This is a genomic window from Pseudoroseomonas cervicalis (assembly GCF_030818485.1).
GTDB classification, from domain to species: Bacteria; Pseudomonadota; Alphaproteobacteria; order Acetobacterales; family Acetobacteraceae; genus Pseudoroseomonas; species Pseudoroseomonas cervicalis_A.
Window position 1 is genome coordinate 2,405,081 of record NZ_JAUTAJ010000004.1, and the last position, 56,725, is coordinate 2,461,805.

Annotated in this window: 45 protein-coding genes (1 of these 45 only partly in view); 26 read left to right on the forward strand and 19 right to left on the reverse strand. The window is 72.7% G+C overall.

Annotated elements, in window-relative coordinates; genetic code table 11:
* Window positions 1-149: 149 nt before the first annotated feature.
* The 3 genes from ppdK to QE401_RS15205 all read right to left on the reverse strand — a co-directional run bounded on the left by ppdK (window position 150) and on the right by QE401_RS15205 (window position 6,057).
* Complete coding sequence (gene ppdK, locus QE401_RS15195; RefSeq protein ID WP_307139007.1) at window positions 150-2,819, reverse strand: pyruvate, phosphate dikinase; 2,670 nt, start codon at window positions 2,817-2,819, stop codon at window positions 150-152.
* A 12-nt stretch (window positions 2,820-2,831) separates the two neighbouring features.
* Entirely contained in the window at window positions 2,832-5,075 is a 2,244-nt protein-coding gene (glyS, locus tag QE401_RS15200) for a glycine--tRNA ligase subunit beta (RefSeq protein ID WP_307139008.1), read from the reverse strand.
* Window positions 5,076-5,160: 85 nt separating this feature from the next.
* Complete coding sequence (locus QE401_RS15205) at window positions 5,161-6,057, reverse strand: glycine--tRNA ligase subunit alpha (protein WP_307139009.1); 897 nt, start codon at window positions 6,055-6,057, stop codon at window positions 5,161-5,163.
* An 80-nt stretch (window positions 6,058-6,137) separates the two neighbouring features.
* Between QE401_RS15205 and QE401_RS15210 the strand changes: the two genes are divergently transcribed.
* Complete coding sequence (locus QE401_RS15210; protein WP_307139010.1) at window positions 6,138-6,542, forward strand: ketosteroid isomerase-related protein; 405 nt, start codon at window positions 6,138-6,140, stop codon at window positions 6,540-6,542.
* Between the two features lie 128 nt (window positions 6,543-6,670).
* Here the strand turns inward: QE401_RS15210 and QE401_RS15215 are convergent, their stop codons facing one another.
* Window positions 6,671-7,048, reverse strand: a complete 378-nt coding sequence (locus QE401_RS15215) for a winged helix-turn-helix transcriptional regulator (RefSeq protein ID WP_307139011.1) — start codon at window positions 7,046-7,048, stop codon at window positions 6,671-6,673.
* 121 nt (window positions 7,049-7,169) lie between these two features.
* Between QE401_RS15215 and QE401_RS15220 the strand changes: the two genes are divergently transcribed.
* A complete protein-coding gene (locus tag QE401_RS15220) occupies window positions 7,170-7,781 on the forward strand; it encodes an NAD(P)-dependent oxidoreductase (RefSeq protein WP_307139012.1) in 612 nt (203 codons plus the stop codon).
* A complete protein-coding gene (locus QE401_RS15225; RefSeq protein WP_307139013.1) occupies window positions 7,781-8,383 on the forward strand; it encodes a DsbA family protein in 603 nt (200 codons plus the stop codon). Before QE401_RS15220 ends, QE401_RS15225 begins: the two co-directional genes overlap by 1 nt.
* Before the next feature lie 68 nt (window positions 8,384-8,451).
* Here the strand turns inward: QE401_RS15225 and QE401_RS15230 are convergent, their stop codons facing one another.
* On the reverse strand, window positions 8,452-9,681 hold the full coding sequence (locus tag QE401_RS15230) for an aminopeptidase (RefSeq protein WP_307139014.1): 1,230 nt from the start codon (window positions 9,679-9,681) through the stop codon (window positions 8,452-8,454).
* 152 nt (window positions 9,682-9,833) lie between these two features.
* Window positions 9,834-10,631 carry a S49 family peptidase gene (locus tag QE401_RS15235; RefSeq protein WP_307139015.1) on the reverse strand — a complete coding sequence of 266 codons (798 nt, stop codon included), beginning with the start codon at window positions 10,629-10,631 and terminating at the stop codon, window positions 9,834-9,836.
* A gap of 98 nt (window positions 10,632-10,729) precedes the next feature.
* Between QE401_RS15235 and QE401_RS15240 the strand changes: the two genes are divergently transcribed.
* The 4 genes from QE401_RS15240 (at window position 10,730) to QE401_RS15255 (ending at window position 13,702) form a co-directional block, all read left to right on the forward strand.
* A complete protein-coding gene (locus QE401_RS15240; protein ID WP_307139016.1) occupies window positions 10,730-11,839 on the forward strand; it encodes an S-(hydroxymethyl)glutathione dehydrogenase/class III alcohol dehydrogenase in 1,110 nt (369 codons plus the stop codon).
* Window positions 11,840-11,966: 127 nt separating this feature from the next.
* Complete coding sequence (locus tag QE401_RS15245) at window positions 11,967-12,362, forward strand: hypothetical protein (RefSeq protein ID WP_307139017.1); 396 nt, start codon at window positions 11,967-11,969, stop codon at window positions 12,360-12,362.
* A 5-nt stretch (window positions 12,363-12,367) separates the two neighbouring features.
* Window positions 12,368-12,799, forward strand: a complete 432-nt coding sequence (locus QE401_RS15250) for a CoA-binding protein (RefSeq protein ID WP_307139018.1) — start codon at window positions 12,368-12,370, stop codon at window positions 12,797-12,799.
* A gap of 174 nt (window positions 12,800-12,973) precedes the next feature.
* On the forward strand, window positions 12,974-13,702 hold the full coding sequence (locus QE401_RS15255) for a DUF2076 domain-containing protein (protein WP_307139019.1): 729 nt from the start codon (window positions 12,974-12,976) through the stop codon (window positions 13,700-13,702).
* Between the two features lie 184 nt (window positions 13,703-13,886).
* On the opposite strand, the gene QE401_RS15260 is transcribed toward QE401_RS15255, so the two are convergent.
* From QE401_RS15260 to QE401_RS15275, 4 genes are all read right to left on the reverse strand, one after another.
* The gene (locus QE401_RS15260) at window positions 13,887-14,525 is read right to left on the reverse strand and encodes a trimeric intracellular cation channel family protein (RefSeq protein ID WP_307139020.1); all 639 of its coding nucleotides are present in this window, start codon (window positions 14,523-14,525) and stop codon (window positions 13,887-13,889) included.
* Between the two features lie 12 nt (window positions 14,526-14,537).
* Window positions 14,538-15,761, reverse strand: a complete 1,224-nt coding sequence (locus QE401_RS15265; RefSeq protein WP_307139021.1) for an MFS transporter — start codon at window positions 15,759-15,761, stop codon at window positions 14,538-14,540.
* Between the two features lie 208 nt (window positions 15,762-15,969).
* Window positions 15,970-16,821, reverse strand: coding sequence for a LysR family transcriptional regulator (locus QE401_RS15270; protein ID WP_307139022.1), 852 nt, complete (start codon window positions 16,819-16,821; stop codon window positions 15,970-15,972).
* A 125-nt stretch (window positions 16,822-16,946) separates the two neighbouring features.
* Window positions 16,947-18,074: a threonine synthase gene (locus tag QE401_RS15275; protein WP_307139023.1), complete on the reverse strand. Its 1,128-nt coding sequence runs from the start codon at window positions 18,072-18,074 to the stop codon at window positions 16,947-16,949.
* A 51-nt stretch (window positions 18,075-18,125) separates the two neighbouring features.
* Here QE401_RS15275 and QE401_RS15280 point away from each other — a divergent pair, with 51 nt between their 5' ends.
* Window positions 18,126-19,238, forward strand: coding sequence for a M20 family metallopeptidase (locus tag QE401_RS15280; RefSeq protein WP_307139024.1), 1,113 nt, complete (start codon window positions 18,126-18,128; stop codon window positions 19,236-19,238).
* Between the two features lie 75 nt (window positions 19,239-19,313).
* Entirely contained in the window at window positions 19,314-20,297 is a 984-nt protein-coding gene (locus tag QE401_RS15285) for an endonuclease/exonuclease/phosphatase family protein (protein WP_307139025.1), read from the forward strand.
* Window positions 20,298-20,327: 30 nt separating this feature from the next.
* Here QE401_RS15285 and QE401_RS15290 read toward each other — a convergent pair whose 3' ends face one another.
* Both QE401_RS15290 and QE401_RS15295 read right to left on the reverse strand, forming a co-directional pair.
* Window positions 20,328-22,118 (reverse strand): monovalent cation:proton antiporter-2 (CPA2) family protein, encoded by a 1,791-nt coding sequence (locus QE401_RS15290; RefSeq protein WP_307139026.1) that lies wholly within the window; start codon window positions 22,116-22,118, stop codon window positions 20,328-20,330.
* 181 nt (window positions 22,119-22,299) lie between these two features.
* A complete protein-coding gene (locus tag QE401_RS15295; RefSeq protein ID WP_307139027.1) occupies window positions 22,300-23,436 on the reverse strand; it encodes a M20 family metallopeptidase in 1,137 nt (378 codons plus the stop codon).
* Between the two features lie 226 nt (window positions 23,437-23,662).
* Between QE401_RS15295 and QE401_RS15300 the strand changes: the two genes are divergently transcribed.
* The 10 genes from QE401_RS15300 to mutL all read left to right on the forward strand — a co-directional run bounded on the left by QE401_RS15300 (window position 23,663) and on the right by mutL (window position 37,416).
* Window positions 23,663-24,244 carry an LOG family protein gene (locus tag QE401_RS15300; protein WP_307139028.1) on the forward strand — a complete coding sequence of 194 codons (582 nt, stop codon included), beginning with the start codon at window positions 23,663-23,665 and terminating at the stop codon, window positions 24,242-24,244.
* Window positions 24,241-25,173, forward strand: a complete 933-nt coding sequence (locus QE401_RS15305) for a bifunctional riboflavin kinase/FAD synthetase (protein WP_307139029.1) — start codon at window positions 24,241-24,243, stop codon at window positions 25,171-25,173. The genes QE401_RS15300 and QE401_RS15305 overlap by 4 nt, the downstream gene beginning before the upstream one ends.
* 202 nt (window positions 25,174-25,375) lie before the next feature.
* Window positions 25,376-26,395 (forward strand): alpha/beta hydrolase, encoded by a 1,020-nt coding sequence (locus tag QE401_RS15310; RefSeq protein WP_307139030.1) that lies wholly within the window; start codon window positions 25,376-25,378, stop codon window positions 26,393-26,395.
* Window positions 26,396-26,796: 401 nt separating this feature from the next.
* Window positions 26,797-29,625 carry an isoleucine--tRNA ligase gene (gene ileS / locus QE401_RS15315; protein WP_307139031.1) on the forward strand — a complete coding sequence of 943 codons (2,829 nt, stop codon included), beginning with the start codon at window positions 26,797-26,799 and terminating at the stop codon, window positions 29,623-29,625.
* Complete coding sequence (gene lspA / locus QE401_RS15320; protein WP_307139032.1) at window positions 29,622-30,125, forward strand: signal peptidase II; 504 nt, start codon at window positions 29,622-29,624, stop codon at window positions 30,123-30,125. Before ileS ends, lspA begins: the two co-directional genes overlap by 4 nt.
* Entirely contained in the window at window positions 30,122-30,697 is a 576-nt protein-coding gene (locus QE401_RS15325; RefSeq protein ID WP_307139033.1) for a DUF3035 domain-containing protein, read from the forward strand. Before lspA ends, QE401_RS15325 begins: the two co-directional genes overlap by 4 nt.
* 260 nt (window positions 30,698-30,957) lie before the next feature.
* On the forward strand, window positions 30,958-32,382 hold the full coding sequence (locus QE401_RS15330) for a M16 family metallopeptidase (protein WP_307139034.1): 1,425 nt from the start codon (window positions 30,958-30,960) through the stop codon (window positions 32,380-32,382).
* Complete coding sequence (locus QE401_RS15335; RefSeq protein ID WP_307139035.1) at window positions 32,379-33,668, forward strand: M16 family metallopeptidase; 1,290 nt, start codon at window positions 32,379-32,381, stop codon at window positions 33,666-33,668. The genes QE401_RS15330 and QE401_RS15335 overlap by 4 nt, the downstream gene beginning before the upstream one ends.
* Before the next feature lie 165 nt (window positions 33,669-33,833).
* Window positions 33,834-35,495 carry a glucose-6-phosphate isomerase gene (gene pgi / locus QE401_RS15340; protein ID WP_307139036.1) on the forward strand — a complete coding sequence of 554 codons (1,662 nt, stop codon included), beginning with the start codon at window positions 33,834-33,836 and terminating at the stop codon, window positions 35,493-35,495.
* Window positions 35,496-35,553: 58 nt separating this feature from the next.
* Complete coding sequence (gene mutL, locus QE401_RS15345; RefSeq protein ID WP_307139037.1) at window positions 35,554-37,416, forward strand: DNA mismatch repair endonuclease MutL; 1,863 nt, start codon at window positions 35,554-35,556, stop codon at window positions 37,414-37,416.
* Between the two features lie 160 nt (window positions 37,417-37,576).
* Here mutL and pheT read toward each other — a convergent pair whose 3' ends face one another.
* The 4 genes from pheT to rpmI form a co-directional block, all read right to left on the reverse strand.
* Window positions 37,577-40,045, reverse strand: coding sequence for a phenylalanine--tRNA ligase subunit beta (gene pheT / locus QE401_RS15350; RefSeq protein WP_307139038.1), 2,469 nt, complete (start codon window positions 40,043-40,045; stop codon window positions 37,577-37,579).
* A gap of 3 nt (window positions 40,046-40,048) precedes the next feature.
* Window positions 40,049-41,137 carry a phenylalanine--tRNA ligase subunit alpha gene (gene pheS, locus QE401_RS15355; protein ID WP_307139039.1) on the reverse strand — a complete coding sequence of 363 codons (1,089 nt, stop codon included), beginning with the start codon at window positions 41,135-41,137 and terminating at the stop codon, window positions 40,049-40,051.
* Between the two features lie 132 nt (window positions 41,138-41,269).
* On the reverse strand, window positions 41,270-41,641 hold the full coding sequence (rplT, locus tag QE401_RS15360) for a 50S ribosomal protein L20 (RefSeq protein ID WP_307139040.1): 372 nt from the start codon (window positions 41,639-41,641) through the stop codon (window positions 41,270-41,272).
* Window positions 41,642-41,659: 18 nt separating this feature from the next.
* On the reverse strand, window positions 41,660-41,866 hold the full coding sequence (rpmI, locus tag QE401_RS15365; protein ID WP_307139041.1) for a 50S ribosomal protein L35: 207 nt from the start codon (window positions 41,864-41,866) through the stop codon (window positions 41,660-41,662).
* Between the two features lie 276 nt (window positions 41,867-42,142).
* Here rpmI and dapF point away from each other — a divergent pair, with 276 nt between their 5' ends.
* The 5 genes from dapF to QE401_RS15390 all read left to right on the forward strand — a co-directional run bounded on the left by dapF (window position 42,143) and on the right by QE401_RS15390 (window position 48,763).
* A complete protein-coding gene (gene dapF, locus QE401_RS15370; RefSeq protein ID WP_307139042.1) occupies window positions 42,143-42,973 on the forward strand; it encodes a diaminopimelate epimerase in 831 nt (276 codons plus the stop codon).
* On the forward strand, window positions 42,970-44,340 hold the full coding sequence (mtaB, locus tag QE401_RS15375) for a tRNA (N(6)-L-threonylcarbamoyladenosine(37)-C(2))-methylthiotransferase MtaB (RefSeq protein WP_307139043.1): 1,371 nt from the start codon (window positions 42,970-42,972) through the stop codon (window positions 44,338-44,340). Before dapF ends, mtaB begins: the two co-directional genes overlap by 4 nt.
* 854 nt (window positions 44,341-45,194) lie before the next feature.
* Entirely contained in the window at window positions 45,195-46,166 is a 972-nt protein-coding gene (gene ftsY, locus QE401_RS15380) for a signal recognition particle-docking protein FtsY (RefSeq protein ID WP_475638104.1), read from the forward strand.
* 249 nt (window positions 46,167-46,415) lie between these two features.
* Window positions 46,416-47,252, forward strand: coding sequence for an endonuclease/exonuclease/phosphatase family protein (locus QE401_RS15385; RefSeq protein WP_307139044.1), 837 nt, complete (start codon window positions 46,416-46,418; stop codon window positions 47,250-47,252).
* A 68-nt stretch (window positions 47,253-47,320) separates the two neighbouring features.
* The gene (locus tag QE401_RS15390) at window positions 47,321-48,763 is read left to right on the forward strand and encodes a phospholipase D family protein (protein ID WP_307139045.1); all 1,443 of its coding nucleotides are present in this window, start codon (window positions 47,321-47,323) and stop codon (window positions 48,761-48,763) included.
* A gap of 135 nt (window positions 48,764-48,898) precedes the next feature.
* Here QE401_RS15390 and QE401_RS15395 read toward each other — a convergent pair whose 3' ends face one another.
* From QE401_RS15395 to QE401_RS15405, 3 genes are read right to left on the reverse strand one after another with little or no spacing between them, the layout of a single operon-like run.
* A complete protein-coding gene (locus QE401_RS15395; protein WP_307139046.1) occupies window positions 48,899-49,741 on the reverse strand; it encodes a hypothetical protein in 843 nt (280 codons plus the stop codon).
* Window positions 49,742-49,752: 11 nt separating this feature from the next.
* Complete coding sequence (locus tag QE401_RS15400) at window positions 49,753-51,621, reverse strand: glycosyltransferase (RefSeq protein ID WP_307139047.1); 1,869 nt, start codon at window positions 51,619-51,621, stop codon at window positions 49,753-49,755.
* Window positions 51,622-51,631: 10 nt separating this feature from the next.
* Window positions 51,632-54,292 (reverse strand): class I SAM-dependent methyltransferase, encoded by a 2,661-nt coding sequence (locus tag QE401_RS15405; protein WP_307139048.1) that lies wholly within the window; start codon window positions 54,290-54,292, stop codon window positions 51,632-51,634.
* Window positions 54,293-54,718: 426 nt separating this feature from the next.
* On the opposite strand from QE401_RS15405, the gene QE401_RS15410 reads away from it, so the two are divergent.
* Entirely contained in the window at window positions 54,719-55,549 is an 831-nt protein-coding gene (locus QE401_RS15410; protein ID WP_307139049.1) for a creatininase family protein, read from the forward strand.
* Between the two features lie 100 nt (window positions 55,550-55,649).
* A protein-coding gene (locus tag QE401_RS15415) for a sensor histidine kinase (RefSeq protein WP_307139050.1) crosses the window boundary here: on the forward strand, window positions 55,650-56,725 show its 5' portion. The gene runs 562 nt beyond the window's last position; only the first 1,076 of its 1,638 coding nucleotides appear in the window; it begins with the start codon at window positions 55,650-55,652; the stop codon falls past the right edge of the window.

Genomic DNA, 56,725 nt, shown 5'->3' on the forward strand with positions numbered 1-56,725 from the left:
CCCGAAAAAAAGCCCGGGGGAATGAATTCCCCCGGACCTTTTTTGTCGGCTGCCGGTCAGGGCCGCGACGGGATCGCTCCACTCACAACAGCCGCTCCGGCCCAGTGTCGCGACCCGCCTCCAAACCGGACGGCGGCAGCCCGAAAGAACTAAGCGGTGCGGTCGGAGGCGCCGGAGAGGGCGGCCTGCGCCGCCGCCAGCCGCGCCACCGGCACGCGGTAGGGCGAGCAGGAGACGTAGTCGAGGCCAACGCTCTCGCAGAACTGGATCGAGGACGGGTCGCCGCCATGCTCGCCGCAGATGCCGAGCTTGATGGCCGGCTTCACCGAACGGCCCTTCTCGGTGGCGATCTGCACCAGCGCGCCGACGCCCTCCGGGTCGATCGAGACGAACGGGTCCTTCGGCAGGATGCCCTTCTCGACATAATAGGGCAGGAACTTGCCGGCATCGTCGCGCGACAGGCCGAAGGTCGTCTGCGTCAGATCGTTGGTGCCGAAGGAGAAGAAGTCGGCGGTGCCGGCGATGGCGTCCGCCGTCAGCGCCGCGCGCGGCAGCTCGATCATGGTGCCGACCAGGTACTCGATCTCCTGGCCCGCCTCGGCGAAGACCTCCTTCGCCACCTTGTCGACCTGGGCGCGGGTGATCTCCAGCTCCTTCTTGGTGGCGACCAGCGGGATCATGATCTCGGGCACCGGCGCCTTGCCCGTTTCCTTGGCGATGGCGACGGCGGCCTCGAAGATGGCGCGCGCCTGCATCTCGTAGATCTCGGGGAAGGTCACGCCGAGCCGGCAGCCGCGATGGCCGAGCATCGGATTGGCTTCCGACAGATCGGCGGCGCGGCGCTGCATGGTGGCGAGGTCGGCGCCCAGGCTCTCGGCGACCTCGGCCAGTTCCTCCTCCTTGTGGGGGAGGAATTCGTGCAGCGGCGGGTCCAGCAGGCGGATGGTCACCGGGAAGCCCGCCATGATGCGGAACAGCTCGGAGAAATCATCGCGCTGGAAGGGCAGCAGCTTGGCCAGCGCGTCGCGGCGGCCGCCTTCCGATTCGGACATGATCATCTGGCGCACGGCGCCGATGCGCGCCGGGTCGAAGAACATGTGCTCGGTGCGGCAGAGGCCGATGCCCTCGGCGCCGAATTTCTTGGCGGTGTCGGCATCCAGCGGCGTCTCGGCATTCGCCCGCACCTTCAGGCGGCGCACCTTGTCGGCCCAGCCCATCAGCGTCGCGAAATCGCCGGAGAGCTGCGGCTCCACCATGGCGACGGAGCCCAGGAAGATCTCGCCCGTGGCGCCATCGAGGGTGATGGTCTCGCCCGCCTGCACGGTCTGGCCGCCGGCGCGCAGCTGCTGGCTGTTGTAGTCGACGACGACACCACCGGCGCCCGCCACGCAGGGCCGGCCCATGCCGCGGGCCACCACCGCCGCGTGGCTGGTCATGCCGCCGCGCGTGGTCAGGATGCCCTTGGCGGCATGCATGCCGTGGATGTCCTCGGGCGAGGTCTCGATGCGCACCAGGATGACGCTCTCGCCCTTGGCGGCGCGCGCCTCGGCCTCATCGGCGGAGAAGACGACGGTGCCGCAGGCGGCACCCGGCGAGGCCGGCAGGCCCTTGGAGAGCAGGCTGCGCGGCGCCTTCGGGTCCAGCGTCGGGTGCAGCAGCTGGTCGAGCGAGCCGGGCGAGACGCGCTTGACCGCCTCGCGCTCATCGATCAGCCCCTCGCGCGCCATGTCGACGGCGATCTTCAGGCTGGCCGCGGCGGTGCGCTTCCCGTTGCGGGTCTGCAGCATGTACAGCTTGTTCTGCTGCACGGTGAACTCGATGTCCTGCATGTCCGTGTAGTGCTTCTCGAGCGTCTCACGGACTTTGACGAGTTCGGCATAGGCGGCCGGCATGGCCACTTCCATGCTGCGCTCGCCGGGCTTGGCGCGGGCTTCCGACATCGGCTGCGGCGTGCGGATGCCCGCCACCACATCCTCGCCCTGCGCGTTGATCAGATACTCACCGTAGAAGATGTTCTCGCCGGTCGAGGGGTCGCGGGTGAAGCAGACGCCGGTGGCGCAATCCTCACCCATATTGCCGAACACCATGGCCTGGACGTTCACCGCCGTGCCCCATTCGGCCGGGATGTCGTGCAGGCGGCGATAGGTGATGGCGCGCTGGTTCATCCAGCTGCCGAACACCGCGCCGATGGCGCCCCAGAGCTGCGCCTCGGGGTCCTGCGGGAAGGGGCTGCCCAGCACCTCCTCCACCATCGCCTTGTACTGGCTGACGACCTGCTTCCAGTCCTCGGCGGTCAGCTGCGTGTCCTCGGTGACGCCGCGGTCCAGCTTGGCGTCCTCGATGATCTCCTCGAAGCGGTGATGGTCGACGTCGAGCACCACCGAGCCATACATCTGGATGAAGCGGCGATAGCTGTCCCAGGCGAAGCGCGAATCGCCCGAGGCGGTGGCGAGCCCCTCCACCGTGCGGTCGTTCAGGCCGAGATTGAGCACGGTGTCCATCATGCCCGGCATGGAGACGCGCGCGCCGGACCGGACCGAGACCAGCAGCGGCTTCGCCTCGTCGCCGAACTTCAGGCCGACCGCCTGCTCGATGCGGGCGAGGTTCTCGGCGACCTGCGCCGTCAGCTCCGCCGGATACTGCTTCCCGTGCTGGTAGTAGTAGGTGCAGACCTCCGTGGTGATGGTGAAGCCCGGCGGCACCGGCAGGCCGATGGATGCCATCTCCGCCAGGTTGGCGCCCTTGCCACCCAGCAGGTTGCGCATCTCGGCCTTGCCGTCATTGCGGCCGGCGCCGAAGCCATACACCCACTTCTGCATCTCGGGTTTCCTTCAGCCTTCGATCTTGGAGAAGTCCGCAACCTGGTCGATCGCCGACCGCAGCCGGGCCAGCAGGCCCAGACGGTTGCGCCGGAGTTTCGCCTCCGGATCGTTTACCACCACCTTGTCGAAGAAGGCATCCACCGGCGCCCGCAGCGTGGCGAGCGCGGCCATGGCCGCGGTGTCGTCCTCAGCCGCCAGCGCCGCGCGGGCGCGCGGCAGCGCCTCGTCCAGCGCGGCGGAGAGCGCCTTCTCCTCCTCGGCCACCAGCAGCGCGGCATCGGTCTCGGGGCGGTGCGGACCGTCCTTCTTGTCCTCGATGCGCAGGATGTTGGCGGCGCGGCGAGAGGCGGCCAGCAGATTGGCGCCGTCCTCGCCCTCCAGGAAGCCGCGCAGCGCGCTGGCGCGGGCCAGCAGGCGCACCAGATCGGCGCCACCGGCCGGCAGGACGGCAGCCAGCACGTCATGCCGCTCGCCCTCGGCGCGCAGCTGCACGCGCAGCCGCTCGGCCAGGAAGTCGAGCAGCCCGGCGGCGAAGGCCGCGACCATCGGCGGGTGGGCCGATTTCGGGTCGGGCTGGAAGCCGGCCTTCATCGCCTCCTGCGCCACCGCCATGCCGAATTCCGGCTCGGCGGTGCTGCCGACCGCCTGCGGGAAGCCGAAGAAGGCCTCGGCCAGCGCGTCGGCCAGGTCGAGTCGCAGCCCGTTCTCGCGCAGGATGCGGATGATGCCGAGCGCCGCGCGGCGCAGCGCGAAGGGATCGCCCGAGCCGGTCGGCTTCTCGCCCACCGCGAAGAAGCCGGCCAGCTGGTCCAGCTTGTCGGCCAACGCGACGGCGATCGCGACGGGCTCGGCCGGCACGGCGTCACCGGGGCCGGCCGGGCGGTAATGCGCCGCGATCGCCTCGGCAACTCGGGAGTCCTCGCCATCCTTCACCGCGTAGTAGCGGCCGATGATGCCCTGGAGTTCCGGGAATTCGCCCACCAGCCCGGTGGCGAGGTCGGCCTTGGCCAGTTTCGCCGCGCGGGCGGCGAGCGCCGCATCGGCGCCGAGCTTCGGCGCCAGCCAGGCGGCCAGGCGCTCCAGCCGCGCCACGCGCTGCCCCTGGGTGCCGAGCTTGGCGTGGAACACCACGCTGTCCAGCTTCGGCAGGAAGCTCTCCAGCGCCTGCTTGCGGTCGAGGTCCCAGAAGAAACGGGCATCGGAGAGGCGGGCGCGCAGCACCCGCTCATTGCCGCCGGCGACCGCGCGGCCGCCATCGGTGGCGGCGATGTTGGAGACCAGGGCGAAGCAGGGCGCGGCCGTGCCATCGGGCCGGCGCAGGGCGAAATAGCGCTGGTTGACGCGCATGGTGGTGCGCATCAGCTCCGGCGGCAGATCCATGAAGGCGTCGTCGATGCGGCCGAGCAGCGGCACGGGCCACTCCACCAGACCAGCCACCTCCGCCACCAGCCCCTCGTCAGGCACCACCTCGACCCCCTCCGCGGCGGCCAGCGCCGCCACGCCGTCACGCACCAGCTTGGCGCGCTCGACGGGGTCCAGAACGACATGGCGCGCCGCGAGTTGCGCCGCGTAATCGGCGAAATTGTGCACCGCGAAATCCCCGGAGGAGAGGATACGGTGCCCCTCGGTGCGGTCGGCGCTGGAAAGGCCATGCCCGTCATCCTCGCCCTGCACCAGGGTGAAGGGGACGACGGCGCCATCGAACAGGCAGAGGATGCGCTTCAGCGGCCGCACCCAGACGAAGTTGCTGGTGCCGCCCCAGCGCATCGATTTCGGCCAGGGGAAGCGGCGCAGGATGCCGGGGATGATCTCGGCCAGCAGCGCGCCGGTCGGCACCGCCGGGCGGGCGCTGCGGCCGAGCAGCTTGCCCCCCTTCTTCTCCCGCCGCAGCACCAGGGTCACGGCGCCCTCGGCATGCAGCAGCGTCTCGCCCTCGCCGGCCGTGGCGGCGGCCTCGCGCAGCTTCGGCACCAGCGCCTCGCCCAGGCCGAGCTTGCCCAGGAAACCGGCCAGCGCCCGGTCCGGCGCCTCCGGCGCGGGGCCGGCCAGCTCCTCCTGCACCGCCTCGGTGGCGGCGGGCAGCTCGGCCAGCAGGGTCAGCCGGCGGGGGCCGTGGAACACCCGCACGCCCTGCGGCGCCAGGCCCGCGCCCTTCAGCGCCTCGCCCATCAGGCGCGACAGATCCTCGGCCGCGCGCGCCTGCATGCGGGCGGGGATTTCCTCGGAGAAGAGTTCGAGCAGGAGTTCGGGCATTAGGGGCCTTGCGGGGATGGGGCCGGATGGAAGACTGGCGCGGGATTCGGGCGCCAGCATGGCAGTTTTTCTGGGCTGCGCCGGCTCAGCCGCCGGCCAGCCAGGTCTCGCAGCAGCGCTTCGCCAGGGCGCGGACGCGGCCGATATAGGCGGCGCGCTCGGTCACGCTGATGGCGCCGCGGGCGTCCAGCAGGTTGAAGGCGTGGCTGGCCTTGATGCACTGGTCATAGGCCGGCAGGGCCAAATTCTTCTCGACCAGCGCGGCGCATTCGCCTTCCGCGTCCTTGAAGTGCTGGAACAGCAGGGCGGTGTCGGCGTGCTCGAAATTGAACGCCGAGAATTCCTTCTCCGCGCGCAGGAAGACCTCGCCATAGGTCACGCCCTGGCCGTTGAAATCCAGGTCGTAGACGTTCTCGACGCCCTGGATGTACATGGCCAGGCGCTCCAGCCCATAGGTCAGCTCGGCGCAGGGCTTCTCCACCGGGATGCCGCCGACCTGCTGGAAATAGGTGAACTGCGTCACCTCCATGCCGTCGCACCAGACCTCCCAGCCCAGGCCCCAGGCGCCCAGCGTCGGGCTCTCCCAGTCATCCTCGACGAAGCGGATGTCATGCAGGGCCGGGTCGATGCCGAGCGCCTTGTAGCTCTCGATCAGCAGCGCCTGCGGGTCGGCCGGGCTCGGCTTCAGGATCACCTGGTACTGGTAGTAGTGCTGCAGCCGGTTCGGGTTCTCGCCATAGCGGCCATCGGCCGGGCGGCGGGAGGGCTGCACATAGGCCGCCTTCCAGTCCTTCGGCCCCAGCGCGCGCAGCGTCGTCGCCGGGTGGAAGGTGCCGGCGCCCATTTCCATGTCGTAGGGCTGCAAAATCACGCAGCCCTGCGCGCTCCAGAAGCGGTGCAGGGTCAGGATGATGTCCTGGAAGCTGAGGGGCTTCCCGGGCTTCTGGGTGGGGAGTCCGGAGGTCTGCAGCGTCTCGGTCATGATGTCTTGGGCTTGCGGCCGTGTTATGCGCCGCACCATAAGACCCGCCCCACCCCCCGGCAAGGAAGGGCCCCGAGCACATGGCTGCCACCGAGACGCTGATCCGCTCCTACTACGCCGCGTTCAACGCCGGCGATGTCGAGGCGATGCTGGCCCTGCTGACCGAGGATGTGGCCCATGACATCAACCAGGGCTCGCGCGAGACCGGCATCGCGGCCTTCCGCGCCTTCATGCTGCGGATGAATGCGCATTACCGTGAGCAGCTGCGCGACATGGTGGTGATGGTGGGCGAGAATGGCCGCCGCGCCGCCGCCGAGTTCACCGTGCATGGCGCCTACCTGGCCACCGATGCCGGCCTGCCCGAGGCCAAGGGCCAGGAATACATCCTGCCCGCCGGCGCCTTCTTCGAGGTGCGGGACGGCAAGATCGCGCGGGTGTCCAACTACTACAACCTGCAGGACTGGATTGCGCAGGTTGGGGGTTAAGTTCTTCTTTTTCTGAAGAAAAAGAAGCAAAAAGACTTCTTTCAGTTTGGTGTCCCGCATCAGGCCATCAGCGGGACGCCCACTGACAGAAGTTTTTTGGTTCTTTTTTTCAAAAAAGAACCCTTCTCCTACTCTGCTGCCAGCTCCGGCACCGCCGCGTCATAGCGCCGCTGCGCCGCCAGCACGGCGCCGATCCGCGCCTCCGCCCAGTCGCGCAGCGTGTCCAGCGCCCGCGCCAGATCGGCACCCAGCGGGGTGATGGCGTATTCCACCGTCACCGGCACGGTCGGGAAGACCTGGCGGCTGACGAAGCCATCCCGCTCCAGCCGGCGCAGCGCCTGGGACAGCACCTTCTGGGTGATGCCCGTGGCCCGCCGCAGCGCGCTGAAACGCTGCGGCCCGCCGCGCACCAGCAACAGCAGCAGCATCACCGTCCATTTGTCGGCGATGCGGTCCAGCACCAAGCGCGTCGGGCAGTTGGGGTCGAACAGATCGCCATTCTGCATGGCGCGCCTCCGGGTCGGTTACCTTGGCCCTACCAGATAGGCCGAAAGTGCCTTCTTCCACATCCGGGCGGATGTCGCATATCTGGTTTCCATCAGATACCACCCTTCAGGACACCACGCCATGCGCATCGCTCTCATCGGCGCCTCCGGCCAGGCCGGCAGCCGCATCCTGGCCGAGCTCTCCGCCCGCGGCCATCAGGTCACCGCCATCGCCCGCGACCCGGGCAAGATCGCCTCGCTGCCTGGCGTCACCGCCCAGGCGGGCGACGCCGCGGACCCGGCCGCGCTGGCGCCACTGCTGGCGGGGCATGACGCGGTGGTCAGCAGCATCCATTTCTCGGTGAGCGACCCGGAGAAGCTGATCGCCGCGGTGAAGCAGGCGGGGGTCGCGCGCTACCTGGTGGTGGGCGGCGCCGGCAGCCTGGAGGTGGCGCCGGGCGTGAAGCTGTTCGACACCCCCGATTTCCCCACCGCCTATCTGCAGGAGGCCCGCGCCGGCGGCGCCTTCCTCGACCGGCTGAAGCGGGAGGAGGCGCTGGACTGGACCTTCCTCTCCCCCTCCGCCTGGTTCGTGCCGGGCGAGCGCACCGGGCAGTTCCGCCTCGGCACCGACCAGCTGCTGGTGGATGCGAAGGGCGACAGCCGGATCTCCTTCGAGGATTACGCCATCGCGCTGGCCGACGAGATCGAGCAGCCGAAGCACATCCGGCGCCGCTTCACCGTGGGCTATTGATGCCCGTTCTGCACTACATCCACGACCCGCTCTGCGGCTGGTGCTACGCGGCCTCCCCCCTGGTGGAGGCCGCGGCGGCGGCGGGCATCCCGGTGCGGCTGCATGGCGGCGGGCTGTGGCACAGCCCGACCGCCTTGCCGCCGGCCAAGCGCGCGATGATCGCGCAGGCGGATGCGCGCATCGCGGCGATGACCGGCCAGCCCTTCGGCGAGGCCTATCTCCAGGGGCTGCTGCAGGACCCGGCGACGCGCTTCCACTCCCGCCCCATCATCGCCGCCCTGCTGGCGGTGCCGGAGGCGCAGGCCCTGCCGATGCTGCGCGCCATCCAGCGCGCGCATTATGTCGAGGGGCAGGCTGTGATCGAGACGCCGGTGCTGGCGCGGCTGGCCGAGGGCCTGGGCGTGGCGCCGGCGGAATTCCTGCCGGCGCTGGAAGCCGCGCCGGTGGACCGTCACATCGAGACGACGCGCGGGCTGATGCAGCGCATCGGCGCCGGCGGCTTCCCGAGCTTCCTGGTGGAGCGCGACGGCGTGGCCCGCCCGCTGAACCACCAGGATTGCTATGGCCAGCCCGCGCTGTTCGTGCAGCGCATCCTGAACTGAAGGCGGGGTCCGGGGTGGCCCTGCCACCCCGGCGGGGTCAGGGGCAGAGCCCCTGACTTTTTCCTGGCTTAAACCCACTCCCCCCTGCGCATCACCGGCTCCCGCCCGCCATCGAAGCGGATGCCGTCCACATCCACTTCGGCCGAGCCGATCATCCAGTCCACATGGATCAGGCTGGAATTGCCGCCGCGCGCGGCGAAGTCGGCGTCGCTCATGCTCTCGGAATCGGTGAAGCACTTCTTGTAGGCCTGGCCGAGGGCGATGTGGCTGGCCGCGTTCTCGTCGAACAGCGTGTTGAAGAAGAGCAGCCCACTCTGCGAGATCGGCGAGGAATGCGGCACCAGCGCGACCTCGCCCAGGCGGCGGGCGCCCTCATCGGTCGAGATCATCTTCTGCAGCACCGCGTCACCGGCGCTGGCCTGCGCCTCGACGATCTTGCCCTCCGCAAAGCGCACGCGGATGTCGCGGATCAGCGTGCCCTGATGCGCCAGCGGCTTGGTGGCGGAGACGGTGCCCTCCGTCATGCCGGCATGCGGGGTGGTGAACACCTCCTCGGTCGGGATGTTCGGGTTGCCGGTGATGCCGTTCGCCGCCTTGGAGGAGCCGCCCATCCAGGCGTGGTTGTCGGCCAGCCCCACCGTCAGATCGGTGCCGGGGCCGGAGAAATGCAGGGCGCGGAAGCGCTTCTCGTTCAGCATGCGGCGGCGGGTCATCAGCGCCGCGTTGTGCGCCGCCCAGGCGGCCTTCGGGTCGGGCTGGTCGACGCGCGTGCTGGCGTAGAGCGCGTTCCACAGCTTCTCGACCGCCTGGTCCGGTGTGGCGTCGGGGAAGACGGCGCGGGCCCAGGCGGCGGAGGCGAAGGGCACCAGCGTCCAGTTGATGGCCGAGGCGGTGATCAGCTCCAGCGCCGGGCGATAGGCCTGGGAGCGGGCGCGGTTGGCGCGCGCCACCTTCTCGGCATCCTGGCCGGCCAGCAGGTTCGGGTCCTCCCCCACCACGGCCAGCCGCGCGGCGCCGCCGCGGAAGGCGGCCGCCATGCCCTCGAACATCCAGCCCGGGGCAACGTCGAAGCTGCCATCGGCGGCGAAGCGGTAGCGCGCCAGGCTGCATTCATCGTCGGAGAACAGCGTCGTCACCAGCGAGGCACCGGCCTTGTAGGCATGCTCGGTGATGCGCCGCACCAGCGGCAGCGCCTCCACCGAGGCGGTCATCACCAGCTCCTGCCCGGGCTTCAGCCCGCCGAGACCGACATGGACAGCAATCTCGGCCAAGCGGTCGAGGCGGGGATCAAGCGGCATGGGTTTTTCCTGTGTCATTCAAGAATCTTCTTTTTCTGAAGAAAAAGAAGCAAAAAGACTTTTTCAGTTTGGCGTCCCGCTTCAGGCCATAAGCGGGACGCCAATGAACAAAAGTTTTTTGGTTCTTTTTTTCAAAAAAGAACCCTTAATTTTTACAATCCTATACTCCCCCAGGCCATCCGCTCCTCCACCACCGCCATCGCCCCGCGCAGCAGGCGCATGGGCAAGGGCGGGCGTTTCGGGCCGAAGGGGATGACCGGGGTCTTCTCACCGAAGCGGCGACGGATCTCGGATTGCGCATCGCCCAGCCGGTCAATCAGGCCGAGCGGCAGCGCCTCCCGCCCCGTCCAGAAGCGGCCATTGAACAGTGCCTCCTCCGGCGCCGCCAGATGGGCGGCGCGGCGGCCGCGCACCCAGGCCTTGAACTCCTCGTGCAGCGCGGCGAGCAGCTCCTCCAGCCGCGCCTGCTGCCAGGGCTCCACCGGGCGGAACGGGTCGAGGAAGGATTTCTGCCCGCCCGCCGTGGTCAGCCGCCGCTCGACGCCGAGCTTGGCCGCCAGCTCCTCCAGCCCGAAGCTCGCCGAGATGACGCCGATCGAGCCCACGATGCTGGAGGGGTCGGCGACGATCTCATCCGCCGCGCAGGCCAGCCAGTAGCCGCCCGAGGCCGCCGCATCCTCGACGCAGGCGATGACCGGGACCTTCTTCTCCTCGGCCAAAGCGCGGATGCGGGCGGCGATCAGGCTGGACTGCACCGGCGAGCCGCCGGGCGAGTTGATGACCAGCACCACGCCGGCCAGCCGCTTCAGGGCGAAGGCGCGCTCCAGCACGGGGGCCACGCCCTCCAGGCTGAGCCCGGCGGGGCCGATTCCGCCGCCGCGCGCCGCGATCAGCCCGGAAAGCCGCACCAGCGCCACGCGCGGGCGGCGGTCGAGAAAGGGGATTCGCATACCGGAAAAGATGACCACCTTCCTCGCCGGAACAAGACGTGCGAGGACACGCGCGATACCCGTACCCTGATCTTTCCCCTGGCCGAGGAGAACACCCCATGAAGACCCGCGCCGCCGTCGCCTGGGAAGCCGGCAAGCCGCTGTCGATCGAGGAGGTCGATCTGGAAGGCCCGCGCGAGGGCGAGGTGCTGGTGGAGATCAAGGCCACCGGCCTGTGCCACACCGACAAATACACCCTCTCCGGCGCCGATCCGGAGGGCATCTTTCCGAGCATCCTGGGCCATGAGGGCGCCGGCATCGTCGTCGATGTCGGCCCGGGGGTGAAGTCGCTGCGCAAGGGCGACCATGTCATTCCGCTCTACACGCCGGAATGCCGCGAATGCGACTACTGCCTCAGCCAGAAGACCAATCTGTGCCAGAAGATCCGCGTGACGCAGGGCCGCGGCCAGATGCCGGACGGCACCAGCCGCTTCTCCTGCAACGGCAAGCCCATCCACCACTACATGGGCACCAGCACCTTCGCGAACCACACGGTGGTGCCTGAGATCGCTCTCGCAAAAATCCGGGAAGACGCGCCCTTCGACAAGGTCTGCTACATCGGCTGCGGCGTGACCACCGGCCTCGGCGCCGTGCTGTTCACCGCCAAGGTGGAGGCGGGCGCCAATGTCGTGGTGTTCGGGCTCGGCGGCATCGGGCTGAACGTCATCCAGGGCGCCAAGATGGTCGGCGCCAACATGATCGTCGGCGTCGACATCAACCCCGAGCGCGAGGCGATGGCCCGCCGCTTCGGCATGACGCATTTCGTCAACCCGAAGGAGGTGCAGGGCGACCTGGTCGGCCACCTGGTCGAGCTGACCAAGGGCGGCGCCGACTATTCCTTCGAATGCGTCGGCAACACCACGCTGATGCGCCAGGCGCTGGAATGCTGCCACAAGGGCTGGGGCGTCTCGACCATCATCGGCGTCGCGGCGGCGGGGCAGGAGATCTCGACCCGGCCCTTCCAGCTGGTCACCGGCCGGCGCTGGATCGGCTCGGCCTTCGGCGGCGCGCGCGGCCGCACCGACGTGCCGAAGATCGTCGACTGGTACATGGACGGGAAGATCAACATCGACGAGCTGATCACCCACACCATGCCGCTCGAGAAGATCAATGAGGGCTTCGACCTGATGACGCGGGGCGAGAGCATCCGCGGCGTCGTCCTCTACTGATGGCAGGCGGGCGCGGGATGGCCAGCCGGCCGGCCCCGCGCCCCCTGCCGCCGGCATGGCGGGTGGCCCGGCGCCCTTCGCCACGCCCGCGCTCAACCCGCGGCGGCGCCGCGCGTTGGGCTCGGCGATGATCACCCGTATCGCCCTCGCCCTGCTGCTGCTGGGCACCCCCGCCGCGGCCCTGGACGCCCCGGAGCCGGAGGCGCGCAACCGCCTCGGCGCCGCCTTGCGCAATCTCGGCTATACCGAGTTCGGCGCCATCAGCGGCGAGGAGGGGTTCTGGAAGGTCCAGCGCGCCCGCGCCGGCGATGGCCGCCACTACACGCTGACGGTGGAGCCCGACACGCTGCGCATCCTCTATCGCGAGCCCGCGGCCGAGGGCGAAACCCCGGCCCTGCCCGGCCCGGACCAGGCCCCGGCCCGGCCGGCCACGCCCCGGCCCGCGCCGGACGCCGCCCCGGCGGCGCCCGCCCCTTCTCCCTCCACGCCCCCGGCCGCGCCGGGCGCGCCCCGCCAGGAATGACCGCCATGCCGATCGACGGCCTCAGCGACGACCAGATCCGCAAGCTGCTGCTGGACACGCGCCGCATCGCCGTGGTCGGCGCCTCGGCCAATCCGGCGCGGCCATCCAATGGTGTCACCGGCTTCCTGGTCGGGCGCGGCTTCGATGTCACGCCGGTCAATCCGGGCCTGGCCGGGCAGCGGCTGCATGGCAGCCCGGTCGCCGCCAGCCTGGAGGCCGCGGCGCCGCTCGACCTGGTCGACATCTTCCGCCGCAGCGAGGAGGCCGGCGCGGTGGTGGACGAGGCCATCCGCCTCGGCGCCCGCGCCGTGTGGATGCAGCTCGGCGTCATCGACACCGCGGCGGCGGAGCGCGCCCGCGAAGCCGGGCTGGTCGCGGTGATGGATCGCTGCCCGGTGATCGAATGGGGGCGGCTCGGCCTGTCCCAGGGGGCCTGAACCCTATCGTGACCGATCCTGGCGGCGGGATCCGTGACAAAACATGTCCGGATTTTCATCTCCGCTTGAAAGCGGGCCAGGGCTGAGCCAGATGCGATGCTCGCGCCCGGTCGCAGCGAATCGGCGGGGTGCGGGACGCAACCGTTCTGGGAAAGGCCCCATCGGGGATCCGACATGACCGAAGAAGAACGCCGCATCATTACCGCCTTCGTGGAGCGCATGGCCGGGGTCAGCGCCCCGCAGCCGGCGGCTTCGCCCTGGGGTGGCAGCAGCGTGCCGGCCACCCAGTCCCGCCCGCCGCTGCCGCCGGTCGATCCTGAGGCGGACCGGCTGATCTCCGAGCTGTTCACCCGCTATCCCGAGGCGCGCTACCGCCTGACCCAGACCGCCTTCGTGCAGGAGCACGCGCTGGTCCAGGCGCAGAACCGTATCCAGGAGCTGGAGTGGCAGCTGGAGAACACCCAGCGCCAGGCCGAGGCCGCGCAGCAGAGCCGTGGCGGCCTGTTCGGCGGCATGTTCGGTGGCGGCGCGCAGCGCCCGGTGCCGATGTCGCCGCGGCCGCAGCCGATGCAGCCGCCGCAGCAGGTGCCGCCCGGCATGATGCAGCAGCGCAGCGGCCCGGGCTTCCTCGGCACCGCGCTGACCACCGCGGCCGGCGTCGCCGGTGGCATGGTGCTCGGCAACATGCTGATGAGCGCCTTCTCGGGCGGCGGCGCCGCCATGGCGAGCGAGGCGGCCAATGCCGCCGGCGCGGTCGGCGATTTCGCCCAGGAAGCGGTGCCCGCCAGCAGCCCCTGGACCGATCCGGGCGCCGCGCCGCAGGACGCCTTCCCGGCCGATGACCAGTCCGGCTTCGCCGACGACGCCTTCGCCGACGACACCGGCTTCGACGACGAGATTTAACTTTTGTCAGGCTGCCGCTGTCCTGTTCAGAAGCGGGACACGGCGCTGGGCCGGAGTGGCTGCTTTGAGGGTAGCGATCCCGTCCCGGCCCTGACCGGCAGCTGACAGAAACAAGATGGGGGTCCGGGGGAATTCATTCCCCCGGCCTTTTTTCATTCAGGCGTCTTTCTTCAAACCCTGCGCCTCAATCCGGATAATCCCGCCCCGGCCGCGGCTTGTAGGCCGGCAGCGACCAGCCGCGTTGCAGCGCCGCGGCGCGGATGGCGAAGCCCAGCGCCATGCCGGCCAGCACGGCGGGGCCGCGCTCCATGCCCAGCAGCGTCAGCGCCACGAACAGGGCGGCGCCGGCGGCGGCGGCGGTGGCATAGATCTCCTTGCGCAGGATCAGCGGCAGCTCGCCGCAGATGACGTCGCGCAGCGCGCCGCCGAAGGTGGCCGTCATCATGCCGAACAGGATCGCCGCCCAGGGGCTGGCGCCGGCGGAGAGCGCGGCTTCCGCGCCGCTGACGGCGAAGACGGCCATGCCCACCGCATCCGCCCAGAGCAGCGCGGTGAAGCGGCGTTCCAGCCGGTGCGCGGTGAAGAACAGCACCAGGGCGACGAGGGCCGCCATCAGCACCAGGCCCGGCGTGTTCAGCCAGGCGACGGGGCGGCCCAGCAGCAGGTCGCGCACCGTGCCGCCGCCAAAGGCGGTGGTGGCGGCGATCAGCACGAAGCCCACCGGGTCCATCTGCTTGCGGGAGGCCACCAGCGCGCCCGAGGCGGCGAAGGTGGCCGATCCGGTCCAGTTCAGCGCTTCCAGCAGGAAGCCGAGGCTCGGCATGGCGGGGCCAGGCTATTCCGCCGGCTGCGGCTGCGGCCCGCCGGCGCGGGCGCTGCCGCGCGCGCTGCCCATGCAGAGCAGCGACAGCGCCAGCACGCCGGCCACCAGCGGCAGCACCCAATGGGCGAGCCCGGCATCCAGCAGCAGGCCGAAGACCGGCGTCAGCGTGCCGCCCAGCGGCAGGCCGGAGGAGATGAAGCCGAACACCTTGCCGATCTGCCCCGGCGGCGCCGCGTCCTTCACCATGACGTCGCGCGGGGTGCGGCTGGCACCCAGCGCCAGGCCCGCGCCGAGGGCCAGCAGCGCCATGGCGAACCAGGGCAGCGGCAGCAGGCCGAGCAGCAGGATCAGCGCCACCGCGACCAGGGTGAGGCCAACGACGAAGGTGCCGTGGCGGCGCGAGCGGTCGGCGAACCAGCCGCCCACCAGCACGCCCGCGGTGGCGCCGGCCATGTAGCCGGTGAGCGACCAGGCGCCCTGGGCGGGCGGGATGGCCCAGAGCTGGTCGAGCACGGCGATGACGTAGCTCTGCATGCCGGAGCCCGCCATGGCGGAAAGCAGGAAGAAGGCGAAGAACAGCAGCATCGGCCGGGTCATCAGGGCGCGCACGCCATCCTCGGCCGTCTTGCCGCGGGGCTTCGGCTGGTCGGAGAGCACGCGGCTCTGCAGCAGGATGGCGCCCACCACCGGAACGCCGATCAGCCCCACCATCAGCAGGGCGGAGCGCCAGCCGAGCAGCGCGGTCAGCGCCAGGATCACCGGCGGGGCCAGCGCGAAGCCCAGATTGCCGGTGAAGGTGTGCATGGCGAAGGCGCGGCCCATGCGCGCCTTGTTGATGCTGCCCGCAAGGATGGCGTAGTCGGCCGGGTGGATGACGGAATTGCCGAGGCCTGACAGCACGGCCAGGCCCAGGATGACCCAGTAATTGGGCGCGAACGCCATGGCGGAGATCGACAGCGCCATCAGCAGCGTGCCGCCCACCAGGTAGCGCCGCGCCCCCTGGCGGTCGACCAGAAAGCCCACGGGCGTCTGCAGCACCGCGGTCACCGCGCCCATCAGCGCCACCGACAGGCCGAGCTCGAAATAGGAGACGCCGAACTCCTCCTTCCAGAGCGGGAAGAGCGGCGCCAGGCAGAGCATGTAGAAATGCGACAGGAAATGCCCGGTGCCGATCAGGCCGATGATGCGCCAATCCTTGCTGGGCGGCGGGGCGGCTTCGGTGCCGACGGGAAGCATGGGCAGGGGTCCTCTCGCAGAGGCGAAAAGCTGCGCCCGGCCTGGCGGCCTGTCAAACACCGGCGGGGGCGCTCTTGAGAGGGGCTTTGCCCCTCTCACTCCCCACCAAAGGCCTGAGGCCTTTGGAAACCCATCAGTTGGGACCCCACTGATGGCGGGTGCAGGGGACCCTGTCCCCTGCTGGGGTGCTTGAGGGGGCAAAGCCCCCTCAACCACCGGCGATGCTGTCGCGGATCAGCTCGATCAGCGGCTCGACCAGCTGGGTCTGGCCGGTGGCGTCGCCGAACACCGCCATCTCGGCCACCCCCAGCGGCGGCAGGCCGGGATGCTCGACCAGCCCGGCCGGCAGGCCGGAGCGGCCGAGCACGGTGGCCGCCAGCCCCGCCTGGGCGGCGGCGGCGACGCCCAGCAGGCTGGCCGAGGTATAGACCACCTCGAACCCCATCCCGGCGCGGGCCAGCGCGGCGAGCGCGCGGTCGCGGAACATGCAGCCCTGCGGCAGCATGGCCACCGGCAGCGGCCGGCCGGTCGGCGCCTCCCAGCCCGGCGGCGCCACCCAGACGATGGTCTCGGTCCAGATCGGGTGGCCCTCGGTCTCGCCATCGCGGCGCTTGCCCAGCACCAGGTCGAGCGCGCCGCGCTCCTGCGCCGCGCGCAGCTCGTGGCTGCGGCCGACCTCGATCTCCAGCCGCAGCTCGGGGAAGGAACGGGCGAAGCGGGCCAGGATCGGCGCCAGGTTGCGCGGCACGAAATGGTCGGCGACGCCAAGCCGCAGCCGCCCGCGCACCGGCGGCGCCACCAGCCGGCGCACCGCCTCATCATTCAGCGCCAGCATGCGGCGGGCATAGGCGAGCAGCGTCTCGCCCTCCCGCGTCAGCGCCACGCTGCGGCTGGTGCGCTCGAAGACGCGCTTCTGCAGCAGCTCCTCCAGCCGCTTCACCTTCAGGCTGACGGCGGATTGCGTCAGGCCGAGTGCTGCGGCGCCGGCGGTGAAGCCGCCACGCTCGGCCACCTGCACGAAGCAGCGCAGCAGATCGAGGTCGAGATCGGGGATACGCATGGGGCGGGGCGGCCTTCGGGCGAGGAAGTCGCCCATGGGTCGCGGATATTCCAGGCGCGGGCAGGGAAAAGCAAATCCGCCCGCGCCGCGGGCGCAGCCGGGCGGGGCGAGGCCCCGCCCCGCCCTCAGCCCAGCGTCAGCCCGGCCAGCTCGGCATGGCGCTGCGTCGCCTTCAGGCCGGAGCCGGTCAGCACCACCACGCTGGTCTCGCCCTCGCGGATCTCGCCGCTTTCCAGCAGCCGGGCGAAGGCGGCCGCCGCCTGGGCGCAGGTCGGCTCGACATAGAGGCCGCGCTCGGCCAGCCCCCGCGTGGCGCGGGCGATCTCGCTCTCGCTCAGCAGCACGGCGCCACCCTGGCTGTCGCGCAGGGCGCGCAGCACCTCGGCCCGGCGGATCGGGCGGGCGATCGCGGTGCCCTCGGCGATGGTGGGCATCGGCTCGGCCGCATCCTCGCCCAGCCATTCGCGGGCGATCGGGCCGCAATTCTCCGGCTGCGCCGCGAACAGCCGCGGCAGGCGGCGGATCTGCCCCGCCCGCAGCAGCTCGCCGAAGCCGATGGCGCAGCCCAGCACGTTGGAGCCGGCGCCGCAGGGGATGATGACATTGTCCGGCGCGCGGAAGCCTAAGTCCTCCCACAGCTCATAGGCCAGCGTCTTGGTGCCCTGCAGGAAGAAGGGGTGCCAGTTGTGGCTGGCATAGAAGATGTTCGCGGCTTCCGCCTCGGCCGCGTCGGCGCAATCCTGGCGGCTGCCCGGCACCAGGGTGATCTCGGCGCCGAGGCTGCGCGACTGCACCGTCTTGGCCGGGCTGGTGGAGGCCGGGACCATGATCTTCGCCCGCATGCCGCCGGCCGCCGCATAGGTGGCGATGGCGGCGCCGCCATTGCCGGAACTGTCCTCCAGCACCGCCTCGATGCCCTGGTGGCGCAGCAGGGAGAGCATCACCGAGGCGCCGCGATCCTTGAAGCTGCCGCTCGGCATGAACCATTCGCATTTGAAGCGCACCGGCGCGCCGGCCCATTCCTGCGCCAGCAGCGGCGTGCAGCCCTCGCCCAGGCTGATGCGCGCATCGGGCAGGAAGGGCAGCGCCGCGGCGTAGCGCCACAGGCTGCGCTCACCGGCGGCGATGTCGGCGCGGCCGATGCCGGGCAGGTCGGTCAGCAGCAAAGGCTGCCCCTCCGGCCCGCACCAGCGCGGCTCGGAGAGCGGCCAGGTACGGCCGGAGCGGGGGTCGAGATAGGCGGGGTGATGCATGGCGCGCCACCCTGGCTTGCCGAGGCCAGCGCGGCAAGATACCCCGGAGCCATGCCCTGCACCGACGCCATCGCCCGCCTCGCCACCGACCTGGTCCGCCTGGACAGCCGCAGCTTCGTCTCCAACCGGGCGGTCGCCGACCGCATCGCCGCCGAGCTGGACGGCTTCCAACTGGAGCGGCTGGACTACACGGACTCGGCCGGGGTGGCGAAGCAGGTGATCGTGGCGCATCGCCCGGCGGTGGGGGGCGCCTCCACGGGCGGCATCGCCCTGTCCGGCCATATGGACACGGTGCCCGACACCGGCTGGACCGAGGACCCCTTCGCGGGCCGCGTCGATGACGGGGGCGTGCTGCACGGGCTGGGCGCCGTCGACATGAAGGGGCCGCTCGCCGCCTGCATCATCGCGGCCAAAACCCTGCCGGCGCATCGTCCGGCGACGCTGCTGATCACCACCGATGAGGAGACGACCAAGCAGGGCGCCCGCGCCATCGCCGACCGTTCGGCGCTGGCCCGTCAGGCGGGTCTCGCCGGCATCGTCGTGGCGGAGCCCACGGGCATGCTGCCGGTGCGCGGGCATCGCAGCAATATCGACTTCATCGCGGTGGCGGAGGGGGTGCAGGCGCATTCCTCGCTGGGCACCGGGCGCAACGCCAACTGGGCGCTGATCCCCTATCTCGCCGAGATGAAGGCGCTGGCCGAGCGGCTGCGCAGCGACGAATCGCTGCATGACGCGGCCTATGCGCCGCCCTTCTCCGACTTCAACCTGGTCCTCGACAATCATGGCGCGGCGGTGAATGTGACGGTGCCGAAGGCCACCGCGCGCATCAAGTTCCGCTACAGCCGCAGCATCGATCCGAGCCCGGTGGTCGCGGCGGTGGAGGCGGCGGCGCAGCGCGCCGGGCTCCAGCTCACCATCCTGCGCCAGGGCCGCCCGCCCGAGATGCCGGCCGACCATCCGCTGGTGCGCGCCGCCGCGGCCGCCACCGGCCATGCCGCCGAGACCCGACCCTTCGGCACCGATGCCAGCGAGCTGCAGGAGATCGCGCCCTGCCTGATCCTCGGCCCCGATGTGATGGACACGGCGCATTCGCCGCGCGAATGCGTGCATCTGGACCGGCTCGCCGCCGCGGTGTCGGTGTTCCACAGGCTGATGGGCGGCTGAACCGGCCGCTGGCCGCGGCGCCACGGCCCCGCCCGCCCTTGCCCCGACGCGGGGCCGCATGACATGCCAGGCGCCATGCCGATCACCGACACCACGCTGTGCCTGTCCGAGATCCCCGAAGCCGAGCGCCAGGCGCTGCGGGACGGGCCGGCGAGCAGGGCCGCGCATGACGCGGCGCTGGCCGCCCTGCCCGCCTTCGGCCAGATCGAGCTGGGCGGCGTCTCTGCCAGCCCCGCCCCGACGGGTCCCTTGCGCATCGCCGCCTGGAACCTGGAGCGCGGGCTGTTCCCGGCCGAGAGCGCGGCGCTGCTGCGGCGGGAGGGCGCGTCCCTCTCCCTGCTGACCGAGCTGGACCAGGGCTGCCACCGCACCGGCCAGCGCCACGTCACCCGCCTGCTGGCCGAGGCGCTGGGCCAGCGCTACGCCTATGGCGTCGAGTTCCTGGAACTCGCCACCATGCCGGCCCCGGTCGAATTCCCCGACAACCCGCCGGGCAACGCGCTGGGCTTCCATGGCAATGGCTTCCTCTCCGCCCTGCCCTTCCGCGATGTCCGGCTGATCCGCCTGCCGGCGGAGGCCGACTGGTTCGTCTCGCCGCGCGGCGGGCAGCAGCGGATCGGCGCGCGCATGGCGCTGGCCGCCATCTTCCGCCATGGCGAGCAGGAATTCGTCGGCTGCGGCGTGCATCTGGAAAGCGACACCGATGTCGCCGGGCGGGCGCGGCAGATGGCGGCGCTGCTCGACGAGCTGGACGATCTGGCCGGCGGCCTGCCGGTGGTGCTGGGCGGCGATTTGAACACCCCGGTCGGCCCCGGCGGGCAGGACGACCCTGGGGAGGCGCTGTTCGGCCTGGCCCGTTCGCGCGGCTATGACTGGTCCGGCAACCTGCCGCAGATCAGCACGCGCCCCAGCCTGTGGAGCGAGGGCAAGCCGCGGCAGCTGGACTGGCTCTGCGCCCGGGGCTGCCGGCTGAGCGCGCCGCGCATGACCGCCGCCCTTGGCCCGGACGGCGTGGCGCTGAGCGACCATGAGCTGATCAGCGCCACGGTGGAGTTCTGACGGCGCGCGCCTGAGGCGGGGCGGCCGGCCTCAATCGGCCCCGGCCGGCACCTCCTCCGGCGCGCCCCCCGGCGCCCGGCGCGGGCGCGGCGGGGTCAGCGGCTCGGGCGTCGCCTGCAGCCCGCCCAAAGCCTGCGCCGCCGCCAGCCGGTCGCGGTCGCGCTGGCGCACCTGCTGCTCCACCGCCTCCGCCTCCTCGCGCGGCAGGCCGAGCGCCAGCAGCGCCTCCCGCCCCAGCAGCAGGGCGGATTCCACCGTCTCGCGCACCGGGCGCTCGACGCCCTGGCGCATCAGCGCCAGCGCGTGCACGCGGTCATAGGCGCGCGCCAGGCAGGGCGTGCCGGGAAAGGCCTCCTGCACCACGCCGACGATGCGGTCGGTGGCCTCGCGCCGGTCGGTGCAGACCAGGATCAGCCGCGCCCGCCCGGCGCCGGCGGCGCGCAGCACCTCGAGCCGGGTGCCGTCGCCATAATGCACCCGGGCGCCGAAGCGCGCCGCCTCCTGGATGCGGTGCACGTCATTGTCGAGCAGGGTCAGCGAACAGCCCTGGCGCAGCAGCACCTGGGAGACCAGCTGGCCGAAGCGGCCGAAACCCACCAGCAGCACATCGCCCCGGGCATCGGAGAAATCCTCCTCCGCCGGCATCGGGCGGCCGCAGCGCTGCAGGATCACCGGCCCCAGGCGCAGCAGCGGCGGCGTCACCGCCATCGACAACACGACCATCGCCACCAGCAGCGAGGCCAGCTCCGGCCGCATCACCCCGGCCGCCACGGCGGTGGCGTAGAGCACGAAGCCGAACTCGCCGGCCTGGGAGAGCAGCAGCGCGTTGCGGAGCGCGGTCGCCGGCTTGTGGCCGAAGCCGCGCGCCAGCAGATGCGTGGCCAGCGCCTTCAGCCCGACCAGCAGCAGCGTCCCCAGCAGCAGCAGCGGCGCCTGCGCCAGCACCAGCCGCAGGTCGAGCCCCATGCCGACGGTGAGGAAGAACAGGCCGAGCAGCAGGCCGCGGAAGGGCTCGATATCCGCCTCCAGCTCGTGCCGGTAATTCGATTCGGCCAGCAGCAGCCCGGCCAGGAAGGCGCCCATCGCCATGGACAGCCCGGCCAGCGCCATCACCGCGGCGGCGCCCAGCACCACCAGCAGGGCGGCGGCCGTCATGATCTCGCGCGCGCCGGAGCGGGCCAGCAGGGCGAAGAACGGGTTCAGCAGGTAGCGCCCGGCCAGCACCACCACGGCGACGGCGCCCACCCCCAGCGCCACCGACACCCAGGCCGGATGCGCCGCCGCCACCGCCCGCGGCGAGAGGAAGGCGACGAGGGCCAGCAGCGGCACGATGGCCAGGTCCTGCAGCAGCAGGATGGCGAAGGCGGTGCGGCCATGCGGCGTCTCCAGCTCGCCCCGCTCCTCCAGCAGCGGCATCACCAGGGCGGTGGAGGAGAGGGCGAGGCCCAGCCCCGCCACCAGGCTGGCGCGGAAGGTCTCGCCGGCCGCCCAGGGCAGCAGCGCCAGCACCAGGCCGCAGCCCAGCACCTGCGCGGTGCCCAGGCCGAAAATGTCGCGCCGCAAGGCCCAGAGCCGGCCGAGATTGAGCTCCAGCCCGATGATGAAGAGCAGCAGCACGACGCCGAGCTCGGCGATGCCGGAGAGCCGGGCCGGGTCGTCGGCGAACAGGCCGAGTCCCGACGGGCCGATGACGATGCCGCCGGCGATGTAGCCGAGCACCGAGCCGAGGCCGAGCCGCTTGGCCAGCGGCACGGCGAGCACGGCGGCGCCCAGGAACAGCATGGGTTGCAGAAGGGGGGCGAGGTGGCTGGCCTCGGCCATGCGCGCGCTCCGCGGGGCGGGGGCCGGCGGCGCCCGCCCCGCGCGGGCCGGCCGTCAGGCGGCGCTGGAAGCCGCGCCGCGCGGCAGCGGGGCGGGCCCGCTCAGCCCCGTTCTAGCGCGCGGGCGGGGGTGGCGGGATAGTCCCTCGCGGAGACGGGAAGCCCGGGCACCCCCGGCCGGCTCAATCCCCCAGCGTCTCCAAGAGCTCGCACAGCGTGCCGCAGCGCGCCGCCAGCTCCGGCCACAGGATGTGCTCGAACTCGGCATGCGCGCCGGCGCCGGAACAGCCGAGGCCGTCCAGCGTCGGCACACCCAGCGCCGCGGTGAAATTGCCGTCCGAGCCGCCGCCGCGATGCTGCTTCGGCAAATCGTAGCCGAGCTTCGCCGCGATCTCCTTCGCCCGGGCGTAGAGCGCCAGATTGCCCGGCCCCTCCTCCATCGGCGGGCGGTTCATGCCGCCGGTGATGGCGACCTTCGTGCCCTCGGGCTGCGGCCCGGCCATGGCGAGGATGGCGGCCTCGATGCGCGCCCCGTCCTCGGCGGTGGCGACGCGGAAATCCACCTCGCAGCCGGCCTCGTTCGGGATCACGTTGGGGCGGGTGCCGCCCCAGATCGGCGCGCAATTCGTCGTGGTGCCGCCGGGCAGGTCGACCAGCGCGTGGATCTGGGTGATCAGCCGCGCCAGGGTGACGATGGCACTCGCACCGTCCTGCCAGTTGCCGCCGGCATGCGCACTCTGCCCCGTCACCTTCACGGTGAAGCGGCCGACACCCTTGCGCGCGGTGACGCAGCATTTCTGCGGCCCGCCGGCGGGCTCGGGGATCAGCACGGCGCAGGCGCCGGCCGCCTCGCGCTCGATCAAAGCGCGGCTGGTCGGGCTGCCCACCTCCTCATCCGAGGTCAGCAGCAGGGTGATGGGCGCGCGCGTCGCGGTCTTCTGCCGCAGGACCTCGCGCACCGAGTGGAAGGCGAAGAAGCTGCCCGCCTTCATGTCGTAGATGCCGGGGCCATAGGCCTTCTCGCCTTCCAGGCGGAAGGGGATGGTCTTGGCCAGGGTGCCGTGGTCCCACACCGTGTCGAGATGGCCGGCCACCAGCACGGGGCGGCCCTGGCCGGGGGTGCGGGCCACCAGCTGGTCGCCATAGCCGTCGCGGCCGGGGATGCGCTCGATGCGGGCGCCGACGGCGCGGAGTTCGGCCTCGGCCTTGTCCATCAGCCCGTTGATGGCGGCGGCGTCGGTGGTCGGCGTCTCATGCTCGACCCAGCCGCGCAGCTCCTCCAGCAGGGTTTCGCTGCTGCCGAGTTGGGTGACGGGCATGGGCAAGATTCCTTCTTTGGCGCGATCGCAGGGTCGATCCGGACGCGTCGGGTTGTCGCCCCGGGGGCGGCGCTTGTCCACCGGGCGGCAGGGAACGGGGGGGGGCGCCCAGGACGGGCCAGGGCCGATGGCGCCGGTCCCGCTTGTCCCTCCCCCGCCGCGCGGCTAAGCCCGAGGGCGGGGCCGGCCGCTTCCTGGCCGCGCCAGATCCCCGGGGTCCGTGTCGATGAAGCGTGTCTGTGTGTTCTGCGGTTCCAACCCCGGCAACAACCCCGCCTATGCCGAGGCGGCGCGCGCCATGGGCCGCGCCATCGCCGCGCGCGGCCTTGGCCTGGTCTATGGCGGCGGGCATGTCGGGCTGATGGGCATCGTGGCCGACGCCGCCATGCGCGACGGCGCCGAGGTGATCGGCATCATCCCCGAGACGCTGATGCGGCGCGAGGTCGGCCATGGCGCCATCACCGAGCTGCGGGTCGTCGCCACCATGCATGAGCGCAAGGCGATGATGGCCGACCTCTCGGACGGCTTCGTCGTGCTGCCCGGCGGCATCGGCACGCTGGAGGAGGCGGTGGAGGCCTTCACCTGGACGCAGCTCGGCATCCACGACAAGGGGCTCGCCTTCCTCGACACCGAGGGCTACTGGCAGCGCCTGGCCGGCGTGCTCGACCACATGGTGGGCGAGGGGTTCCTGCACGCCAAGCACCGCGCCATGGTCGGCTTCGCCGCGACGCCCGAGGCGGCGCTGGACGCGCTGGCCGGCTTCACTCCGGTCGAGGTCGAGAAATGGGTGGAGAAGGAGGGGCGGTGACCCCGACGCCGGTGCTGCACAGCGATTGGCGCGGCCTGCCCGAGGCGGCGTGCGGCGCCACCCTGGCGCTGGGCAATTTTGACGGCGTGCATCTCGGCCACCGCGCCGTGCTGCGCGCCGCCCATGCCGGGCGGCCGGAGCTGAAGCTGGCCGCGCTGACCTTCGAGCCGCATCCCCGCGAGCATTTCCGCCCCGACGACCCGCCCTTCCGCCTGACGCTGTCGGCCGCCAAGGCGGCGGCGCTGGGGGCGGCGGGGGCCGACCTGGTCATCGCCCTGCCCTTCGACGCGGCGCTGGCCGCCATGCCGGCCGAGGATTTCGTCACCGAGGTGCTGCATCGCGGCCTGGGGGCGAAGCATCTGGCCTGCGGCGCCGATTTCGCCTTCGGCCACCGGCGCGGCGGCGATGTCGGCTTCCTCGCCGCGCGGGCCGAGGCGCTGGGCATCGGGCTGACCGTGGTGCCGCCGGTGGCGGATGAGGCGGGGCCGATCTCCTCCTCCCGCATTCGCCGGGCGCTGCAGGATGGCTATCCGGAGCGCGCGGCGGCGGCGCTGGGCCGCCCCTGGGCCATCGCCGGCGTGGTGAGCCATGGCGACAAGCGCGGCCGCAGCATCGGCTTCCCCACCGCCAATGTGCCGCTGGGGCGGCATCTGGAGCCGGCGCGCGGCGTCTATGCGGTGGAGGTGCGGCTGGCCGATGGCGCCACGGTGCCGGGCGTCGCCAATATCGGGCTGCGCCCGACCGTCGGCGGCAGCGAGAGCCGGGTGGAGGCGCATCTCTTCGACTATGCCGGCGATCTCTATGGCCAGGAGGTCAGCGTGGCGCTGCGGCATTTCCTGCGGCCGGAGCGCAAATTCGCGGGCCTGCCCGAGCTGGTGGCGCAGATCGGCGCCGATGCCGCCGAGGCGCGGCGCCTGCTGGCGGTCTAGGCGGGGCGCCCGCCTCGCCACCAGCGCGCGCCAAACGGACAAAAGTTTTTTGGTTCTTTTTTCCAAAAAAGAACCCTTCCGAGGCCTTTTTCGCTTCTGCCTCTCCCCGCCACGCTCCCGTCTTGCCACCGCCCTGGCGCGGGTGTGTGCTGCCCTCCACCGCAGTGCCCGGCAGATGGCGCGCGGGGGAGGATGAGACAGGATGCGCGCAAGGATTCTGGCCGCGATGCTGGCCCTGGGGCTCGGCGGCGGCGCCGCGGCCGAACCGCTGGCGCTGGAGCGCTGGGGCAGCTTCCATGTCGGCGGCCGGAGCGTCGAGGTTACCGGCCAGCCGGTGCGGGAGATGCTGTTCTCCCCCGGCGGGGTGCCGACGCGGATCGACCCCAACGGCACCTATCTGATGGGCGGCATGTATGCGCAGTACATGATCCCGGCCGCGCCGCGCGGCCAGGTGCCGCTGCTGCTGTGGCATGGCGGCGGCCTGACCGGGGTGAGCTGGGAGACGACGCCGGATGGCCGCGAGGGCTGGCAGCATTTCTTCCTGCGCCGCGGCTGGCCCGTCTATGTCTCGGATGCGGTGGAGCGTGGCCGCGCCGGCTGGGGCATGATCCCGGAGCAGACCGGCGGGGTGGCGGTGGTCAACCCGGTCTCCAACCCGTGGGAGCGTTTCCGCATCGGCCCCGGCCCCGGCAGCTACGCCCGGGGCGAGCTGCTGCCCGGCAGCCAGTTCCCCGCCGACCGGGAGAGCTATCTGAACTTCATCCGCCAGAACGTGCCGCGCTTCACCACGACGGACGGGCTGACGCTGGAGGCCTATCTGGCGCTGCTCGACCGGGTGGGGCCGAGCGTGGTGGTGGCGCACAGCCAGGCCGGGCTGTTCGGCTGGCGCGCGGCGCAGGAACGGCCGGACAAGGTGCGCGCCCTGGTGCTGGTGGAGCCCGCCACGGTGGGCGACCCGGCCAAGCTGGCGGCGCTGAAGGACATCCCGGTGCTGATGGTCTATGGCGACCACATCGCCCAGGATTCGCGCTGGCCGGCGATCCGCGCCAATGGGCTGCGCTTCGCCGAGGCGGTGCGCCAGGCGGGCGGCAGCGTGGAGGTGGTGGACCTGCCGGAACGCGGCATCACCGGCAACAGCCACATGGTCATGATGGACCGCAATTCGGACCAGGTGGCGGCGCTGGTGCAGGACTGGCTGGCGGCGAAGGGGCTCTGGCGCTAGCGGCGGGCCGGCAGCTTGATCGGTGCCTGGGCCGCGAACGCGGCCCGGCAGCTTGACCGGTGCCTGGGCCGCGAACGTGGCCCGGCGGTTTAACCGGTGCCTGGGCCGCGACCCTGCGGCCCGGCAGTTTGAGCGCTACCTGGGCCGCGACCCTGCGGCGCGGCGGTTTGACCGGCGCCTGGGCCGCGGCCGCATGGCCAAGCGGCTTGACCCGTGCCCGGACGCGCCGCAAAACCCCGCCATGTCCCGGATGCAGCCTCGGCCGCAGGCATTCCTGCTGGCGGCGCGAATTAGCGGCCCGGTTCTCGACCAGCTCCCCTGGCGAGGGCCGGGTTGCCCGATGCGCGCCGCCTTCTCCATGCCCTGAAGCCCGCCCATCCTGGCGGCATGTGGACCTCCCGATGACCGACGCTTCCGGCCGCGACTATCGCGGCACCGTTTTCCTGCCCCAGACCCCCTTCCCGATGCGCGGCGACCTGCCGAAGCGCGAGCCCGGCTGGCTGGAGCGCTGGGAGAAGATCGGGCTGTGGGACCGGCTGCGCGCCCAGTCCGCGGGCCGGGAGAAATTCGTGCTGCATGACGGCCCGCCCTACGCCAATGGCGCGCTGCATATCGGCCACGCCCTGAACAAGGTGCTGAAGGACGTCGTCAACCGCGCCGCACAGATGAGCGGGCGGGACGCCAACTACATCCCCGGCTGGGACTGCCACGGCCTGCCGATCGAGTGGAAGGTCGAGGAGGAGTACCGCAACCCCAAGGGCAAGTACCAGGGCGGGCGGGACAAGGATGCGGTGCCGGTGCTGGAATTCCGCGCCGAATGCCGCGCCTATGCCGCGCATTGGCTGGATGTGCAGCGCGAGGAGTTCAAGCGCCTCGGCGTCGCCGGCGACTGGACCGGCCGCTACGCCACCATGGACTTCCCCTCCGAGGCGGCGATCGCCGGCGAGATCGGCAAGTTCCTGATGAACGGCTCCCTCTACCGCGGCCTGCGCCCGGTGATGTGGAGCCCGGTCGAGAAGACCGCGCTCGCCGAGGCCGAGGTCGAGTATCACGACCACAAATCGGCCATCCTCTACACCGGCTTCCCCATCCTGGCGGCGCCGGCCAGCGCGGCCGGCGACCTGGCCGGCGCGCTGGCGGTGATCTGGACCACCACCCCCTGGACCATCCCGGCCAACCGCGCCATGGCCTATGGGGCGGAGATCGACTACGCGCTGGTCGAGGTCGAGGCCGCCGAGGAAGGCGCCCTGCCGCGTCCCGGCCAGCGCCTGATCGTGGCCGAGGCGCTGCTCGGCGCCTTCGCCAAGGAGGTGGGGCTGGCCCGCTTCCGCGTCGCCCGCATCTTCAAGGGCACCGAGCTGGAGGGGGCGCTGGCCGCCCACCCGCTGCGCGCCTGGGAGGGTGCCGGCGAGGGCTACCAGTTCCAGGTGCCGCTGCTGGCCGGCGACTACGTCACCACCGAGGCCGGCACCGGCCTGGTGCACATCGCCCCGGCGCATGGCGAGGAGGATTTCAACCTCGCCCGCGCGCATGGCATCGCCGTGCCGGAATGCGTGGGCGATGACGGCACCTACACGGTGCAGACCCCGGGCTTCGTGGGCCTGCATGTGTTCAAGGCGCATGAGGCGGTCTGGGCGGCGCTGCAGGCCACCGGGCTGCTGCTGGGGAAGGGCTTCATCACCCACAGCTACCCGCATAGCTGGCGCTCGAAGAAGCCGGTGATCTACCGGGCGACGCCGCAATGGTTCATCGCCATGGACGATGCCAACCAGATCCGCGCCAAGTCGCTCCAGGCCATCGCCGAGACGCATTTCGTCCCCGATATGGGCCGCAACCGCATCGGCTCCATGGTGGCGGCACGGCCGGACTGGTGCATCAGCCGCCAGCGCGCCTGGGGCGTGCCGATCGCCGTCTTCGTCGAGAAGAAGACCGGCGAGGTGCTGCGCGACCAGGCGGTGCTGGACCGGGTCTGCGCCGCCTTCGCCGAGGAAGGGGCGGATGCCTGGTACAAGCCCGGCGCCGCCGCCCGCTTCCTGGGCAATGGGCGGAACCCGGACGATTACGAGCAGGTGATGGACATCGTCGATGTCTGGTTCGAATCCGGCTCGACCCATGCCTTCGTGCTGCGCGACCGTGGCCTGCCGGTGCCGGCCGATCTCTACCTCGAGGGCTCGGACCAGCATCGCGGCTGGTTCCATTCCTCGCTGCTGGAGAGCGTCGGCGCCAATGGCCACGCCCCCTTCAAGGCGATCCTCACCCATGGCTTCGTGCTGGATGAGACCGGCCGCAAAATGTCGAAGTCGCTCGGCAATGTCACCGCGCCGCAGGAGGTGACCAAGCAGTATGGCGCCGACATCCTGCGCCTCTGGGTGATGAATTCCGACACCGCCGACGATCTGCGCATCGGCAAGAACATCCTGGCGCAGCAGGCGGAGCTGTACCGGCGCATCCGCAACACGCTGCGCTGGCTGCTGGGCAGCCTGGAGGGCTTCGCGGAGACCGAGAAGCTCCCCTATGCCGAGCTGCCGGAGCTGGAGCGCTGGGTGTTGCACCGGCTGACCGAGCTCGACGCCCGGATGCGCAAGGCGGTGGCCGATTACGACTGGAACGGCGTCTATCCCGAGCTGCACGCCTTCTGCGCCACCGACCTCTCGGCCTTCTATTTCGACATCCGCAAGGACAGCCTCTATTGCGACGCGGCGGACAGCCCGCGCCGCCGCGCCGCCCGCACCGTGCTGGACGCGCTGCATCGCTGCCTGACCACGTGGCTGGCGCCGGTGATGCCCTTCACCGCCGAGGAGGCCTGGCTGGCCCGCTTCCCCTCCGAGGATGGCTCGGTGCATCTGCAGCTCTTCCCGGAGATGCCGGCCGAGTGGCGCGACGCCGCGCTGGCCGCCAAGTGGGAGCGGGTGCGCGAGGCGCGCCGCGGCGCCACCCAGCTCCTGGAGCAGGACCGCAAGGAGGGGCGCATCGGCGCCTCGCTGCAGGCCCGCGTGACCTTCGCCGCCGATAGCGACGCGGCCTCGCTGCTGCCGCCCGAGCTATGGGAGGAGGTGCTGATCGTCTCCGAGGTGGCGCTCGGCGCCGCCGAGGGGGGGGTGGCCACCGACCTGGCCCCGGGCCAGAAATGCGAGCGCTGCTGGCGCGTGCTGCCCGAGGTCGGCGCCTCGGCCGCCCATCCGACGCTGTGCCGCCGCTGCGAGGCGGTGGTGGAAGGCGCCGCCGCATGAGCACGCCGCTGCGGCTCGGCCTGCCCTTCGCCGCCGCGCTGCTGGTGGCGGACCAGCTGAGCAAATGGTGGATCCTGGAGGTGCTGCGCCTGCCGGAGATCCGCCAGGTGAAGCTGCTCGATCTCGGCGTCGCCGGCTTCGACCTGACCATGGTGTGGAATCGCGGCGTCACCTTCGGCCTGCTGGCCGGCGACACCCTGCCGCACCGGCTGATGCTGGCCGGCCTGGCCCTGATCGTCTGCGCCGTGCTGCTGCGCTGGATGGCCCGGGCCGAGAACCGGCTGACCACCCTGGCGCTCGGCGGCATCGTCGGCGGGGCCATCGGCAATGTCATCGACCGCCTCCGCTTCGGCGCGGTGGTCGATTTCGCCGATGCCTGGGTGGGCAGTTTCCACTGGTACGTCTTCAACCTGGCCGATGCGGCCATCGTCCTCGGCGTGGTGGCGCTGATCGGCGATGCCTTGTTCCGGCCACGCGCCACGGCTAAGGAATCGCCATGAGGCAGCTTCCCTTCCGCATCCCGGCCCGCGCCGCGCTCCTGCCGATGGCCTGCACGCTGCTGCTCGCCGGCTGCGGCGGCGACACGGCGCGCACGCTGGGCTTCACCCGCGACGCGCCGGACGAGTTCAGCGTGGTCACCCGCGCGCCGCTCTCCCTGCCGCCGACGCTCGGCAACCTGCCGGCGCCGCGCCCCGGCGCGCCGCGCCCGCAGGAGCTGCGCGGCCGCGCCGCCGGCGAGGCGGTGCTGGCCCCCGGCGCCGCCTTCGGCGTGGGCGCCGCCTCCGCCCCCTCGCGCGGCGAGAGCGCGCTGCTGGCCCAGGCCGGCGGCGGCGCCTCCCCCGACATCCGCTCGCGGGTGGATGAGGAGAGCACGCGGCTGGAGCAGCCCGACCGCTCCGTGGTCGACCGGCTGATGTTCTGGCGCGAGACCCCGCCGCCGGGCACCGCCCTCGACCCGCAGCGCGAGGCGCAGCGCCTGCGCGAGAATGCCGCCCTCGGCCGCAGCGTGGAGGATGGCGAGACGCCGATCATCCAGCGCCGCCGCCAGGGCCTGTTCCAGGGGCTGTTCTGAGCGCCCTGCCGAGCGGCGCCGCCCCGCAAGGCGCGGCGGCGCCCCCCTGCCCGGCCGGGGAGGTGGCGGAGGCCCCGCCACCGCACTGTCCCGCCGACGCGCCGCCGGAGGCCGGGCCCGGCCCGGCACAGGCGCCGGCAGCCGCGCGGGCAGCCGCGCCGGCATTGCTGGCCCCCCTGGCCCCCTCCCCGGCTGACGTCTCCGCCATGGCCGGTTTTTTCCCTGGCGCTGCCCTGCCCGCCGACCCATGTGAGGACGGCATGTCCGCGCTCACCCGCCGCGCCGCGCTCGGCGCCGCCGCCGCCCTTCCCGCGCTTGCCCTGCTGCCGCCCGGCGCGGCGGCCCAGAGCGCGCCCGCCGCCCCGCCGCCGCCGCGCTTCGCCCCGCCGCCGGGCGAGCGCCCGCTCTTCGGCGCCAGCCAATGGACCCTGCCCAACGGGCTGACCGTGCTGCATGCCGAGAACCGGCGCGCCCCGGTCGTGGCGCATTACGTCTTCTACAGCGCCGGCGCCGGCGAGGATCCGGAGGGCAGGTCGGGCCTGGCCCATTTCCTCGAGCACATGATGTTCAAGGGCAGCCGGAACGTCCCCTCGGGCGTGTTCTCGCGCCGCGTGGCGCGGGAGGGCGGGCAGGACAATGCCTTCACCTCGCGCGATGTCACCGCCTATCACCAGCATGTGGAGGCCACGCGGCTGGCGCTGGTGGCGGGCATGGAGGCGGACCGCATGGCCACCGCCCTGTTCCCCGCCGACGAGATCGAGGCCGAGCGCCAGGTGGTGCAGGAGGAGCGCCGCCAGCGCACCGAGAGCACGCCGCGCGGCCGCTTCCGCGAGGCCTGGGACGCCGCCTTCTGGGGCCGCCAGCACTGGCGCGGCCGGCCGCTGATCGGCTGGCCCGACGAGATCGCAGCGCTGTCGCGCGACGACATGCTGGAATTCTACCGCCGCTACTACACCCCGGCCAATGCCACGCTGGTGGTCACCGGCGCGATCGCCCGCGAGGAACTCGCGAAGCTGGCCGAGCAGGATTACGGCGGCATCCAGGGCCGCCCGGCCCCCTATGACAAGGCGCGGCGCGAGCGGGCCCCCGCCCCCTCCGTGCCGCAGGATGACCGGCTGGTGCAGCGCGACCCGAGCGTGCGCGAGGCGGTGTTCCTGCGCGGCTGGATCGCCCCGTCGCTCCCCGCCGGCGGCGAGGCGGCGCGGCATTGCGACCCGCTGGAGGTGCTCTCCCACCTGCTCGGCGGCGGCCAGGGCTCGCGCCTGCACAGGGCGCTGGTGGAGGCCGGCCTCGCCGTCTCCGCCGGCTGCGCCTATGACGGCGACGCCATCGGCATCGGCAATCTGGAAATCTATGTGACGCCGCGGCGCGAGGCCTCGACCGCCGCGATCGAGGCCGCCGTCACGGCCGAGATCACCCGCCTGCTCGACCAGGGCGTGACCGAGGCCGAGGTGGCGCGCTCCAGCCGCCAGCTCACCGCCGGCACGCTGCTGGCGCTCGACAGCCTGGGCACCGCGCCGCGCATCCTGGGCAGCGCGCTGGCCAATGGCATGCCGCTGGAGAGCATCGAATACTGGCCGGCGCGCATCCGCGCCGTCACCCGCACCCAGGTGGAGGCCGCCGCCCGCCATGTGCTGGCCCGCCCGGCGATGAGCGGCTGGCTGCTGCCGGAGGGCGCGGCATGAGCGGCAGCGCCCCCACCCCGCAGGCCGCCGGGACCAGCGGCTTCTCCCTGCCGATCCAGGTGGTCGAGGGGGGCGGCTTCACCGCCTGGCTGGCCGAGGATCATTCGGTCCCCGTGGTCAGCCTGGCCTGGTCCTGGCCGGGCGGCGCCGCGCTGGACCCCGCCGGGCAGGAGGGCGCCTCGGCGCTCGCCGCCGCGCTGCTGACCGAGGGCGCCGGCGATCTGGACGCGCTGGCCTTCGCCGACGCGCTGCGCGACGAGGGCATCGGCCTGGATTTCGGCGCCGACCGCGACAGTTTCAGCGGCAGCCTGCGCGCCCTGGCCCCGGCCCTGCCGGAGGCGGTGCGGCTGGCGCGGCTGGCGATGACCGCGCCGCGCCTGGCCGAGCCCGATGTGGCGCGGCTGCGGGCGCAGGCCATCGCCCGTGCCCGGCAGGCGCTGGAAGGGCCGCGCGGCCGCGCCGCCCGCGCCTTCTGGGCCGAGGCCTATCCCGACCACCCGGCCGGCCGCCCCGCCGCCGGCACCGAGGAGAGCCTGGCCGCGCTGACCGTCGAGCAGCTGCGCGCCGCGCTCGCCCGCCCGCTGCATCGCGGCCCCGGCCTGCTGGTCGCGGCGTCGGGGGCCATCGACGCCGCCGGCCTCGCCCGGCTGCTGCCCGAGCTGTTCGGCGCCCTGCCCGAGGGCGCGGTGCCGCCAGCGCCGCCCCTGCCGGAATTCCGCCGCTTCGGCACCCAGGTGGTGCCGGTGGCGGCCTCGCAATCGACCATCCTGTTCGGCCAGCAGGGCATCCCGCTGAACGACCCGGATTGGGAGACGGCGCAGATCGTGCTGCGCATCCTCTCCGGCGGCGGCTTCACCGCCCGCCTGACCCGCTCGATCCGCGAGGCGCGCGGCCTGACCTATGGCATCTCGGCGGGGCTCGACAGCATCTTCGCGCAGAGCGTGCTGGTGGGCGGCTTCGCCACCGCCAATGCCCGGGTGGGCGAGGCGCTGGCGCTGCTGCGCGAGGAATGGAAGCGCATGGCCGATGCCGGGCCGGAGGCGGCCGAGATGGAGGAGGCCGTCGCCTACATGACCGGCAGCCAGCCGCTGCAATTCACCGACAGCCGCCGCATCGCGGCGACGCTGCTGGCGATGCGGCGCAATGGCCGCCCGCTGGACTGGCTGGAGAAGCGGCCCGCCCGGCTGGCCGCGGTGACGCAGCCGGCGGCGGCGAAACTCGCGGCGCGGCTGCTCGTTCCCGACCAGCTTTCGATCACTGTCGCAGGGCAGCCCGAAGGTCTCTGAGCCCGGGCGGCGCGCCGCCCGCCGGCCGGGACCCTGGGGCCGGCCGGGGGTCGCGGCGCCGCCCGGCTGCTGGCCGGGCCGTGATCCGTCCCCGCCGCCGGGGGCCTTGCCGTTTGCGGCAGGGCCTCTAGCCTGCGGCGCACACGCCGTGAGGGGGATGACGGGATGACCACAGCGCGCGAGACGGCCTGGAGCCGGGTCGAGGAACTGGCGCGCCGGCCGGGGGCGGGGGCGATCCGTGCCCTGTTCGCCGCCGATCCGCAGCGTTTCGAGCGGTTCCACCGCGAGGCCTGCGGCATCCTGCTCGACCTCTCCAAGACCTCGATCGACGACCAGGCGATGGCCGGGCTGCTGGAGCTGGCCCAGGCCTGCGACGTGCTGCCGCGGCGCGACGCCATGGCGGCGGGCGAGATCGTCAACACCACCGAGAAGCGCGCCGTGCTGCACATGGCGCTGCGCGCGCCGCGCGGCGCCGGCTATCGCGCGCGGCTGCCGGAGGGCGGCACCGAGGATGCCTCGGCCTCGGTGGACGAGACGCTGGCGGCGATGAAGCGCTTCACCCGCGCCATCCATCGCGGCGAGATCCGCGGCGCGACGGGCGAGACCTTCACCGATGTCATCAATATCGGCATCGGCGGCTCCGATCTCGGCCCCTACATGATCGGCCGGGCGCTGTGGAACGCCCGCTCGCCGATGCGGCCGCTCTATCTGGCCAATGCCGATGCGCACAATTGGGAGGCGATCCGGCCGCGGCTGAACCCGCACCGCACCCTGGTGCTGATCGCGTCGAAGACCTTCACCACCGCCGAGACCATGGCCAATGCGCGCATCGTGCGCGGCTGGCTGGAGCAGAATCTGGGCGAGATGGGCGCCCGCCGCCATCTGGTGGCGCTGTCCACCAACCATGAGGCGACGGCCGCCTTCGGCGTGGCGCCGGAGCGCGTCTTTGGCTTCCATGACTGGGTCGGCGGCCGCTTCTCGCTCTGGTCGGCGATCGGGCTGTCCATCGCGCTGTCCTGCGGCTGGACCGCCTTCTCCAACCTGCTGGCCGGCGCGCGCGCCATGGACGAGCATTTCCTGACCGCGCCGCCGGAGCGCAACCTGCCGCTGCTGCTGGCGCTGACCACCATCTGGCATGTCAACGGGCTCGGCCTGCGCAGCCAGGCCATCCTGCCCTATGACCACCGCCTCTCCCGCTTCCCCGCCCATCTCCAGCAGCTGGAGATGGAGAGCCTGGGCAAGAGCGTGACGCTGGACGGCCACAAGGTGGCGCGCGAGACCGGCCCGGTGATCTTCGGCGAGCCCGGCACCAACGCGCAGCATTCCTTCATGCAGCTGCTGCACCAGGGCACCACCCCGGTGCCGGCGGATTTCGTGCTGGTCGCCAATCCCGACCATCCCTTTGCCGAGAATCACCGCCTGCTGCTCTCCAACGGCCTGGCCCAGGCCGAGGCGCTGCTGCGCGGCCGCTCGACCGAGGAGGTGGAGCAGGAGATGCGCGCCGCCGGCGTGGCCGAGGCGGAGATCCGCCGCCTCCTGCCGCACCGCCTGTTCCCGGGCGACCGGCCCAGCACCACCCTGCTGCTCGACAAGCTCGACCCCGCCTCGCTCGGCGCGCTGGTGGCGCTGTATGAGCACAAGGTGTTCTGCCTGGGCGCGCTGTGGGACATCGACGCCTTCGACCAATGGGGCGTCGAGCTGGGCAAGCAGCTGGCCAAGTCGATCCTGCCGGAGCTGGAGCCGGAGGGGCAGATCGGCCGCCACGACCCCTCCACCGCCGGCCTCATCACCCGCATCCGCGACCTGCAATACGCCGCCGCCGACTGAGGCGCTTGCCGCCCCCCTCCCCTGGCGAAACCGGGGGGGGCGGCGCTACATCCTGGGCATGGACCGCATCCGCCTGCTTTCCGCCACCACCGCCGACCGCATCGCGGCCGGCGAGGTGGTCGAGCGCCCCGCCGCCGCGGTGAAGGAGCTGGTGGAGAACGCGCTGGATGCCGGCGCCACCCAGATCGTCGTGGCGCTGGAGGGCGGCGGTGTCGGCCGCATCCTGGTCGAGGATGACGGCCAGGGCATGAGCCCGGCCGATCTGGCGCTGTGCATCGAGCGCCACGCCACCTCCAAGCTGCCGGAGGAGGCGGCGCTGTTCCGCATCGCGACGCTGGGCTTCCGCGGCGAGGCGCTGCCCTCGATCGGCGCGGTCGCGCGGCTGACCCTGACCAGCCGCGTGCCGGGTGGCGAGGCCTTCCGCATCGATGTCGAGGGCGGCGCCAAGAGCGAGATCCGCCCCGCCGCCGGCGCGCCCGGCACCCGTGTCGAGGTGCGCGACCTGTTCTATGCCACCCCGGCGCGGCGCAAATTCCTCAAGACGCCGGCCACCGAATCCGGCCATGCGGTGGAGGCGGTGAAGCGCCTGGCGCTCGCCTGGCCCGAGGTCGGCTTCCGCATGGAGGTCGAGGGGCGGACGGTGCTGAACCTGGCCGCCGGCGACCGCCGCACCCGGCTGCAGGCGCTGCTCGGCCCGGATTTCGCCCGCGCCGCCGTGCCCGTCTCCGGCGGGCGGGAGGAGCTGGCCCTGCAGGGCTTCGCTGGCCTGCCGACCCTGACCCGCGCCACGGCGGCGGAGCAGCATCTGGTGGTCAATCGCCGCCCGGTGCGCGACCAGCTGCTGCGCGCGGCGCTGCGCGTCGCCTATCGCGACCTGATCGCCCCCGGCCGCCACCCGGTCGCCGCCCTGTTCCTGGAGCTGCCGCCCGAGCTGGTGGATGTGAATGTCCACCCGATGAAGACCGAGCTGCGCTTCCGCGACGCCGCCGCGGTGCGCGGCGCGCTGATCTCGGCGCTGCGCCGGGCGCTGGCCATCGGCGCCGCCGATTCCCCCACCGCCACGCCAAGGGACGAGAATGAGGAGGAGGGCCCGGCCTGGCCGGTGGCGGGCCGCGGCTGGCCGGGCCCCGCCGGCCCCATGGCCGGCGAGCCCGCCGGGTCCTGGGCCGCGCCGCCAGGCGACGACCCCGCCCCCTTCCCCGGCTTCGCCGAGACCGCGCCGCCGCCGGGCGAGCCGCGGATGCATGGCTTCTCCTGGCAGCCCGGCCTGCGCCTGCCCGCCCCCCGCCCGCGCCCCGAACCCCCGCTCCAGGCGCCGCTGCCCTCGCCGGAGGAGGAAGGTCCGCTCGGCCGCCCGGTGGCGCAGCTGCTGGAGACCTACATCCTGGCCGAGGCGCCCGATGGCGCCCTGGTGCTGGTCGACCAGCACGCGGCGCATGAGCGGCTGACCCATGAGCAGCTGAAGACCCAGCTGCTGGAGGGCGGGGTGCGCACCCAGCCTTTGCTGATCCCGGCCGTGGTCGAACTGCCCGCCACCGACGCCGCCCGCCTGCTGGAAGCGGCGCCGACCCTGGCCCGGCTCGGCCTGGAGATCGAGGATTTCGGCGCGGCGACGCTGCTGGTGCGCTCGCTGCCCGCCCTGCTCGGCAATCCCGACCCGGCGCCGCTGCTGCGCGACCTCTGCGCGGAACTTGCCGAATGGGAGGAAAGCACGGCGCTGGAACGCCGGCTGGACGCGGCCATCGCAAGGCTGGCATGCCATGGCTCGATCCGCGCCGGGCGCCGCCTCAACCCGGCCGAGATGAGCGCCCTGCTGCGCCAGATGGAGGCGACACCGCGCGCCTCCACCTGCTCCCACGGGCGGCCGACCTGGCTGCGCATGGGCAAGGCCGAGCTGGAAAAGCTGTTCGGGCGGCGCTGAAGGCCGGGCGCGGGTTCTTGAGAGGGGCTTTGCCCCTCTCAAACTCTCCCCACCAAAGGCCTGAGGCCTTTGGAAACCCATTTGTCGGGACCCAACTGAAGGCGGGTGCAGGGGACCCTGTCCCCTGCTGGGGGTGTTTGAGGGGGCAAAGCCCCCTCAATCAGCGCAGCGTGGCGCCGGTCGCCTTGGCCACGGCGGCGACGATCCTGGCGCCCACCGCCTCGATCTCCGCATCCGTCAGGCTGGCCTCGCGCGGCTGCAGCGTCACCTCCAGCGCCAGCGACACCTTGCCCTCCGGCAGCTTCTCGCCCGCATAGCGGTCGAACAGCGCCACATCGACGATCAGCGCCCGCTCGGCGCCGCGCGCGGCGCGGACCAGGTTCTCCGCCGGCACGCCGGCATCGACCAGGAAGGCGAAATCGCGCTTCAGCGGCTGGAAGGCCGGCAGATCGGGCACCGCCTTCTTCTTGCGCTTGGGCTCGGGCACGGCGTCCAGGAACACCTCGAACCCCGCCGCGGCCCCGGCCAAACCGAGTTCCTCGCGCAGCTTCGGATGCAGCTCGCCGAAATGGGCCAGCACCGTCTTCGGCCCCTGCCGCACCACGCCCGAGCGGCCGGGGTGGTAATGCCCCGGCGCGTCCGCCGTGACCGTCAGCGCCGCCATCGGCACGCCGAGCGCCGCCAGCACCGCCAGCGCATCGCCCTTGGCGTCCATCGCATCGACGGCCCGCGCCGGCTCGGCCCAGTGGCGCGGCGTCTCGCCCAGGCGCAGCCCGGCGGCGACCGCCTTCTGCCCCTCGGGCGAGGCGTCCAGATAGGCGGCGCCCAGCTCGGACAGCGCCACATCCGGATAGCCGCGCGCCGCGTTGCGTGCCGCCGCCTGCGCCAGGCTGGCCAGCGGCGTCGGGCGCATCTGGTCCAGATCGGCGGCGATCGGATTGTCGAGGCGCAGCATGGCCGGGGTCTCGCCGAAGCGGGCGGCGGTCACGCTGTCCAGGAAGCCGAAGGAGACGCAATCCAGCATGCCGCGCGCCGCCATGACGCGCCGCGCCAGGCTGGCCCGCGCCTGCTTCGGCGTCAGCGCCGGGCGCGGCACCGGGGAGGCCACCGGCAGCGACACCGGCGGGATGCGGTCCAGCCCGGGGATGCGCAGCACCTCCTCCAGCAGATCGCATTCCGGCTCGATCACCGCGCAGCCCTCGGCGGCGGCCTGGGCACGCTCGGGCGACAGGCCAGGGCCCTGCGCCAGCGCGCCGGGGGAAGCGATGTCGTTGCGCCAGGAGGGGACGGAAACCGTGACCTTCTCCGCATCCCGCGCCACCACGCCGAAGCCCAGCCGCTCCAGGATGGCGACCGCCTCATCGGCGGACAGATCGCTGCCGCCAAGCCCGGCGATGCGGGCGAAGCGCAGGCTGGCCTGGCGCTGCCAGGCAGGCTCGGCCCCGGCCTCGGTCACTTCGGAGGGCTCGCCGCCGCAGAGTTCGATGACCATGGCGGTGGCCGCATCCAGCGCCGTCGGCAGCAGCGCCGGGTCGATACCGCGCTCGAAGCGGGCGCGGGCGTCGGAGCGGAGGTCGTGCCGCCGGCCCGAGAGCGCGATGCGCACCGGGTCGAACAGCGCGCATTCGATGAAGACCTCGCGGGTCGCCTCGTCGGAGCCGGAATGCTCGCCGCCCATGATGCCGGCCAGGCTCTCGACCGCCTCGGCATCGGCGATCACCAGATCCTCCGGCGTCACGGCCACGTCCTTGCCGTTCAGCGCCAGGAATTTTTCGCCGTCGCGGCCACGGCGCAGGAACAGCTCGCTGCCCTTCACCTTCGCCACGTCGAAGACGTGCAGGGGACGGCCGAGGTCATAGGTGAAGAAATTGGTGATATCGACCAGCGCGTTGATCGGGCGCAGCCCGATCGAGACCAGCCGGTCCTGCAGCCATTTCGGCGAGGGGCCGTTCTTCACCCCGCGCACGGCGCGGCCGACCACCCAGGGGCAGCTTTCCGCATCCTGCAGCACCCAGCGCAGCGGCGAGGGATACACACCCTCGACCTTCGCCGGGGCGAAGGGCTTCAGTGTGCCGAGGCCCGCGGCCGCCAGGTCGCGCGCGATGCCGCGGATCGACAGCGCATCGCCCCGGTTCGGCGTGACCGAGATCTCGACCACCGGATCGTCCAGCCCGGCCCAGCGCGCATAGACCTCGCCCACCGGCGCGTCCTCGGGCAGGTCCAGGATACCCTCATGGTCGTCGCCGAGGCCGAGCTCGCGGGCGGAGCACAGCATGCCCTCGCTCTTCACGCCGCGGATTTCTCCCACTTTCAGCACCATGCCGTTGGCGGGGACAACCGCGCCGGGCAGGCCGAGCACGGCCTTCATGCCGGTGCGCGCATTCGGCGCGCCGCAGACGACGGAACGGATCACGCCATCGCCGACATCCACCTTGCAGGCGCGCAGGCGGTCGGCATTCGGGTGCTGCACCGCCTCGATGACATGGGCGATGCGGAAGGGCGCCAGCGCCGCGCCGCGATCCTCGACGCCCTCGACCTCCAGGCCGATGGTGTTCAGCGCGGTGGTGATCTGGTCGAGGCTCGCCTCGGTCTCGAGATGCTGCTTCAGCCAGCTGACAGAGAACTTCATTGCTCAGACCCCTTCGGCCAGGGTGGCGGGGGAGAGCACGGGCGCGCCGTAATGGCGCAGCCAGCGGACATCGCTCTCATAGAAGGGGCGCAGATCCGGGATGCCGTGCTTCAGCATGGTGATGCGCTCGATGCCCATGCCGAAGGCGAAGCCCTGCCACTCGCGCGGGTCGATGCCGCAATTGGCCAGCACCTTCGGGTGGACCATGCCGCTGCCCAGGATCTCCAGCCAGTCGCCGCCGCGGCCGAGCTCGCCGGTCTTCCGGTTCCAGCCGATATCGACCTCCATGGAGGGCTCGGTGAAGGGGAAGTAGGAGGAGCGGAAGCGCACCGGCAGGTCGGAGATGCCGAAGAAGGCGCGGAGAAAATCGATCAGGCAGCCCTTCAGATGGCCGAGGGTGATGCCGCGGTCGATCACCAGCCCCTCCACCTGGTGGAACATCGGGCTGTGCGTCGCGTCATGGTCGGCGCGCCAGGTGCGGCCGGGCACGATGACGCGGATCGGCGGCGGCTGGTCCAGCATGGTGCGGATCTGCACCGGGCTGGTGTGGGTGCGCAGCACCGGGCGCGCCTCGTTCGCGCCGGGGCGGGCGGGCAGGTAGAAGGTGTCGTGGTCCTGCCGCGCCGGGTGGTGGCTCGGGATGTTCAGCGCGCTGAAATTGTACCAGTCGCCTTCGATATCCGGCCCCTCGGCCAGGGCGAAGCCCATGGCGCCGAAGATCGCCACGATCTCCTCGACCGTGCGGGCGATCGGGTGGATGGCGCCCTGCTCGGGCCCGGCGGGGGGGAAGGGGCGCGGCGGCAGCGTCACATCCAGCCGCTCGGCGGCCAGGCGGGCCTCGAGCGCGGCGGCGTCGAGGGCGACACGGCGCGCCTCGATGGCGCCTTCCAGCGCGGTCTTCAGCCGGTTCAGCGCGGCGCCGCGCTCCTTGCGCGCCTCGGCGGGCACGCCGCCCAGACCCTTCAGCAGGGCGGTCAGCTGGCCGTTCTTGCCCAGCACGCCCACCCGCACCGCATCCAGCGCGCGCAGATCGGCGGCCTGGGCCAGCGCGGCCTCGGTCTCCGCCTGCAGGGTGGCGAGGTCATCCGTCATCGGTTCGTCCCGTCCGTGGCAGACCGTATCGGCGATCGATACGAAAAAAGCCGCCGGACGCCCTGGTGACCCAGGGCGGCGGCGGCTCGTTCTATCCGTCATCCCCCTGGTTCGCACCAGGGGGCGCAGACATTACGCCTCGGCCGAAGCCGGCAGCGCCGCCTTGGCCTTCTCGACCAGGGCGCCAAAGGCAGCGGCGTCATCGAAGGCGATGGTGGCCAGCACCTTGCGGTCCAGCTCGATGTTCGCGGCCTTCAGGCCGGCGATGAACTTCGAGTAGGTCAGGCCATGCTCGCGCACGGCCGCGTTGATGCGCTGGATCCACAGGCCGCGGAACTCACGCTTCTTAACGCGACGGTCGCGATAGGCGTATTGCAGGGCCTTCTCGACGCGCTCCAGCGCGGGGCGATAGGCCTTGGAGGAACGGCCCACATAGCCCTTGGCGAGCTTCAGGACCTTCTTGTGGCGGGCATGGGCGGCAACGCCGCGCTTAACACGAGCCATGGGTTCAGATCCTCTGTCTTACCGGGCCGAACCGTACGGCATCCACTGCTTCACCGTGTCACCATCCTGCTTCTCCAGCACGAAGGTGCCGCGGTTCTGCCGCTTCATCTTGTTCGTCTTGGCGGTCAGCATGTGGCGCTTGTTGCCGGCGCCAGCCTTCACCTTGCCGGTCGCCGTCAGCGTGAAGCGCTTCTTGACGCTCGACTTCGTCTTCATCTTGGGCATTTCGGTCTCCTGGTCATCGAGGTCCCCGCCCCGGAAGGAGGCGGGCACGAAACCGCGGCCGGGCATGCCCTACAGGCCCGGACGCGCGGGAAGGAGCGCGCCTATAGCGGGAGTCGCGCCGCGACGGCAAGGCTCATTCGCCCTGCCCCGGCGCGGCCCTGCCGCGCGCCCTGATGCAGGTCGGTTCCAAGCACGGCCTTGGGGCGCGGCAGGCACGGCGCCCGCGCATGCGCGCGCCCCTTCATTTGCGTCGCACAACGGGGCATATCCTGCTGCATGATCCCGTTCCGGAAGATGCACGGTCTGGGCAACGACTTCATCGTGGTCGATGCCCGCCCCGCCCCGCTGAAGCTGAGCCCGACCCGCATCGCCGCCCTGTCGGACCGGCACCGGGGGATCGGCTGCGACCAGTTCATCACGCTGGAGACCCCCGAGGCGGGCGCCGATGTCTTCATGCGCATCCACAACCCGGACGGGTCGGAGGCCGAGGCCTGCGGCAATGCCACGCGCTGCATCGCCTGGCTGCTGATGGCCGAGACCGGCCGCGACCAGGTGGTGGTGCGCACGGTGCGCGGCGACCTGCCCTGCGAGCGGCTGGCGGACGGCACCATCCGCGCCGATATGGGCCCGCCTTCGCTCGCCTGGCAGGAGGTGCCGCTGGCCGAGGCGATGGACACCACCCATCTGCCGATCGATCTCGGCGCGGTGGCCGACCCGGCCGCCTGCTCGATGGGCAATCCGCACGCCACCTTCTTTGTCGAGTCGCTGGACGGGCTGGACTGGCAGGCGCTGGGGCCGGTGGCCGAGCACCACCCGCTGCTGCCGCAGCGCGCCAATATCGGCTTCGCCGAGGTAGTCTCGCCCGAGCATATCCGGCTGGCCATCTGGGAGCGCGGCGCGGGGCCGACGCTGGCCTGCGGCTCCGGTGCCTGCGCCACGCTGGTGAACGCGCATCGGCGCGGCCTGGCCAGCCGGCGCGCCCGCATCGACCTGCCCGGCGGCACGCTGGAGCTGGAATGGCGGGTCTCGGACAATCACGTGCTGATGGGCGGGCCGGTGGCCACCGCCTTTCTCGGCCAGTTCGACCCCGATTCCTTCCCGGCATGAGCGCGGCGCGTCCCGCGCCTGAGACCCCGGTTCCGGAGATCCTGGCGCCGGGCCCCGGCGCGCAGCAAGGCGGCGGGGAGGAGGAATCGCCGGGGGGCGGGCTGGAGGATGGCCCGGTCCGCGTGCTGAGCTTCGGCTGCCGGCTGAACACCTATGAGAGCACGGCGATGCGGGCGCTGGCGCTGCGCGCCGGGCATCGCGACGCCGTGCTGGTCAACACCTGCGCCGTCACCGCCGAGGCCGAGCGCCAGGCGCGCAAGGCGATCCGCCGCGCGCATCGCGAGCAGCCGGGGGTGCCGATCCTGGTCACCGGCTGCGCCGCGCAGATTTCTCCCAGTTCATGGGCCGCTCTGCCTGGTGTCACCCGCGTGATCGGCAATGCCGACAAGCTGAAGCCGGAGGCCTGGGCGCCCGGGGTCATCCCCGCCCCGGTCACCGACATCATGGCGGCGACCGAGACGGCGGCGCATCTGGTGACCGATTTCGCCGGCCGCGCCCGCGCCTTCGTCCAGGTGCAGCAGGGCTGCGACCATCGCTGCACCTTCTGCGTCATCCCCTATGGCCGCGGCCCCTCGCGTTCCGTCCCCATGGGCGCGGTGGTGGAGCAGGCGCGCGCCCTGGTCGCGCGCGGCTACAATGAGCTGGTGCTGACCGGCGTCGACATCACCAGCTACGGCCCCGATTTGCCGGGCCGGCCGACGCTGGGCCAGCTGGTGCGGCGGCTGCTGGCGCTGCTGCCGGAACTGCAGCGGCTGCGCCTCTCCTCGCTCGACCCGGTGGAGATCGACGAGGATCTCTGGCGGCTGATCGCCGAGGAGCCCCGGCTGATGCCGCATCTGCATCTCTCGCTGCAGCATGGCGACGATGTGATGCTGAAGCGCATGAAGCGCCGCCACAGCCGCGCCGACGCCCTGGCCTGCGCCCGCCGCGCCCGCGCGTTGCGGCCCGGCATCGCCTTCGGCGCCGATCTGATCGCCGGCTTCCCGACCGAGACCGAGGCGCATTTCACCCGCATGCTGGAGATGGTGGAGGAGGCGGGGCTGCATTTCCTGCACGTCTTCCCTTATTCGGAACGGCCGGGCACCCCCGCCGCCCGCATGCCGCAACTGCCGGTGCCGCTGCGGCGCGAACGCGCGACCCGGCTGCGCGAGGCCGGCGCCGCCGCCGCGCGGCGCTTCTACGAATCCCGTCTGGGGCAGGAGGAAACCGTGCTGCTGGAACGCCGCGACCGAGGCCATACCGAGCATTTCTGCCCGGTCCGGGTGGAGCTGCCCGCCGGGCTGGAGCCTGACGCCCTGCACGGCGCGCTGCTGCGGCTACGCCCGCATGCGGCCAGCGCCGACGGCCTGCTGGCGCGGGTGGCCTGACCATGGCGCTGCGTGATCTCTGGGCCCGGCTGACCGGCCGCGAGAAGGAGCGGCCCGCCGAGGAGACCCCGGCCGCCGAGAGCCCGGCCGAGGCCCTGGCCCCGCCCGCGCCGGAACCGGCACCGGCATCCGAGCCGGAGCCCGAGCCGGCCCCGCCCCCCGCCGCGCTGAGCCCCGCCGCCAACGCCCCGGCCCCGGCCGAGACGCGCAGCCCGGCGCCCGAGCCGCCGCCGCCGCCGCATCTGCCGCCCGAGACGGTGGCGCCGCCCGAGACCCGCTCCGACGCGCTGGAGGAGGCCGGGGACCGCCTGGCGCCCGAGCCGCGGCCGGAGCACGCCGCCACCCCGCCGCGCGGCGACAATGCCGAGCATCCGCCCGCCTCCTGGCAGCCGCCCGAGGCCGAGGAGGAGGAGGCACCGCCCGAGCCCGCGCCGGCCCAGCCCGCGCCGGCCCAGCCTGCACCGGCCCAGCCTGCACCGGCCCAGCCTGGCCCGGGCGATCTGCCGCCGCGCCTGCCCGAGCAGCCGCCGCTGACCCCGCCCATGGCGCCGCCCCCGCCGCCCGAGCTGCCGCCCGCCGAGCAGCCCGAACCGCCGCCGGTGCCGCCCGAGACCCCGCCCCCCGCCCCCGCGCCGCGCCCCGGCCTGCCGGAGGCGCCGCCGGGCTGGCAGCCCTCCCCGCCCGAGATGCCGGTGCCGGGCCGCCCGGACGGCATCCCGGTGCCGCCGCCGGAACTGCCCCCGGCCGCCCCGCCCGAGCTGCCGCCGGAGCGGCCGCTGGAGGTGCCGCCGCCACCCCCCGCTCCGCGCGCCGAGGCGCCCGCCCCGCAGCCCTTCGCCGCGCCGCCGATCGCCCTGGCGCCTAGCCCTGCTGCCGATGCCCCCGAGGCGGAGGCCGAGGAAGCGCCGCGCGGCGGCTTCTTCGCCCGGCTGAAGGCCGGCCTGTCGCGCTCCACCGCGCGGCTGACCGATGGCCTCACCGGCCTGTTCACCAGGCGCAAGCTGGACGAGGCGGCGCTGGAGGAGCTGGAGGAGGCGCTGATCACCGCCGATCTCGGCGTCGCCGCGTCGCAGCGCATCGTCGAGCGCTTCCGCAAGACCCGCTTCGGCAAGGAGGTCTCCGACCTCGAGGTGAAGGAGGCGCTGGCCGAGGAGATCGCCGCCATCCTGGCCCCCGTGGCGAAGCCGCTGGAGATCGATGCCGCGAAGCGCCCGCATGTCGTGCTGGTGGTCGGCGTCAACGGCACCGGCAAGACCACCACCATCGCCAAGCTCGGCCAGCAATTCGGCGAGCAGGGGAAGAAGGTGGCCTTCGTCGCCGGCGACACCTTCCGCGCCGCCGCGGTGGAGCAGCTGCAGATCTGGGGCAACCGCACCGGCGCCCAGGTGCATGCCCCGGCGAAGCAGGGGGCGGATGCCGCCGGCCTGGCCTTCGACGCGCTGAAGGCGGCGCAGGAGGACGGCACCGAGATCCTGCTGGTCGACACCGCCGGCCGCCTGCACAACAAGGGCGCGCTGATGGAGGAGCTGCGCAAGGTGGTGCGCGTCATGCAGCGCGTCGACCCGACCGCGCCGCATTCCGTGCTGCTGGTGCTGGACGCCACCACCGGCCAGAACGCCACCCAGCAATGCAAGGTCTTCGCCGAGATGGTGAATGTCACCGGGCTGGTCGTTACCAAGCTGGACGGCTCGGCCAAGGGCGGCATCGTCGTGGCGCTGGCCCAGGAATTCGGCCTGCCGGTGCATGCCGTCGGCGTCGGTGAGAAGGCGGCGGATCTGCGGCCCTTCTCGGCGCGGGACTACGCCCGGTCGCTGCTCGGGCTTTGAGACAGGGGGCTCCGCCCCCTGCACCCCCGCCGGGGTGGCAGGGCCACCCCGGACCCCGCCTTCCGTTCAGAAAGCCTCAACCGGGCTGGGGCAGGGTCGCCCCGCCGGCAGGGCAGCGCCCCGTCCGGTGCGGTGCAACAGGCTTGGAAACCATGGCTGCGCTTCCTAGGTTTTTCCCCAGGCGGTGCCACGCTGCCGCCATTCCACCAGGCGGAGGGCAGCACCGATGAGCAACCGGACCACCAGCGCATGAGCAGCCCGCAGCGGCAGGAAGCGGGGCTGGCCGGGCTGCGGCAGGCGCATGGCATTCCCGCCCTGCCCGCCATCGCGCCCGCCCCCGCCAGCACCGCGCCGATCACCGTCGCCTCCTACAATGTGCACAAATGCGTCGGCCTCGACCGCCGCTTCGACCCCTCGCGCATCGCCCGCGTCATCGCCGAGATGGCGCCCGACCTGGTCGCGGTGCAGGAGGCCGATCGCCGCTTCGGCCGCCGCATCGGCCTGCTCGACACCGACGCGCTGGGCGAGATCGGGCTCAGCCTGGTGCCCGTCTCCCGCCTGCCGGACGGGCATGGCTGGCACGGCAACGCGCTGCTGGTGCGGCAGGGCACGCCGCTTTCGGTGCAGCGCCTGGCCCTGCCGGGGGCGGAGCCGCGGGGTGCCGTGATCGTCGAGCTGGAGCTGCCCTCGGGCAGGCTGCGGGTCGTCGCCGCGCATTTCGGCCTGCTGCGCCGCTGCCGCGCCCGCCAGGGCGCCGCCATCCTGGAGGCGATCGCCGCCGGCCCGGCCATGCCGACGCTGATGATGGGCGACCTGAACGAATGGCGGCCGGGCCGGCGCTCCTCGCTGCGCGCGCTGGAGCCCTTCTTCGGGCCCACCATCGGCTTCGGCCCGGCCAGCTTCCCCTCGCGCATGCCCGTCTTCGCGCTCGACCGCATCCTTGGCTGGCCGCAGGGCGTTGTCCGGGATGTGCAGGTCCATGACACCCCGCTGGCGCGCATCGCCTCCGACCATCTGCCGCTGAAGGCCCGGCTCAGCCTGGCCCCGGCCCAGGCGCTCGGCCCCGGCGTGTCGGTCGCGGCATGACCGCGCCGATCGCCCCGGAAGCGCTGCGCGATGCCCCCCCGCTTCCCCCGCCGCCGGAGGTCCCGCTGATGGCCCCCGTGCTGGCCGGCGCCGCCCCGCTGCCCTCCACCGCCGATGCCTGGGCCGATTCGCTGCCCGAGGGCGCCGAGACCGGCCTGGCCCTGGTCAGCGACGGGCTGGAAGGCTTCATGCTGCGCGCCGCGACGGCCCGCGCCGCCGGCCGCACCCTGGACCTGCAATATTACCGCTGGTCGGACGACATCACCGGCGGGCTGCTGGCGCGCGAGGTGCTGCGCGCCGCCGATCGCGGCGTGCGGGTGCGCATGCTGCTGGATGACAGCTACGCCCTGGGCGCCGAATGGCGCATCACCCTGCTGGCGGCGCATCCGCGCATCGAGGTGAAGCTGTTCAACACGGCGCGGCTGCGCTGGCTCGGCCAGTTTGGCCTCGGCGTGGAATTCGCCCTGGGCGGCTGGCACCTGAACCACCGCATGCACAACAAGAACTGGGTGGCCGATGGCCGCCTGGCGCTGGTCGGCGGCCGCAACATCGCCGATGCCTATTTTGACGCCGCCGGCGATTTCAACTTCCGCGACCTCGACATGCTGATCGCCGGTCAGGCGGCGCGCCAGGCGCAGGATGCCTTCGGCGCCTATTGGGCCAGCAGCCTGGCCCGGCCGGTGGAACAGTTCCGGAAGGTCGCCGGCATCTCGCCCGAGGCGCTGGAGGATTTCCGCGCCGAGCTGGAGGCGATGCCGGATTCCGACAAGGCGCGGCCCTATCTGCAGGCGCTCGCCGCGCGCCGCTCGGCGCTGCTCGACCCCGGCCGCGCCCTGCTGCCGGCGGAGGGCGAGGTGCGCGTGCTGGCCGACCCGCCGGCCAAGGCGCAGGGCCGCGGCATTGGCGGCGGCATGGCCCCGGCCGTCGAGGCGCTGCTGCGCGGCGCCGAGCGCGAGGCGGTGCTGATCTCGCCCTATTTTGTGCCCGGCCGGCACGGGCTGCGGCTGATCGGCCAGCTGCGCCGCCGCGGCGTGGCGGTGACGGTGATCACCAATTCGCTGGCGGCGACCGACGTGGTCGCGGTGCACAGCGGCTATGCCCGCTACCGCAAGCACCTGCTGCGCTTCGGCGTGCGGCTCTACGAGCTGAAGCGCAGCGGCGACCATGGCAGCGGCGTGTTCGGCTCGCGCGGCGCCAGCCTGCACACCAAGGCGATGCTGGTGGATGGGCAGGCGGTGTTCGTGGGTTCCTTCAACCTCGACCCGCGCTCGGCCAATCTGAACACCGAGATGGGCGCCTTCGCCCGCCACGCGGCGCTCGGCGCGCAGCTGCGGCAGGAGGCGGAGCGGCTGACCGATCCCTGCCGCTCCTACCGCCTCGGCCTCGGCCGGCTGCGCCGCCTGTCCTGGACCGACGAGACCGGCACGGTGCATGCCGAGCCCGATGCCTCCTGGAGCCGCCGGCTGATGGCCCGCGCCATCCGCTATTTCCCGCTGGAGGCGCAGCTCTAGCGGCCGGCGGGCCGCGCTTCCGGGCTGCTGGCCGGACGGCTCCCGAGGGGCAGGGGCGCCCGGCGGCCCCCCTCCACACCCCGCCAAACCGGCAGGCTGCTGCGGCGGGTGCCCGCCCCGGGCCGGGCCCCGGGCTCAGCCGAAGCGGCGCGCCAGCTGTTCCTGCCAGTGCGGCAGCGCCCGGCCGGCCAGCGGCGTGCCGGCGCGCAGCTGCCGCGCCGCCCAGGTCGGGTCCAGCGTGGCGCAGCCCTGGGCGCGCAGCCGGATGGTCAGCGCGTGCTCGTTCAGGATCGCCATGGTCTTGGCGCGGAAGCGCGGCAGCGTCTCGGCCGTCAGGTCGAAGCGCGAATGCCAGGCGGTGCCCTGGCCGGTGCCGGCGCCGGTCAGCCAGCCCAGGATGTTCTGCTGGTACTCCCTGTCCAGCGGCGCGTCGTCGCGGAACGGGTTCGCCGGGTCGTCGGTGAAGAAGGGCGCCGGGTCGCGCAGCGACACCAGCGAGCCCAGCAGCATCAGCTCCGCGGGCGGCAGGAACAGGTAGGAGGTGCGGATCCAGCTCTGCGAGCGCCGCCCCATCAGCGTCACCGGCGCGCCATACTGGTCGATATGGCCGAGCGCCAGCGACCGCCCGCGCAGCGCCGTCAGCAGCGCCGTGTCGCAGAGCGGGATGTAGTCATTGTACAGCTCGCGATAGGCCGAGGTGACCAGCTGCACCAGGTCGAAGCGCCGCAGCCCGGCGCCGTAATGGGCGAGGCCGCTGTCCCAGGCGGAGAATTCCCAATGGGTGTTGGCGCCGCCGATCAGCGTCACCCCCGGCTGCAACGCCTCGCGATGCGTCTCCGGCAGGGCGTTGTCGATCACCAGCACCTCGCGCTCGGTGCCGGCCAGGCTGCGGGCCTGCTGCTCCAGCAGGGCCTCCAGCGAATCGGTGTATTTCTCCACGCCATGGCGGATGAAGAGCGTGGCGATACGAAGCGTCATCGGTGCTGTCCTCAGCCGGCCAGGGGGGTGAGGACGAGGTCCCGCTCATACCAGGCCTGGCGCGCGCCGGGCAGCAGGCTGGCCTCGATCTGCCGGACGATGCGGTCGGCGCATTCCGCCCAGTCGGGCGGCGGCGGCGAACCCTCCGGGCGGCGCGGCAGGCCCTTCGGCGGCTCGCCATGCAGGGCGCGGCCCACCGCCTCGATCAGCGTGGTGTCGCAGCCATAGCAGACCAGGCTGCCGGGCAGGTCGGCCAGGCCGATGATCTCCTCCCAGAGCGGCGAGTGGCGGGTGATGACGGTGCGGCCGCGCGCCAGCCCCTGCACCACCGGCAGGCCGAAGCCCTCGTAGAAGGAGGGGAAGATGACGGCCTCCGCATGCGCCTCGAGCGCGACGATCTCGGCGGCGTCGAGGAAGCCGCTCGGCATGGCGGTGACGCGCGGATTGCGCGTGGCGCTGGCGCCGATGGTGACGATGCGGGTGTAGGGGAAGGCATCCGCCAGCCGCGCCACCGTCGCCGCCGTGTCCTTGTGGTCGTAATCATTGCCGACCACCAGCAGATAGGGCTCGGCGAAGCGGGAGGGGCCGGGCTCGGCCAGGTTCAGCTCGGCCGGGGCCATGCTGTGATGCGTCACCACCAGGGGCATGTCGGCCGCCACGCGGAAGCGGAAGCGGAAGCGATCGCGGGTGAAGGCCGAGTTGAAGAACAGCATGTCGGACAGCGCAGCGGTCCAGCGCCAGACCTGGTCCAGCCCGTCGCCCGCGGCATAGACGACATCCCAGGCGATGCTGTCGAGGATGTTGAAGCCGAGCAGGAAGGCGCTCTGGTGCAGCTCGCGCAGGCGCTGCGGGTCCCAGGGCTGGTTCAGCAGCACGGCGGCGAGATAGGCGCCGGCGGGGCGGTCGTAATGCAGCTGCAGGCCGGAGAGCCGCCGCTCCAGCCCGTGGAAGCCCGCGGCCTCGCGCATCGCCACCACATGGAACTCGATGCCGGCGCGCGGCAGCCGGGCGAAGCCGTCGAGGAAGCCCAGGATCGCCTGGGCGGTGCCATTGTGGATCGGCGCCAGGCCGCGCGCGTCGAGCAGGATGCGCTGCTGCCCGGCGGGGGTGAAGGCGCCGGCCAGCAGCTCCTCCAGCCGCCGCTCGGGAAGCTGCGCCAGCCAGGCGCGGCCGCGGCGGATATCCGGCCCCCAGGCGGCGGCGGGGCCGGCCAGGCTGTCGGGCGCCGGGTAGATGGCCGCCGCCGGCAGCGGGCATTCGACGGCGACGCGGTTGCTCACCAGGTTGCGGAAGCCCTTGCGGCGCAGCCCGGCCAGCAGCGCCAGCAGCGCGCCGCGCAGCGGCGCGTCCGGCGGCGCGCCGGCGGCCAGCACGGCGTGGCGCGGCAGCACCAGCAGCGGCGCCGGCAGCTCGGCCGTCAGCAGCGTCTCGGGCAGCAGCGGCAGGGCGGCGCGCGGCAGCATCGGGCCGGCGCCGCCGGCCGCGGGCAGGCCCAGCACCCGGTCATCCTGCGGCGCCTGGAAGCGCGGCTGCAGGCTGCCGATCATCGGGTCCAGCCCGGCCAGCGGCAGCAGCGCCGCCACCGCCTCATTGCCCGGCAGCCAGGCGCCCTGCAGCAGCACCAGCGCCCGGCCGGCGCCGCCGGCGGCCAGCAGCGCGGTGCCGAGCGCGGTGCCGGCGCTGCCGGACAGCGCCACCAGCCCCGGCCGCGCCGCCGCCGCCACGCCGCGCGGCGGCAGCAGGAACAGGCGCGCCCCCGGCCGCAGCAGCCCGGCGCGGTCGCGCAGCAGGTCGAGATGCGCCTCCAGCGCATCGGGCTTCAGCACCTCCTCCGACAGGTCCAGGAACAGGTCGAAGGCATCAGGCAGCAGCATCGTCATGTCCGTGGTCTTATCCGGCCGGGGCGGCGGCGGGCGCCGGCCGGACGGGGGAGGCTTCGAGGGCCTGGCGCAGCGGGCCATAGGCGGCGTCGGCGGAGAGCAGTTCGGCGATGCGGGCGCGGTCGCGGCGCAGCGCCGCATCCGGCGCCGCCTCGCCCAGCAGGCGGATCGCCGCCTCGCCGAAGGCGTACCAATCCTTCGCCAGGGTGCAGTAGCCGCGCAGCTCCGGGCTGATGCCGTCGACGCCGCTCGGCCAGAGCACGATGGGCTTGAGATGCGCCAGCGCCTCCAGCGTCTTGATCTTCAGGCCCGTGCCGGCGACGGCGGGGTTGATGACCAGCCGCGCCGCGGCATAGGCGGCCGCCAGGTCGTCGACGCGGCCGAGGCGGCGCACCCCCTCGACCTCGCCGGGCAGCGCATCGCCCACCGAGCCCACCACGTCGAGCCGCGCCCCGGGCATGGCGGCGCGGATGCGCGGCCAGGCGAAGCGCAGGAAATCCTGCAGCCCCTTGACGTTCATGGCGTTGCCGGAGGCGACCAGCAGCAGCACCGGCGCCTCGACCACCGGCGGCTCGGCCGGCATCGGCATGTCGACGCCGATGGTCAGCACCTCGACGCCCGGGGCGATGCGGCGCAGCGTCTCGCTCTCCTCCGGCTGGATGCCGAGCACGATGTCGGCGCGGCGCAGCAGCGCCCCCTCCTCCGCCCCGTTCATCGCCAGGTCGTCGCGGATGCCGAAGGCCGAGACCTTCTCCGCCTTGGTCGAGAACACGTCATGCGTGTCGACGATCTTCAGCACGCCGTCGCGCAGCAGCGGCAGGCCGCGCGTCATGAAGATGTAGTTGGCCAGCACGGCGCGCGGCTGCAGCGCGGCCTCCAGCGCCAGCAGCGTCTCGACCAGCGGGTCGGGGCTGAACACCCGCACCAGGCCGAGCAGCCGCGCCGCCTCGCCGGGCGATTCCTCGTCCAGACGCGCCGCGAAATCGGCGCTGCTGCGCCCCTCCAGCGCCTGCAGCGCCTGCTCCGCCCGCGGGTCGGAAAGCTGGTGGCGCAGCCGCCCGTCGCGGCCGACCAGCACCAGATCGGCATAGTCGGAGGCGAGCCGCCCCAGCGCCTCCTCCGACGGCTCCTCGCCCGGCAGCGGGCAGTAGAGCAGCACGACGCGCCAGCCTTCCTCGCGCAGCCAGCTCAGCATGCGGTGGATGCGGTACTCATTGCCGGCGCGCGGCGGATAGGGCGCCACATGGCTGAGGCAGAGCAGCGTGCCGCGCGGCGCGGCGGGCGCCGCCGGGCGGGGGCCGGCGGCCAGCGGCTCGGGCCGCAGCTTCACCGGCACGGTGGGGCCGGCCTGGGGCAGCGGGGCGGGCGGCGCCTCGGCGGCCGGGGCGGCGCCGGCGGGGGCGGCCAGCGGCCGGCCGGTGCGGCGGATCTGCCAGTATTCGCGCAGCCGGCGCGGCGCCTGCAGGGTGACGATCCACCAGGCCAGCCGGGCGCTGCGGCGCAGCATCCGGCGCAGCACCGGATGCCGGCTGAGGCTGTTGCGCAGCTGCGCGGTGGCGCGCCAGCTGGTCGAGTGCAGCACGGTGTCGAGCTGCGCCTGCGCCGCCTCGCGCCGCGCCGCGGCTTCGGCCAGGGCCTGCTCGGTCTCGGCCAGGCGGTGCTGCAGCAGCGCGGCCTGGGAGCGCTCGGCGGCCAGCATGGTCTCCAGCGCCTCGGCCGATTGCTGCTCGGCCTGCTGGGAGACCTGCTGCTGCGCCTGCAGCGCCGCCTGGCTGCGATGCGCGGCTTCCTCCGCCGCCGCCAGCCGCGCGGCCAGCGCCGTGCGCTCGGCCTCGGCCTGCTGGAAGGCGGTCTCGGCGGCCGCCTTCGCCTGCTGCGCCGCCTGCCGGCCCTGCTCAGACTCCTGCAGCGTCTGGCGCGAGGCGTTGAGCAGGATGTCGCGCATCAGCGGCTCGCCCAGCCGGGCGAAGCGGTTGCGGATCAGGCCGAGGCCTTCCGGCGTGCGCGCCGTCTCGAAGAGCGGGCGCAGCGCCTCGGGCATGTCCGGGCCGATGGCGGCGACGCCCAGGCCATGGCCGTGCAGGAATTCGAAGGCCGGGTATTCGGCCGACAGCTCGGCCCAGAAGCGCCAGACGCCGAAATCGCGCTCGCGCACATTGGTGTCGTGGAACAGCACGATGGCGCGGCGCGACAGCAGCGGCTTCCAGGTGTCGAAATCGTGCTTCACCGCCTCGTAGCTGTGCATGCCGTCGATATGCAGCAGGTCGACCGAGCCGGGGGCGAAATGCGTCGCCGCCTCGTCGAAGGTGGCGCGCACCAGGCGGGAGAAATCGGCGTAGCGCGCGTCATGCCAGCGCGAGAGATCCTCGAAGATCTCCTCGCTGTAGAAGCCGGCATGCGGGTCGCCGGCCCAGGTGTCGACGCCGTAGCAGCGGGTGGGCAGGCCGAGATGGCGCACCGCCTGGCAGAAGGCGGCGTAGGAATTGCCCGAATGCACGCCGAGCTCGACCAGCCGCTCCGGCCGCAGCCGCTGCACCAGCCAGAAGGCGAAGGGGATATGGGCGACCCAGGAATTCGGCCAGACCAGGCGTTCCGGGTGCCACAGGCTGGGCTCCAGCCCCGGGGCGGTCATCCATTCCAGCCCGGAACTCTGCCGGCTCGCCTCGTCCATGGTCTCGTTTCCCTGATTCATCTCAATGGCCTGGAAGGGAAGCGCTCTGGGAGACCATTCTCCGAAACGCCCCCGCGGCGCGGGACATAACAGAAGCCCAGGGCCAAGTCATTTCTGACCCGGCACGAAACCCCGCTGCGGTGGAGAACAACGAAATCGCCGGCACGAAGGGCGGCGGAGGGCCTTATACACGCGCGAAAGCAGGCCAGGCTCTGGTCTAATTTTTTTAATCCCCGCTTAGGAATTCGCGCGCGACAGACACCGGTACACTCCGTTGCCTATATCTGCCCCGGAGAGCTTGGCAAGCCGCTTTGTGCGGCCCGATCACGCAACCGGCATCCCGGCCGGGCGCCGACCCTCCCCCCCTTGGCCTGCCACGCGCGAAGGCCGAGCATGCCGGCGCCACAGGGACAGGGAGCCGGGCCGATGCCACAGAATGCCGACCATCGCTGGGAGAGGCTGACCGCGCCGGAGCTGCGCGCGCTGGCCGCGCGCAACGCGCTGGTGCTGCTGCCGGTCGCCTCGCTGGAGCAGCACGGGCCGCATCTGCCGGTCTGGACCGACAGCCTGATCGGCCATTCCGCCTGCCTGCGCGCCGCCGCCCTGGCCAGCGATGTGCCGTCGGTGGTGCTGCCGCCGATGTGGCTCGGCCTGTCCGAGCATCATCTGCCCTTCGGCGGCACCATCAGCCTCGACTACGACACGATGCACCGGGTGCTGCGCGGCGTCTGCCGCTCGCTGAAGGCGCAGGGCTTCGGCCGGCTGTTCCTGGTGAACAGCCATGGCGGCAATATCGACCCGCTGGCGGTGGCGGCGCGCGAGCTCTGCGCCGAATTCGCCATGCCGGTGGTGGCCGGCACCGTGTTCCGCCTGGACATGCCGGGCATCGCCGCGCTGCTCGACACCCAGCCGGGCGTGCAGCATGCCTGCGAGGCGGAGACCAGCCTGGTGATGCATCTGGCGCCCGAGCTGGTGCGGCGGGAGCAGATCGCCCATTCGCTCTCCGACCCCGCTTTGCCCACGCCGGAGGGGCTGCACCGCTTCTGGTCCTTCGCCGAGCGGGCGCCGGCCACCGGGGTGATCGGCGACCCGCGCGCCGCCACGGTGGAGAAGGGCGAGAAGCTGCTGGAGGTGATGGCCGCCTCGCTGGTGGCGGCGATGCGCGACCCGGTGGCCTGGCGCCGGCCGCATGCCGTCTGGCAGGGCGGCGCGGCGGAGCCCTGGGGCAACACCCCGCCGCCGCCGGCGCAGGGCTGAAAGCGCGCCACCGCCACGCCGATAAGTTGAAAAATTCCTGGAGGGTCCGCGCCTAACCAGTTATAAACTTTTCGTGATGCCACTTCCGGGGTCGAAGGACATGGCTCTGCCGCGCGTGCTGCCCCTGCTGCTGCCCAGCCTGCTGTTGCCCAGCCTGCTGGCGCTGGCCCTGCCCGCCGCCGGCGCCGCCCTGCCGGCGCCGGAGCATGATCCGGCCGGCGAGACCGCCCTGGCCGGCCCGCCCCTGGCGGAGGCAGTGATCCTGCCCGTCCTGGAGCGGGCCGCGGAGGCGCTGGCCGAGGCCGCGCCGGGCAAGGGCAAGCCGGTGGAGTCGGGCGGGCCGGGCCTCGCCACCGCCCTTGCCTCGATGGTCACGCCCGCGGCCGCCACCGCGCCCCTGCCCGCCCCAGCCCCGGCCCCGGCCCCGGCGCTGCCTGCCGCGGCGCGCCCTGACCCGGCGCCCCCTGCCCTGCCGGCCCCGGCCCCTGCTGCCGAGATCGCCGCCGGCCCGCCCTCCGGCCTGGCCGGCCCCGCCCTGCCGGATCCGACAGCGCCGCCCTGGCATCCCTCCCGCCTGGCGCTGACCGCGGCCATGGCGCTGTCGCTCAGCACCATCCTGGCCCTCGCCCTGGCCCGCTGGACCCGGCAGGGCCGCGCCGCGCAGCAGCGCCTGGCCCGCGCCCTGGCCGAGCGCGAGGCCGAGCGCCGCCTGACCGACATCGCCGCCAACCTGCCCGGCGCGCTCTACCGGCTGGTGCGCAGCCCCTGCGGCCGGCTCAGCTGCACCTATATCAGCGAGGGCATCAACACCCTGCTGGGCGAGCCCAGCGGCAGCTCCGCCCGGCATTCCCTGCTGCGCGCCCTGACGCCCGAGACCCGCGCCCGCGCCGAGGCGGCGCTGCTGCACTCCGCCACCACCCTGACGCCGCTGGCGCTGGAGGGCGATGTGCGGACCGCCGATGGCCGCCGCCTCTGGCTGCGCAGCATGGCCAGCGTGCACCCGCTGCCGGATGGCTCGGTGGTGTGGGATGGCGTGCTGCTGGACAGCACCGAGCACCGCCTGGCCGAGGAGCGCGCCGCCCTGCTGGCGCGCGAGGTCGACCACCGCGCCAAGAACATCATGGCCGTGGTGCGCTCCCTGCTGCTGCTGACGCCGCGCGACGTGCCGCCGGCGCA

Bases quoted from the DNA above. Each gene is read 5' to 3' on its own strand.
- ppdK (WP_307139007.1), bottom strand. From the start codon at position 2,819: ATGCAGAAGTGGGTGTATGGCTTCGGCGCCGGCCGCAATGACGGCAAG.
- glyS (WP_307139008.1), bottom strand. From the start codon at position 5,075: ATGCCCGAACTCCTGCTCGAACTCTTCTCCGAGGAAATCCCCGCCCGC.
- QE401_RS15205 (WP_307139009.1), bottom strand. From the start codon at position 6,057: ATGACCGAGACGCTGCAGACCTCCGGACTCCCCACCCAGAAGCCCGGG.
- QE401_RS15210 (WP_307139010.1), top strand. From the start codon at position 6,138: ATGGCTGCCACCGAGACGCTGATCCGCTCCTACTACGCCGCGTTCAAC.
- QE401_RS15215 (WP_307139011.1), bottom strand. From the start codon at position 7,048: ATGCAGAATGGCGATCTGTTCGACCCCAACTGCCCGACGCGCTTGGTG.
- QE401_RS15220 (WP_307139012.1), top strand. From the start codon at position 7,170: ATGCGCATCGCTCTCATCGGCGCCTCCGGCCAGGCCGGCAGCCGCATC.
- QE401_RS15225 (WP_307139013.1), top strand. From the start codon at position 7,781: ATGCCCGTTCTGCACTACATCCACGACCCGCTCTGCGGCTGGTGCTAC.
- QE401_RS15230 (WP_307139014.1), bottom strand. From the start codon at position 9,681: ATGCCGCTTGATCCCCGCCTCGACCGCTTGGCCGAGATTGCTGTCCAT.
- QE401_RS15235 (WP_307139015.1), bottom strand. From the start codon at position 10,631: ATGCGAATCCCCTTTCTCGACCGCCGCCCGCGCGTGGCGCTGGTGCGG.
- QE401_RS15240 (WP_307139016.1), top strand. From the start codon at position 10,730: ATGAAGACCCGCGCCGCCGTCGCCTGGGAAGCCGGCAAGCCGCTGTCG.
- QE401_RS15245 (WP_307139017.1), top strand. From the start codon at position 11,967: ATGATCACCCGTATCGCCCTCGCCCTGCTGCTGCTGGGCACCCCCGCC.
- QE401_RS15250 (WP_307139018.1), top strand. From the start codon at position 12,368: ATGCCGATCGACGGCCTCAGCGACGACCAGATCCGCAAGCTGCTGCTG.
- QE401_RS15255 (WP_307139019.1), top strand. From the start codon at position 12,974: ATGACCGAAGAAGAACGCCGCATCATTACCGCCTTCGTGGAGCGCATG.
- QE401_RS15260 (WP_307139020.1), bottom strand. From the start codon at position 14,525: ATGCCGAGCCTCGGCTTCCTGCTGGAAGCGCTGAACTGGACCGGATCG.
- QE401_RS15265 (WP_307139021.1), bottom strand. From the start codon at position 15,761: ATGCTTCCCGTCGGCACCGAAGCCGCCCCGCCGCCCAGCAAGGATTGG.
- QE401_RS15270 (WP_307139022.1), bottom strand. From the start codon at position 16,821: ATGCGTATCCCCGATCTCGACCTCGATCTGCTGCGCTGCTTCGTGCAG.
- QE401_RS15275 (WP_307139023.1), bottom strand. From the start codon at position 18,074: ATGCATCACCCCGCCTATCTCGACCCCCGCTCCGGCCGTACCTGGCCG.
- QE401_RS15280 (WP_307139024.1), top strand. From the start codon at position 18,126: ATGCCCTGCACCGACGCCATCGCCCGCCTCGCCACCGACCTGGTCCGC.
- QE401_RS15285 (WP_307139025.1), top strand. From the start codon at position 19,314: ATGCCGATCACCGACACCACGCTGTGCCTGTCCGAGATCCCCGAAGCC.
- QE401_RS15290 (WP_307139026.1), bottom strand. From the start codon at position 22,118: ATGGCCGAGGCCAGCCACCTCGCCCCCCTTCTGCAACCCATGCTGTTC.
- QE401_RS15295 (WP_307139027.1), bottom strand. From the start codon at position 23,436: ATGCCCGTCACCCAACTCGGCAGCAGCGAAACCCTGCTGGAGGAGCTG.
- QE401_RS15300 (WP_307139028.1), top strand. From the start codon at position 23,663: ATGAAGCGTGTCTGTGTGTTCTGCGGTTCCAACCCCGGCAACAACCCC.
- QE401_RS15310 (WP_307139030.1), top strand. From the start codon at position 25,376: ATGCGCGCAAGGATTCTGGCCGCGATGCTGGCCCTGGGGCTCGGCGGC.
- ileS (WP_307139031.1), top strand. From the start codon at position 26,797: ATGACCGACGCTTCCGGCCGCGACTATCGCGGCACCGTTTTCCTGCCC.
- lspA (WP_307139032.1), top strand. From the start codon at position 29,622: ATGAGCACGCCGCTGCGGCTCGGCCTGCCCTTCGCCGCCGCGCTGCTG.
- QE401_RS15325 (WP_307139033.1), top strand. From the start codon at position 30,122: ATGAGGCAGCTTCCCTTCCGCATCCCGGCCCGCGCCGCGCTCCTGCCG.
- QE401_RS15330 (WP_307139034.1), top strand. From the start codon at position 30,958: ATGTCCGCGCTCACCCGCCGCGCCGCGCTCGGCGCCGCCGCCGCCCTT.
- QE401_RS15335 (WP_307139035.1), top strand. From the start codon at position 32,379: ATGAGCGGCAGCGCCCCCACCCCGCAGGCCGCCGGGACCAGCGGCTTC.
- pgi (WP_307139036.1), top strand. From the start codon at position 33,834: ATGACCACAGCGCGCGAGACGGCCTGGAGCCGGGTCGAGGAACTGGCG.
- mutL (WP_307139037.1), top strand. From the start codon at position 35,554: ATGGACCGCATCCGCCTGCTTTCCGCCACCACCGCCGACCGCATCGCG.
- pheT (WP_307139038.1), bottom strand. From the start codon at position 40,045: ATGAAGTTCTCTGTCAGCTGGCTGAAGCAGCATCTCGAGACCGAGGCG.
- pheS (WP_307139039.1), bottom strand. From the start codon at position 41,137: ATGACGGATGACCTCGCCACCCTGCAGGCGGAGACCGAGGCCGCGCTG.
- rplT (WP_307139040.1), bottom strand. From the start codon at position 41,641: ATGGCTCGTGTTAAGCGCGGCGTTGCCGCCCATGCCCGCCACAAGAAG.
- rpmI (WP_307139041.1), bottom strand. From the start codon at position 41,866: ATGCCCAAGATGAAGACGAAGTCGAGCGTCAAGAAGCGCTTCACGCTG.
- dapF (WP_307139042.1), top strand. From the start codon at position 42,143: ATGATCCCGTTCCGGAAGATGCACGGTCTGGGCAACGACTTCATCGTG.
- mtaB (WP_307139043.1), top strand. From the start codon at position 42,970: ATGAGCGCGGCGCGTCCCGCGCCTGAGACCCCGGTTCCGGAGATCCTG.
- QE401_RS15385 (WP_307139044.1), top strand. From the start codon at position 46,416: ATGAGCAGCCCGCAGCGGCAGGAAGCGGGGCTGGCCGGGCTGCGGCAG.
- QE401_RS15390 (WP_307139045.1), top strand. From the start codon at position 47,321: ATGGCCCCCGTGCTGGCCGGCGCCGCCCCGCTGCCCTCCACCGCCGAT.
- QE401_RS15395 (WP_307139046.1), bottom strand. From the start codon at position 49,741: ATGACGCTTCGTATCGCCACGCTCTTCATCCGCCATGGCGTGGAGAAA.
- QE401_RS15400 (WP_307139047.1), bottom strand. From the start codon at position 51,621: ATGACGATGCTGCTGCCTGATGCCTTCGACCTGTTCCTGGACCTGTCG.
- QE401_RS15405 (WP_307139048.1), bottom strand. From the start codon at position 54,292: ATGGACGAGGCGAGCCGGCAGAGTTCCGGGCTGGAATGGATGACCGCC.
- QE401_RS15410 (WP_307139049.1), top strand. From the start codon at position 54,719: ATGCCACAGAATGCCGACCATCGCTGGGAGAGGCTGACCGCGCCGGAG.